The following is a 57,671-nucleotide window of genomic DNA, read 5'->3' as shown; positions in this document are numbered from 1 at the left end:
AAGCGATACGCAGGCCAGCCATGGCAAGTAGCTGAGCGTTCTAATAAGCTAATGATTTTACGTTGTTTTACTGAAATATTATACAATCTTGGCAATCGCCACGCGTCCCTGCCAACGGTGTTTGAAAGCGCGTAACCCACCGCTTTCCCTTTGCCTCATCGATTGCAAAACAGCCTGAATGCTTGTGATAGCGCTATCACTATTCACTAAACAAAGATCTTTCACAGTGAGAAGTATTCACACGATTCGCGAAAGAAACGCTGGCAGTTCAAATTTGCGCACGGTCATGCGCACCAGCTAAGGTCTGGGGTGACGCTTACGCCGACAAATGCGGGATGAGTTTTCGCCCTCCGCCCGCCCGCTACCCCGCCGGAGTAACGGCGCACCGCCCCTTAGGAGGAGGATAGGGACGGTGCGCCGCGTAGCCGCCACTCGGCGAGTGGCGGTCAACCGTGGTGAGTGGGGGCGGTGTGAGCGGGGATCGAGGCTCGATAACGGAAATCGCGCAGCTTGGCCTTTGCGCCGCCCGTCACGTAGATGCCGAAGCGAAGGCTGAGGAAACCTCCGAAAACATTGTGATGAATGCCCGACACTTCCATGCGGGTGCCGTGGCGCTGCCAGGTGCGACCTTCATCGTAGGAGTAACGCCAGGTCACCACGTTCTCGTCGTTGGTGACGCGCAAGCGCAGGCTGCGCCCCTGGTGGGGCACGGCTGCCCAAGGCAGTTCCTCGGAATATTCGTAGATCTTGAGCTTTTCAGGGGTGAAGCCAAGTCCCACGAAAGCCTTGTGGTTGTAGAACAGCAGTATTCCCGCCTCGCCATCGCCCACAAGGTCGATGGAGACTTCGGCCTCATAGCTGCGATCCCCCGCCAGGCAGGTGAGCGGCGAGGAGTCCGCCGGAGAATTGCCGTTGCCTGCGATCACAAGCCCGCCCGCCTCGTAGCGCGCCCGCTCCGCCTCGCCGCGGCGTGGCGCATGGAAGCTCCATTGGATCCCGAAACGGTTGCGCGAGAAATCGTCAGACAGCCCCGGCGCCGAGGGGCTCGACTTGCCGCCCTTCGGCTTGGGAAGCGGCACCGAAAGATCGCCGCCCTTGGCCCGGAACCAGCCATCCGGGGTCCATTCGATAGGCTCCAGCAGAGTCTGGCGGCCTAGCGTCCTCATGCCGTTCTCGTAGCCGTGATAGACCATCCACCAGTCCCCCGCTGGCCCTTCGACCAGCGTCGCGTGGCCGCGCGACCACCAGGGTTCGTCCACGCTCACCGTGCGCACCAGCGGATTGCGCGGGCAATGTTCCCACGGCCCGTGGATCGAGCGCGAGCGCGCCGCGATCACCATGTGCCCCGTCACCGGACCGGCCGTGCCGCCGATCGCGGTGACGAGATAGAACCAGTCCCCCTTGCGCAGGAGCTTGGGGCCTTCGGGCGCGAAATTCTCCACCACCCAGTCGTCGGGGTATCGCCAGGGATCGTAGGCCTTTTCCAGCGGCCCATCGGTAGCCAGGCCGTCGTCCGTCAGACGGATCTTGCGGATGCCGTTGGTGAAGAGATAGCGCTTGCCGTCCTCGCCCACGATGTGGCCGGGATCGATGCAGCCGCTGATCCCGAGATCGACGGGTTCGCTCCAGGGCCCGGCGATATCGTCGGCCCAGATCGCGAAGATCGACCAGCCTTCGCCCTTGGGATCGGCGGGAATGTAGATGAAGTAGCGTCCCTCGTGCTTAACCAGGTCAACCGCCCAGATCGTGCCGAGATTGCGGTGCAATGCAGGGCCTACCGGCGCCCAGTTGACCAGGTCTGTCGAGCGCCAGATCACCAGCCCCGGATAGGAATCGAAGGACGAATGCGTCATGTAGTAGACGTCGCCGTCCTTCAGGATCGTAGGATCCGCATGGTCGCCGGAGATGATCGGGTTGCGGTAGTACCCGTTGCCGAGATCGGCCTTGCGCTGCCCTTCCGCGCCGATGCCCCAGCGCGGGGCTGGAGCGGCCTTGTCGGTCGCCAGGGCGCTGGCAAGGGACGGCGCCAGAGACGGGACTGCCGCCCCGGCGAGAGCCCCCTGGAACATCGTGCGTCGGGTGATGCTCATCCTGCGACCCTCACTTGCCCGCGGGTTCGAGCGTGACGAGCGCCACGTCGTTGCTGCGCATCGGCACTTCCACCGAGGCCGCGCCATCCTTGCCCACGCGTACCAACTTGTCCTGCTGGGGCGTATCGGCCGTCTCGCGCTGAAGCTGCGCGAACTGATCGGCGTTCAGCGAGGCGGGCATGCCCATGTCGATGTAGGACGAAAGCGGGTCGTTCAGGCGATAGCCGGCCTTGCGCACCTGAACGCGGTAGTTGCCCTTGGGCACATGCTGGAACTGGAACCGGACCGTCCGGCTTGGGGTCGCCGGCACCTGGCGGGTGTAGAACGGCTTGTTGCTGAGGTTCTGCACGGGCTGCTGAAAATCCCAGACCAGTGCGGAAATGCGCTTGCCGTCGATGGCCGCCATCGCCTGTCCGTCACCGGTCGGCAGGGCCTGGCCCTTGATCGCGTTGAGATACTTGTAGGCGAACCAGGCCGGCTTGCGGATGCCGTCCTTGTTGATGAGGCCGAAACCGCCGTGGAACGGGGTCGGCGGCGGGCCGGGTTCCTCGAACAGGTCGGTATAGGCCCAGTAGCTCATGCCTTGCGCCAGGCCCTGCGTCGCCTTCAGCTTGCTGAGGATGTAGGGTGCGCTGATATAGCTGTCGTGCACGAAGTCGCGCGGGGTGTAGCTGGTGCTCCACTCCGTGAAGAACAGCGGAATACCGGGGAATGCCGAGGCCTCGATCTCGCCGCGAACCTTTCGCACGTCGCCGACGATGGCATCGGGCGAGGGAGAAAGCTTGGTATCCTGCTTACCCTGCTCGTCCAGGAAACCCCCGTCGACGCCGTAAGTATGGGTCGCCACGAAATCGACCGGCAGCTTGTTGTCCGATGCGAACTTGAGGAATTCGGGCACCCAGGCCGCGCCCGCCGTGGCAGGGCCGCCGACGCGCAGGGCGGGGTCGATCGCCTTGATGGCGGTGGCCGTGTTGGCGTAGAGATCGAAATAGGCCTTCTGGTCGGCCTTCTCCCAGAACCCGTCGAGGTTGGGCTCGTTCCACAGTTCGAAGTACCAGCTGCGCACTTCTTCCACGCCATAGCGGTCGCGCACATGGGTGACGAAGGCGTTGACAAGATCGCGCCACATCCGGGGATCGGGATGAGAAGTGTTGCCCTTCCAGTAGAACAACTGCTGGTCCGAAGTGCGCATTACCGCCGGTGTCCAGCCCAGTTCCACGAAAGGCTTTATCCGTTTGGCCAGCAGGCCATCGTAGAGCTGGTCCATCTTGGTCCAGTCGTATACGATCTTGCCGTCCACCTTGCGGACGGTGCCCAGCACGTCATGGAAGATGTCGTGAAAGCGGATGTAGCGGAAACCGAGTTCGTCGGCCGCGAGCTTGAGCTGCTCCTGGCTGTCGGTCCGGATCAGCGTTCCGGGAAAGTCGGAACCGACCGAAAGATCGTAGAAGCGGTCCACAGGGCCCGTCGGCGCGGTCACGTCGATACGGATTTCACGCCCACCCTGTGCTTCGGCTGCCCAGGCGGGCTGCGCCGAAACCGCAAGCACTGCGGCCAATAGTTCGATCTTTCGCATCTCTACCCCTCTTCTTCGCGCTTTCCCGTGAGCGCGGTATTTTTCCGTTCCGGATGCGGCCTGGCCGCCCGGCTCGCGCCGGGCGGAACCGTCACACCATTCGGTTGGTGCGGATGAGTTCGCGGTACCAGTCGGCGCTGAGCTTGGGGGTTCGCTTCTGGGTCTTGAAGTCGACATGGTGGATGCCGAACAGCTTGGTGTAGCCGTCTTCCCACTCGAAGTTGTCCATCAGGCTCCAGAGGAAATAGCCTTCGATGGGGAAGCCTTCGCGGACCGCGCGGTGCAGGTGGCCGATGTAGTTGCGCAAGTACGTCACGCGGTCGGCATCGTATACCTTGCCGTCCTTGGCCACCGGATCGTCGGCCGAGCAGCCGTTCTCGGAGATGTAGAGCTTCTTAGGCTTCCACAGCTCGCTGACAGTGCGGATCGACCAGTAGAGCGCTTCGGGGCACATGTAGAGCCAGGGCGATGCCATGCGCGGCGAGTTGGCAAGGTGCGGCAGGATCTCGTAGCCGCTGGCCGTGTCGGCGGCGCGCACGGTGTTCGCGGTGTAGACGTTGAGCGACACGAAATCGAGCGCGCTGCCGATCGCCTTCATGTCGCCGGCCTGCACCTTGGGCGCGTCCTTGCCCTGCGCGGCCAGATAGCTGTCGATGTAGCGGCCTTCCATGATCGCGGTGAGGAACATGGCGTTCTCCTCGCGCATGGCCTTCTTGGTCGCCTCGATGTGTTCGGCCGTCTCGATCGCGGGGACGAAGATCGTCGCGTTATCGGCCAGGCCGACCTGGGTGCCCGCCCTCGCCTGCGCCCGGATCGCCTGGACGCCAAGCCCGTGCGCGAGCACGCCGTGGTGGCGCACCTGGTTCACCTGATCCATCGGCAGCCTGAGCGCGGGCGCCTTGTTGCCGTTCCAGTAGGCAAGGTCGGTGAAGCAGCGCAGCTCGTTCACCGTCATGATGTGCTTCACGCGGTCGGACGTCTTGCCCGCCATGAAGCCGGCATAGTCGGCAAAGGCATAGGCGGTGTCGCGCGACTGCCAGCCGCCCTGGAGCCCGGTGGGTAGATCCCAGTGGAACAGCGTCATGTGCGGGGTTATGCCCGCCGCGAGCAGGCCGTCGATCAGGCGGTTGTAGTAGTCGAGGCCCTTCTGGTTTGGCTTGCCCTTGCCGCTCGGGAAGATGCGCGACCATGCCACCGAGAAGCGATAGTTCTTGACCCCCAGCGCCTTCAGCAGGGCGATGTCTTCCTGATAGCGGTGATAGCTGTCGCAGGCGACGTCGCCGGTGCCGCCATCCGTGGTCTTGCCGGGGGTGTGGGCATAGACGTCCCACACGGTCTCGCCGCGGCCGTCCTCCTTCACCGCGCCCTCGATCTGGTAGGATGCGGTGGCGCAGCCCCACTCGAACCCGGCCGGGAAGGACAGGGCATCGGTGGCAGCCGCGGAGGAGCCGGCGGCACCGGCGGCATTGGTCTGCGCAGAGGCGCGCCCGCCCAGGGCCGCGCCGAGCGCCGCAGCGCCCAGGCCCATGCCGAGTTGGCGGCGATTGATTCCGGTCATCGGTGATATCTCCTGAAGTCTTGGCGGATGCGGCGTCTTACTGCGCACCCATGATCCTGATGAGGCCGTTCAGCGATTGGCCGGTCGGCAAGGCCTGCCGGCTCGTGAGCTTGCCGGCGGCATCGTCCCACACGAGTTCCGCCTTCTTGCCGCCACTCTTGCCGCGATAGGCGTTGGTGGTGCCGTCATCGTCGTAGAGCGTGAAAGTGGCGTTGGCGCCGGGGTAGACACGGATGCTCTCGATCGCCTGCTTCGTCGCGGTGCTCGGCACTTGCGCGCCGATGGGAACGATCGATCCGGCCTTCACGAACACCGGGATGCGTTCGATCGGCGTGTCGACGTCCACGGTCTGGCCGCCTTCGAAGCGCTGGTTGGTCCAGTAGTCGTACCAGGCGGTTCCGGCGGGCAGATAGACCGAGCGCTTCGTCTGCCCCTGCTCGGTGACGGGCGCGATGAGGAATGCCTTGCCGAGCATGTACTGGTCGCCGATCGCCCCGACCTTGGGGTCGTTCGGGAAATCCATGAACAGCCCGCGCATGAACGGCGCGCCGGTTTCATAGGTGCCACGGCCCAGCGAATAGAGATAGGGGATCAGCGAGTAGCGCAGGCGCAGCCAGTCGGCCAGGATCGGCTCGGCCGCCGTGCCGTACTCCCACAGCGAGGCACCGGGGCGCTGGCCATGGATGCGCAAAGTGGGCGTGAAGACGCTATACTGGAACCAGCGCACGAACAGTTCCGGATAATCGGCATAGTCCGCGCCCATCGCCGTCGCGCCCGCCGGATCGACCAGGATCGGATGCTCCGCCTTGGGACCGCTCGGCCATTGCCAGCCGCCGACGTCGCTGCCCCAATAGGCAAGTCCCGAGGCGGTGAACCCGAGGCCCGCCGGCACCTGGCGCCGCAGCGCTTCCCATGTGGACTTGACGTCCGAGGACCAGAACAGGCTGCCGGTGCGCTGCGAGCCGAGATAGGCCGCGCGCGACAGGATCAGGTTGCGGAAGTTCGGACGATCGCGCTCCGTGCCCGCCGCGACGCCGCTCGTGTGCACCAGGGGGAAGAGATTGTGATAGCGGTCGCCCGAGCCGATCGAATAGAAATAGCCGTCCGGAACCAGATCGGGCTCGGTTTCGTCGAGCCAGAACCAGTCGAAACCTTCCGACGCGATATTGTCGCGCAGCTTGCCCCAGAACCATTCACGCGCTTCGGGATTGGTGCTGTCGATCAGCGCCCCGGCGCGGTCCGAGCGGACCGGAAGCCCGTCCACGACGTTGCCGTCCTTGTCCTTGAGCAGCCATCCCTTGGTGGCCAGCATATCGAAGTAACGCGATTCCCGCTCGAAGCGCGGCCAGACGCTGATGATCGAGCGCATGCCCAGCGCCTTCAACTGATCGTTCATGCCTTTGGGATCGGGGAAATAGGTCCGGTCGATGTCCAACTGCCCCATGCGCGACCAGTAAAACCAGTCCAGCACCATCACGTCGAGCGGCAGTCCGCGCTGGCGATAGCCTTGCGCGACGTCCATCAGTTCCTTCTGCGTCTCGTAGCGTGCCTTGCTCTGGATCAGGCCGAAGGCAGCCTTGGGCGGCAGCGGGGTCTGGCCGGTCAGCTTCGCATAACCTGCATAAAGCTCATCGGTGCTCTTGCCGGTAATGACGAAGAACGACACGCGCTCGCCGACTTGCGACTGGAAACGCGTGCTCGAATGAAGGCCCGGCCATACGGTGGTGCGCGCCGGGTTGTCCCAGACGATGCCCCAGAACTTGCCGTTGCCCTTGCTGGTCACCATGAAAGGCACGCAGACGGTCTCGCCCGCCGGAGCGTCGTAATTGTGCGCGCAGTCGATCTGGCGCCCCTTCAGGTCCAGCATCCCTTCCTGGTTCTGGCCGAGCCCGTAATAGTGCTCGCCGGCCTCCGCCTCGAAAGACGCACCCATCTTGAAGGTCTTCTCGCCATTGACGGTGACGGGCGCCATTTCCCAGCCCGTCATGCGCGCTAGCACCGAGCCGTCCGCATCCTTTACCGAAAGGCTGACCGGCGGCAGCGAAGGTGCGAAGTAACGCTGCATCATCGTCGGCGCGGGCGGATAGGGCTTGGCATCGACAGTCAGCGTCAGCGCGGACGAGGCGAATATGTCTCCGGTGGTATCGGCACGATGCGTCCAGCCCGCAGTGTTCGGCTGTGCATTCGGGCCTTCGCCGGGAGCCGCGGAAGCCAGCTCGGGATCGAGCGCGATCGTGACACGGACGATATTCTCTGCATAGGGCTCGACGGCCACGCGGCTGCCGTTGCGATCGAGCAGCGCCATCGGCGCCGCCGATGCCGACGCGGCGGCAAACGCCATCGAGGACAGGCCCAATGCAAATACCGTTTTGCGCACGAGGCCGCTCTTGCCCTTACAGATCATAATCCGGATGCTCCCATTCAATTTCGTGATCAGGATAGGCAGGCGCTTGCGCCGGCATGCCGCCGAGCGACCGGCCCGGCCTGATCGATACGTTCTAGATTTTCGTTGGAATCCCGACAGGCGAATGCCCGCAGCGTCTAAATTCGCCGGCAGATGTCGCGATCATGTCGCATGTTCAAGGGCATCCTCTCTCTGCCGTCGTTGCGCGCCACATGACGTCGCCCCCGATCGGCTCCTCACGCATTTGGTACCGCTACCAAAGCTAACTGTCGAGGGGCCGTAACTGCCTTCTTCGCTTTTTATTTGTTTCCGCCCGCTTTTTCATCGCATACCTTCGCGAATGGCCCAAGCGCTCCAAAACGACCGTCAGCAGGCCGCCCTCAAGCGCTCTTCGACCAAGATCATGAAAATACGCATTTTTCCGTTATTTTCGGCATGACGACGTGACGCATCGTCACCTCGCGACTTCGGTTCGCCCTGGGTCGAGATCCCGAACAATACTTAACAGCAACCAAGTAATGTTAACGCTATCACTTCTTGTGGCTGCTGTGTCGGGGGCGTTTTCGCGGTGCTGCATCCGATTGCCGCCGAATCAGTGAGTAACCGAGAAGCTGCGCGCCATTTTGCGCAGTCTGATCCGATGTGCCGCGCAGGCATTTAACTATCAGGTCCATCGCTGCTCTGGACATGGCCTGGATCGGCTGCCGGATCGTCGTCAGCTCCGGCCAGATAGCGGTCGCCATCAGCGTATCGTCGAACCCGCAGACGGTAAGATCGCCGGGAACGTCCATTCCGCGGCGGTGCGCCACGGCTACCGTTGCAGCCGCCATATCGTCATTGCTGGCAAAAATGGCCGTCGGCGGCTCGCTGAGATCGAGTATCTGTTCCGCTGCATCAAGACCGGAACGGTACGTGAAAAAGCCCTGCGAAACGAGCGACGGCTCCAATTCCAGACCGGCTTCGCTCAATGCCGCCAGATAGCCTTCGTACCGTCGCTCGCTGGCGCACTGGTTCGGGTTGCCCTTGATGAAGCCGATCCGGGCATGCCCGAGAGATATCAGGTGCTGCGTCATTTCACGGGCAGCGCTGAAATCGTCGATGCTCACGACCGGTATTCCCCCCGGGCTGTAGCTGGTCGCTACCGACACGATCGGCAGGTCCACAGCCTGAAGCGCATCGACCATCTCCGGCAGGTCGCAAAGCGGGGGAGGGAGTATGATGCCATTCAGCCGGCCGCGCTGAAGGTGCTGCACGAACTCCGCAATGGACGCCTCTTCCTCGAATTGTTCGACGAGGAGATGCACATTGCTGTGGCGGGCCTGATCGAGACTTCCGACGAGCAGCTCGCTGAGATAGGACGCCGAAGGGTTGCTATAGACCAGGCCGATCCGCAATTCATCTCCCCCCGCCAGCGTTCTTGCGGCAACACTGGGGGCATAGTTCAGGGCCTCGATCGATTGCTTGACCCGTTCCCGGGTCGAGGATCGAACCGCGTCGTGGTCGTTGATCACGCGCGAAACCGTCATCGGCGAAACACCGGCATGGCGTGCGACATCACTGATCGTAGGGACATCGCGCGGGCGCCGCGGCGTTTTGCTGTTTTCGGTTTTTATATTTGCAGCCATCTGTCACTTGTGAACGACAGCGACCGAAAGCGCAATTGACCGGAGACAAAGCCGCTCCCCGCTTTCCACTGCTTTGAGGCTGACTTCAAGGCCCTTTCGCCCGCCCGGTCCGCCGCGCTTGAAGCGCTTAGCCGTTCGTAAAGACGATTTACTTTCCGTTGCAATAGAGCGGGTTGGAATAGAACCAGAGATCGCTCCAGGGATCCTCGCCGATTGCGTCCGGCTGCGGTTCGGTCTGGCTTGTATTCGTGCCGCGCACACGAAGATAGGTCGATCCTGCCGGAACTTTCATCCGGTGCGTGATGACCAATACGTCCCCTTCCGACCGCCACTCGCCTGCCGTAAAGCGCCTGACGACCCGTGTGGACGCGTTGCTATCGCCATTACCAGCCGATGCGCTCCCGGCGATCAGGTCGACATGATCGACCAGCGGCACATGGCCCGCCGCGTTCGGTTTGCCGGCGGGGCGAAAGCGGATCGTGACCTCCATCTCCTCGCCAGCACGACCCGCAAGGGTGCCGCCCATCATCACCGAATGCTCGGCATCGTCCGCCAGGGTCGCCGTCAGATCCAGCCGATCGATGAGGCCGCCCGTGGCGACGAACACACGTCCCCCGCGCAGCCCGTCCAGGATATCCTCGTGGTTCGGCGCGGCGAAGACCCAGGTCTTGGAGTATTCCCCCGGCCAGAAGTCCGCCCCGCCCTCACGCCAATGCCCGTGGGAATCGGATGTGGCGGTGATCGTCCAGTGCAGCCCCTTGCCCAGCAAGGCATCCCACGCACCGCCCAAACGCGCGACCATCTGGTCGAAACCGCCCATCGTCGGGAATCCACCGTAGAGCCCGCGTGAGCCGTGCGCCTTGTCCTTGCCGTTTTGGGGAGCGGCAGCCTGATGGCCGGGGGCGCCTTCCATTCCGATCACCACATTCGGCGCCGCCTGCTTCCACGCGAGATACTCGGCGGGAGCATGCAGCCCCCACTCGCCATAGCCCGTCGCCGTGCGCGAAGGATGATTGCCGATCAGGACCGGAGGCTGTGGCAGAGCCGCCATGTAGCGCAGAGCCTCGATCATCCGGCCCTTGGTGTTGCGCGACGGATCGGCCGGGAATGCCTCCCGCTTGCCGAAGCGCGCCTCGATATCGCGCAGGGTGCCGCGCTCGTCAGGGCCTTTCGGCAGGATGAGGCTGGCATGCTCTCCGCCGGGTACGTCGAACTCCATGCCGTAGAACAGGGCCATCTCCGGAACCGCCTGCCTGGCGGCAACCACGTCCGGCCAGGCCCGATCATAGTTCAGCCCCGAATGATGCGGGCCGCCGTGATCGGTCGACACCATCCAGGCGAGTCCGAAACGGCGGCCCATCCGCACGTTCTGAAGGATCGTATGGGCGGAATCGCCGCCGATGATCGGCTCCGGCACGCGGTCCGGATGCTCGGGATCCGGTTCGTAACGCGCACTGTAGACGCTGTGGACGTGATGGTCGCCCGCCAGCCAGCGCCGCTGCGATGTGTCCTGCGCGGAAGCCGGCAGGGCATGCCCGGAAAGGAGAGCGGCAGTAAGGAACAGGCGAGCGGAAGTCATGGGTTTCGAATTCTCCAGGCGTTCGGGCATCGCCCGGCCTTGCGACCGCAGCGATGCCCGAACAGAGGCACATCAGAACTTGGCGCGAACACCGAAGTTGACGGTCCGCCCGAAGGTGTGGATTTCGCTCACTTCCTTCTCGGTCCCGGCGAACGAGACCTGCCGCGCGTTCAGGACGTTCACGGCCTGCATGAACAGCTCTACATTGGGCCGGAGCTTGAAGCTGGCGCCCATGTCGACGATCCCGAAGCCCTTCTGGTAGTAGGCAACGACATCCTCCGGGCTTGGCAGCGAGGTCACGTTGGCGCCGGAATCCGTCATGTAGTTGCTGCGGTAGGTGTAGCTGACGTTGATTTCGAAGGGCCCCGTCTCGAAGAACGGCGTGATCGAGTAGCTGACGTCGGAAACGCCCTGAATGCCTGCTGACTGAATGCCGACGCCGCTGGAATCCAGTTCCAGCTTGGAGGTCGCGAAAGTGGCCGTCGCGGTGACGCCCAGACCGAACGGCAGCTTGTTGGTATAGCCGAATTCGACACCCGAAATGGCCGCGTCGCCAACATTGGTCGGCGTGGCGACGAGGATATCGACCGGCAGGGTGGAACCGTCGTTCACCGCGAAAGCCAGCGTGCGGGTTTCGAAATCGGAGGCGATGTAGTTGCTGATGTCCTTGTGGAAGGCAGCCACAGTGAACGCGCCGAACTTGTCGAAATACCACTCGAACGAGGCATCGAAGTTCCAGGACGTATAAGGGCGCAAGTTGGGATTGCCGCCGGAAGCCTGAAGGTTCAGCGTGGGATCGGCCAATGCGGCGGCGCCCTCGTTGAAGATGCTGGTCACGGTCACGCTGTTCGTGTTGATCGAATTGCGCAGTTCCGACAGCGAAGGGCGCGTCATCGTCCGCGCCACGCCGAGCCGTAGCTGGACGTTGTCGGTGAACCGGAACATGGCGTTGGCGCTGGGCAGGAATTCGGCGTAAGTCGCCCGCGTGGTCGTGGGCAGTACCTCGGTGGTCACACCCCCTGCCCCGTCTGCCACCGGCGCGATCGTCGTGCCGCGCACATCGGTTTCGGTCCGCACATAGCGCAGGCCGAAGTTGCCCGAAACCGGCACGTCGCTAAGTTCGGATTCGAAGTCGATACGGCCGTAGAGGGCCTGGATCTTCTCGCCGATGCGATAGGAGTTCTGGAGGTCCGCCGCAGTCGGCGCCAGATCGCTGGCGCTGGGGCTGACGCCGTCATACTCGCTGCCCAGGGTATAGGCCTCGTTGAACAGCGACCAGTCCACGTTGGTCCAGGGCTGGCGGTTGCCGATCGACTTGTCGAAGGCATTGCCGGGGGCTGGATATTGCAGGAAGGCGTCGGTGCGCGTGAAGCCGTCACGCAATGCGGCGCTGTTGCGGTCGCGGCGCTGGTAATCGCGATAGCGGTCCGACACCTGTCCGCCGAACTTGAGCTTGCTGAACCGCAGCCCGCCCACATCGAAGTCCAGTTCACGCGAGACGTTCAGCACGAAGCTCTTGTCCTCGTCGATCGAATTGATCGGCCGCACGGCGAAGCTTTCGAACGGCATGACCGAGGGATCGGTGAGATCGAGGCTGGAATAGAGCGACTTGATCCGGCCGTCATTGACGACATCGCCGCTGAAATCGAACGTGAGATCGCCGCCGGCGCCGTTCGCGGTGCGATACTGCACGCGCTGGATCGGCGTGTCGAGATCGCTGCGTGCACGGGCGTAGCTGACGCGCGGCTCGATGTGCCAGTCGCCCAGATCCAGCTTCACCGTGGCATTGAGCTGCAGGTTCTGGTGGGACTGGTCCATGTATTCGCTGTAATTGCGAATGCGGGCGCCGCGGATCGTGCCCGCGACCAGCCGGCCGTCCTCGACCACGGCGGTAGACAGATCGAGACGCGAAAGCTGGCTCGGAATGTAATAGGTAAGTCGCCGCTCGGTCGTTTCGTTGTTGAACTGCGAGAACAGGCCGTCAATGTCGATCTCGAACGTCGAGGACGGGCGCCACTGAAGGCCGGCGACGGCGCTCAACCGTTCCCGGTCCTCGGTTTCCAGATAGGGCTGGGCGTCGCCCGGCGCGCGCACGGTGCCCAGGCCTTCCACTTCTTCTTCCTGCCAGCCCATGCGCAGGCGATCGAACTGGACCTTGCGGCGCGAATAGGAAAGGCCGGCCAGCAGGCCCAGCGTGCGATCGCTGTTTCGCCACCCGGCCGAGATCGTGCCGTTCGGATTGAAGCTGTCGGTGCGCTCCTCATAGCCGGCAAAGGCATTCGCGGCCACGAAGGATTCGCGGTCGAGCGGCTTGATCAGGCGAATGTCGACGGTGGAGCCGATACCGCTTTCGACCAGGTCGGCCGTGGGCGACTTGGTGACGACCACGCTGTCGATCAGCGTCGCGGGCAGCACCTGAAGGCGGAACTGGCGGCCGGACTGGCCGGAATTGCGGATGTTCTCGTTGTAGGCCAGCGGCATGCCGTCAAACGTCACCGCCTGGAAGTTCGGGCCAAGGCCGCGCACGCTGATGAACTGGCCTTCGCCGGCCTCGCGAACGATCGTCACGCCGGGTACGCGCTGCAGCGCTTCGGCAACGTTGAAGGCGGGCAGCTTGCCGATGTCGGCAGCGACTACGGCATCGGAGATCGAGTCCGCATTGCGCTTCACTCCCAGGGAGCGCTCGACGCCGTCCGAGAATGCCGCGGTGACGACGATTTCACTGGCCGGGCTCGGTCCTGCGTTCGCGGCTGCCGGCGTTTGAGCGGCCGCCGCCGAAAGAGGGCGGACGATAAGGGCGCCGGAACCGTTGCGCACGACCGTCAGCGAAGTGCCCGCGATCAGGCGGCGAACCGCCGTTTCGGCATCGAGTTCGCCGGATACGGCCGGGGCCCGCAGGTTTGCGACCGCCTCGCGCGTGAACAGGATGTCCTGTCCACTGTCACGGGCAAGCTGCTCCAGCGCGCGGTCCATGGGCTGCGCCGCGATGGCCACGCGAACCTGGCGCGTCTGGGCATGAACGCCTGGCGCCATGCCAATAGTGCCAAGAGCCAGGGCAAGCGCCGCCGATCGGCAAAGCTGCCGTTTGAAAGAAGTCATGTCCGATATCCCCGTTCGGACGCTCGTGGCGAGCGCCGCTTATGGCATCGTCGTCCCGCGTTCGATTTTCCCCACTCCCCGGTGAAGAAAAATTTTTAGCGCCGATTTTTGGCGGCAATTATCTGTGGTCGGCGGAGATGCGAATCCTGCCGGGTTCCTCCGCGATCGCCACGGGAAGCAATATCGCCAGCGAACGGGCAAAGCCTTCGGGATCGCCCACCCGGTAGACGCCGCTGAGGCGCATCTCCGCCGCATTGGGATCCGACACCACCAGTTCCCGGCTCGTGTAGCGGTTCATCTCCGCCACGGCCTGCGCCACGGTTTCATCCCGGAAAGCCAGCCTGCCGCTCTGCCAGGCGAGCAGATCGTCGATTTCCGGCCGATCGAGCCTGTCGTTCCGGCCGGGTTCCATGGCGATCCGGTTCCCCGCCGCCAGAACCGTTCGCGCCCTTACGGATTGCACGCTGGCGCTGCCCTGGATCGCGGTAATCGCGACGGCATGCTCATCGCGGCGCAAGTCCAGCCGCCCCGATTGCATCACGGCGGAAGTGTCCCCCGCCTCGATCACGAAGGGACGGGCATCGCGGGCGATCTCGATATCGACACGGCCGGACGTGAGCGTCAACAGGCGGCGCGACGCATCGGCCGTGAAGCGAACCCGCGTGCTGGTGTCCAGCATGATGCGCGTCGAATCTTCCAGCCGGAACCGGCGCTGCTCGCCAAGGTCGGTTTGATAGACCCCGGCATGGGCGTGCCGCCAGCCGAGCCCGAGACCACAGGTCAGGATCAGTCCGGCGCCGCCTGCCAGGACCGCGCGCCGCGAAGTTTGCTCACGCTGTACGGGAGGAGCCGGGCGGGGATCGTCACGCAGGCCACCCACCGCGTCCCAGATGCCCGATGCTTTCTCGAATGCCCTGGCGCGTGACGGATCGGCCCCGAGCCACGCACGAAAATCGGCCTCGTCATGGACGGATCGATCGTCAGCGTGGAGCCGAGCCAGCCAGTCCGCCGCCTGCCGGTTGATACTCTCCGGCTTGCTGCGGAAGATCACGTCAACAATTCTCCATCCAGTCGGTCAGATGCGCCATGGCCCGCGAAATATGCTTTTCGACGGCGCTCTGGCTGATGCCGAGCTGCTCGGCGATTTCGCGGTATTTAAGGCCGTCCAGCCGATACATCAAGAAAATCTGCCGGGTCCGGGGGCTCAGTTTTTCCATTCCGCCGCGCAGGCGGTCAAGCTGTTCGCGGGCGATGAGAATTTCGTCCTGCAAAGGGTGGCTGTCCGCGACCATGTCCACATCGGGATCCCAGACGATCGTTTCCCCGGCCCGGCGTTCGCGGCGATAGGCATCGATCCCGCGTTTGCTGGCCACGCGGGCGAGAAGCGCATCCTCATTGCGCGCCAGCGTTTGAACGCTGGCCACGTTGACCCATGCGTCGTGAAGCAGATCCTCGGCATCGTCGCGCCGGGTCATGCGTGCCACCTGGTCCCGCAGCCGGGCCCAGCTGAACGCCGACTTCGGAGCAAATTTCGTTAGATCCGCGAACCCCATCGCTGGGGCACTTAAGAAGTAAAGAATGCGGTTTCATGACAGGCAAGCGCGTGACGGCCCATCACCGTCACGCGCGCGCCTTGGAGACCGTTTGAAAATGCCCCGTTGGCATTCTGGGGCCTCTGCCGCAAAATTCGCGTTTCGCGAATTTTGAAACGGCCTCCTGGAGCAGGCTTCGATCTGCTCTAGGTTATTGGTTTACCGCGTTTTCCGGGTCATCAGGTAATTCCAGCTGATGAGAAAGCGCTCTAGAACCGGAAGCGCGCGCCCAGTCCGAAATAACGGCCTTCGTCGCGCACATCTCGCGCGTAGTACCGGTCCTCGCTATACTGCCAGTAGTTCTGAAATGGCTGCACCAGAAGATTGGCCGCATCGAAATTCAATGTGACTTGTGGAATCGGATTGAAGTTGAACGAATATTCCAGTCGACTGATACTGCGGACACCCTCCCCGTTGTAGACACCGTTGGCGTCGAACAGATTGCTGATCAGATGTGGCGAACGGTGGTTGTAGGAAAGGCGAGTCGATATCTTGCCTTTTTCATAGAACAACGCAGCAACTGGATCTTCGGAAGGAAGGAAATGTCCGTTTCCAGATCGACGTCGGTGCGCCATTGCCAACCCTAGCCGTTCGCGCTCGATGGCCTAGGCCGTGCTGAGGCTGGCGCGGTAGCCGGTTACGACGATATCGCGCCGTATCACCGGCTTCAAGAGACTGGCTCTCGTCACAGCGGTATCCTGAGCATGTGCTGACGCGACGGTCAGCGCCAGCGGCGCAGCCGAAATCAAGAGCGCAAAGCGGCTCATCAAAATCCTCCCCGTTAAGCAGCAGCTTCTACCTCGCTGCTCGCCCTTATTTGTCAGAGTTGAAATCATGGTCAAGCGATTCTGTCCACCGCTGGCATATCCAGCGTTAGTTCCGCTTGAATCGAATATTCCTTGCTTTTGGCGTTTTGCCAGCGATAGACAAAAATACGTTGACTTGGACGATGCTGAAATTTAGTCGGACTACATAGGTCACAAAACAAGCGCGCCAACTCGAAGATCATCGGGTCGATAGGCACGCACGGACCATCGGAGGGGAAGACATGCGATCAAATCGATACAGGCTGGCGCTTCGGGTTTCCGTGGGCTTGTCCGCCTTGGCAATGACCGGCCAGGCGCTTGCTCAAACGGCATCGTCCGGATCGGAAACGACGGAAGATGCTGGCGATAACGGATCCGCCGACGTCACCGCGAACGATATCGTCGTGACCGGCTTCCGCCAGAGTCTTCAAAGCGCCCAGAATATCAAGCGGAACGCCTCGGAGATCGTTGATTCCATCGTGGCGGAAGACATTGGCAAGCTGCCGGACAACAACCTGGCGGAAGCACTGCAACGCATTCCGGGCGTGCAGATCACCCGGCACCATGGTGAGGGTAGCGGCATCTCGATCCGCGGCCTGTCGCAGGTCAACACGCTGATCAACGGACGTGAGGCGTTCAGCGACAACGGCCGAAGCCTTTCGCTCGAAGCGATCCCGGCCGAGGTTCTCGCCGGCATCGACGTCTACAAGAATCCCTCGGCAACACTGATCGAAGGCGGGCTTGGCGGTGTGGTCGATCTGAAGACCCGCCGACCTTTCGACTTCAAGGGCTTCCAGGCAAGCCTCAGCCTTCGCAACAACTACTACGACTTCGTCGACAAGTCGCGCCCGCAGATATCCGGGCTTGTTTCCACTCGCTTCGACACGGGTCTGGGTGAGATCGGCGTGCTGTTCGGGGCCGCCGTCATCAAGTCTGCCGGACGGCGCGACCAGCAGGGCATGGAGCCTTTCAACAACCGCTACAACATCGCCGATTTCAACGGGAACGGTGTATTTGCCGGTCGCGGCGCCTCCAACGCCGCCGCGCAACTGGTGGATCCGGGCGATGCGGTGCTAGCCCCCAACGGTGGCGGCGCAACGATTGAGATAACCGACCGCACCCGAACCGCCTTCAACGGTGCAGTGCAATGGAAGCCAAGCAGCCGACTGTCGCTGTACGTGGAAAGCTTCTACAACAAATACGACTACAATCAGGACGGCTACCTGGCCTACGCCAACCGCGGCCCGCTGCTTGCAGCCGAGGATGCGAACTTCACGTTCCATGAAGGCACCAACGTCGTCAAATCGGGATCCTATCGCAACGTCGAATTCACCGCGAACGCAAGCCAGGCGCCTACGCGCTCCCATGTCTGGCAGATCGCCGGCGGCGGCGAATGGAACGCTACCGACGACCTGAAACTCAGCACCGACCTGGCCTACACCAATTCCAAGCGCACGAGCGACTTCAACGCCACGCGCGTAGGCAACAACGGCAGTACGACAGGAACCAGGCTCGACTTCGACACGTCAGGCCCGCAAGCGCTGCTGAACCTCAGCGGGTTCGACTTCAACGATATTTCGAAGTACCGCTTCCTGGAGTCTTTCGCCCAGCGTGAAGTGGCGAAGAGCGACGGCCTCGCCGGTCGGCTTGACGCGGAATATACGTTCTTCGATTCAATCCTCAAATCGGTTTCGATCGGCGGTCGCCTGACGACGCGCGACGTCAGCCGCATGCAGGGCACCCAGAACCATTTCCCGCCGGCCGCTCCGGGGCAACCTGCGAACACCTTCCCCGGCACGTTATTGCCCGAAGCCTTCATGCCGATCACGCTCGCTCGCGATTTCTATCGCAACGGCAGCGTCCCCAATCCCATGAACGTCGTCCTGTCCATCCCGATGGCTCTACAGCGCGATCAGGCGCGGCTGTGCCAGGTATTCGGCGACACCGTGTGCGCTCCTCAATTCAATCCGAACAATACCTATTCCCAACGCGAACGCACCTATGCCGCTTATGGGCAGGCAAGCTTCGATCTCGATCCGGTGGGCATCCCGGTGGACGGGACGATCGGCGGGCGATACGTCCGCACCGAACTGGCCACCAACGGCGTCGTCACGGCGCCAACCGGGGCAACCTCCCCGATCGACCAAAGCTCCAGCTACAACGATTTCCTGCCCAGCGCGAACCTGCGCGTAAAGGTGACGCCCGATCTGTTCGTGCGCCTTGCCGCGGCAAAGCAGCTTACCAGGCCCGGTTTCGGCAGCCTCAGCCCGACGCTCAACGTCACCTCGCTGGCGGCGAGCGGCATCCTGAACATCAATGCCGGCAATCCCGACCTGAAGCCGCTCAAGTCCACCTCTTACGACATCAGCCTCGAATATTACTTCAGCGCGAACGGCTACGCTTATTTTTCGGGCTTCAAGAAGGACGTCACCGGCTTCATCCAGAACTTCATCTCGCGCGAGACGGTGAACCTGCCCGCCTATCCAAATGTCACGCAGGCAGACATCAACCGGCCCCGCAACGGCGAAAACGGCACGATCAAGGGCTTCGAAGTGGGAGGACAGACATTCTTCGATTTCCTGCCCGCCCCCCTCGATGGCTTCGGCGTACAGGCGAACTACACTTACGTGGAATCGAAGGCTCCTGGGCCACTGGCGGGGCAGAGCGTGCCGCTCGAAGGATTGTCGAAGCATAGCTACAATCTGGTCGGCTTCTACGAGAAGGGTGGTTTCCGCGCCCGCATCGCGTACACATGGCGCGATGACTACGTCGAAACGACCAGCGGCCCCGGCTCGGGCGCCCTTCCCATCTACGTGAAGCCGTTCGACCAGCTCGACGCTTCCATCGGATATGTGGTCAACGATCATTTCGACATTTCGTTGGACGCCTCCAATCTGCTGAACTCCTCGACGAACACCTACTTCGGCGAGACGATCCGCCCCCGGTTCAATAGCGTGGTGGACCGACGGATCGGCCTGGTTGTTCGCCTGAAGACCTGACGACCGGGAGCGAGGAGATGGCGCGGGCACCTGCCCCATCTCCTCGCCCGCACTTTTACGAATTCCGCCCCTGCGGAAAGACTGCTGAAGAGGATGAGAATGTTGCGTTTCGGACGGCTTTTGACCACGGCCTGCATTCTTGCCCCCTTCCCCGCGCTCGCGGCGGACGAGCCGCAGGTCCATGCGGTCCAGGTCGATCCGGCCCGCCCCGACTGGGAGAACCCGGCGGTGTTCGCGATCGGCAAGTTGCCTGCCAGGGCAACCGCATTTCCCTTCGAAAGTCGCGAACTCGCCCAGGCCGGCAGGCGTGACCGGTCAGCCCGGTTCGTATCGCTCAACGGCCAATGGAAGTTCTCGTTCTCACCGAACGCGGACAAGCTTCCGACAGGGTTCGAGCAGCCCGGCTACGATGTTTCCGGCTGGGCATCGATCAAGGTTCCGGCGGACTGGCAGGCAGAGGGATACGATCAGGCGCGCTACAACAACTGGCGATATCCCTTCGTGGCCAATCGGCCGCTCATACCGCACGAAACCAATCCGGTGGGATCCTACCGGCGCGATTTCGAAGTACCCGCGGGGTGGGCCGGACAGGACGTGATCCTGCACATCGGAGCCGCCGGATCGGCCTATTACGTGTGGGTGAACGGTCGCAAGGTCGGCTATTCGGAAGACAGCAAGCTGCCGTCCGAATTCGATCTGACCGATCATGTCCGGCCCGGCACCAACACCGTGGCGATCCAGATCTTCCGCTGGTCCGACGGTTCTTACCTGGAGGACCAGGATTTCTGGCGGGTTTCGGGCATCGAACGCGATGTCTACGTGATGGCCGCGCCCAGAATGAGGATCCAGGATCACTTCATCCGCGCCGGCCTGGACGCCAGCCAAAAGGACGGCGAACTCAAGCTGGACGTCGTGGCGACACCGGGCTCACGCGGGCGGGTGAACCTGACGCTGATGGACGGAGAAAGGATCGTCCTTCGCCGCAGCATGCCGCTGCCGGCATCGGCGGCGGAACGCCGGGTCGTGCTGACGGGAACCGTCCCCTCGGTTCGGGCCTGGACTGCCGAGACTCCGAACCTCTATCCCGCGCTGATCGAGCTGGAGGACGGCTCCGGCAAACTGCTGCAATCCACGCCCACCCAGGTCGGCTTCCGCACCGTTGCGATCGAGAATGGCCTGGTCACGGTCAACGGAAAGCCGGTGACGATCCGCGGCGTCAATCGCCATGAGCACGATCCTGAGACATTCCATGTGATCTCGCGCGCGTCGATGGAACGCGACGTGCAGTTGATGAAGCAGAACAACATCAACGCGATCCGCACGGCCCACTATCCTAACGATCCCTACCTCTACGAGCTTGCCGATCGCTACGGCCTCTATGTGATGGACGAGGCGAACATCGAGAGCCATGCCTACATGGAGTATGGCAATCGCGTGCCGGAACAGCGCGCCAAATATCAATTGGGCTTCGACCCTGCCTGGCGCGATGCGCACCTGTCGCGCGTGATGAACATGGTGGAGCGCGACAAGAACCACCCGTCCATCATCTTCTGGTCGCTGGGCAACGAAGCGGGCATCGGCCCGACCTTCGAGGAGGCAGCCAAGGCCGTGAAATCCCGCGATCCGGGCCGATTGCTGAGCTATCTCGGCTGGGGGCCGCTGCGGCCCGGCGATCATCGGCCCAACTGGTACGCGGACATCTATGCGCCGATGTACGATCCTGCGGCCAAGATGGACGATTACGCCACGAACTGGTCCTATCGCCAGCCGATGATCCAGTGCGAATATGCCCATATGATGGGCAACTCGGGCGGAAACCTGAAGGAATACTGGGATACGATCCACGCGCATCCCCACAAGTTGCAGGGCGGTTTCATCTGGGACTGGGTGGACCAGTCGATGTACGGCTACACCAAGGACGGACGACGGTACTGGGCCGACGGCAGCGAATACGGCCCGAATCCGACGGGCGACATCGAGTTCGGGGATGGCATCATCCAGTCCGACCGAACGCCCCACCCGGCCCTTTACGACCTTCGCAAAGTTTCCGAGCCCATTCAATTCGCCGATTTCAATGCTGCCGACGGCACTCTCAAGGTTCATAACCGCCAGGACTTCCTCGACCTGTCGGGCTACACCTTCGAATGGCAGATGCTGGAGAACGGTCGACCTGTCGCGGAGGGGCAGATCGCGGCACCTTCCATTGCTGCCAGGGACGTCGGATCGCTCACGATCCCGCCGGCGAACGTACAGCGCAAGGCCGGTGCCGAATACATTCTCACCGTCCGCGCCCGAGCCGGAGAGGGAACCATTCCTCTCGTCGCAGCGGGCACGGTGATGGCCTGGGAACAGTTCCCGCTCCAGTCGATTGCCGGATCGGCTCCAGATCGCTCAGGCACGGTTGTTGCAGTGACCGAGATCGGAGACACGGTACGATTGTCCGCGGAAGGGTCCACGCTTGCGATCGATCGCAAGACCGGGTTAATCCTGTCGTACAGCAGGGATGGCAGGGTTCTGCTGCAGGGCGGCGCCCCGAACTTCTGGCGCGCGGAAAACGACAGCAGCCGTGGGACGGGTCTCGCAAAAGAGTTGTCTGTCTGGAAGGAATTGAGCGAGCACCGCCGTGTCACTTCCGTCCAATTGAAGAGAGAGGCGAACGGCAGCCGCTCCGCGATCGTCGAGTACGCGCTCGGCCAAGGGGCGACGCTCGGCGCTGCAAGGTTCAGATCGACCTATCGGATGGAAGGAGACGGATCGGTCTCGATCTCGGCCGCCTTCACACCGGTCAAGAAGGATATGCCCCCGCCTTACCGTGTCGGCTTGACGTTCGATTTGCCCACCGACCTGGACACCGCGGAATGGTACGGCCGCGGCCCGCACGAGACTTATGTCGACCGGAAGGTAGGCGCCCCGATCGGCATCTGGCGCGGGGCTCTTGCCGATCAGCCGCACGATTACAGTCGCCCGCAGGAAACCGGCAACAAGGTCGATGTCCGGTGGATGGAGCTTTCCGGCACAGGGCATGGCCTCCACGTGGAGGGCACCGGCCCGCTCATGATGAACGCCCTTCCTTTCGCATACTCCAAACTCTACCGCCGCCCACCAGGCACCTGGAAATGGACCGACATAACCCCGGGACCAATGGGAACGCTTCTGGTCGATGCCGCGCAATGGGGCATCGGGGGAGACGACCAGTGGAGCGACCTCGGCCGTCCCTTGCCGCAATACCGCGCGAAGCTTGAACCCATCAGCTTCGAGCTCCGCCTCTCCGCCACGAATGCTTCGTCGATAAAGCCGCCCGGCAAGGATAGCGCCGCCGACTGGGGCATTTTCGAGAACTAACTCCTAAACGATCAACCTGGAGAATGCTTCAGGGCACAGCTTGAACCGACACCGCGCTCAGCCTCCCTGAGCGCCAACCTTCAGGCTCCCGCCCCTCGGCGTGGGAGCCTTTTTTAGGATGCCCTCACCCGATCTTTGGCACCCGATCGGTGGATTCGGCGGGAACGACCTCCATTGCGAAATCGGGCAGAACGGGAGGATCCTTGCCCTCGATCCGTGCGATCAGGCGCATCGCCGCGCCTTGCGCCATGAGATCGAAAGGACGATAGACCGATGCCAGCGCCGGCGTGAGCATCTGCGTGATCATGCTGCCGTCGAAGCCGATTACCGAGAGATCGGCCGGCACGGCCACACCCCGGCTTGCTGCGACCTTCAGCACACCCGCCGCCATGATATCGTTTGCGGCGAAGATGCCCGTAGGTCTTTCGCCAAGCGAAAGAAGGCGGGTTGCGGCGGCCACGCCCGACGTAAATCCATAGTCCCCATCGGCCTCTGCCACCGAGACGCCCGCCGACGCGGCTTCATCGACGAAACCGGCTCGTCGCTCCCGCGCTGAAGTCACGTCCGCCGGACCATTGACGATGCCAAGCCGGCGATGCCCCAGATCGATGAGATAACGGGCGACCCGTGCGCCCGCTTCGCGTTCCTTGCTGATGATGACATCGCAAAATCCGTCGATCGGGACGGAAGACAGCGCGACAGCAAGGATACCGGCTTCCGCCAGGGCGTCCGCCAGCCCCGGTATCCCGGAGATGGGAGGGAGAACGATCAGTCCATCCACTTTCGACCGTTCCACGAACGCAAGCAGTTCGTCGATCGCGGCCTGGGATTCCAGCGAATTCGGGTGCGTGATCAATTCATATCCGCTGCTCACCGTCGCCGATATGACCGCCCTCTGTATGGCGTCCAGCACCAGCGCATTATGGTCGTTGTGGATCAATCCGATCAGGAACGACCGCCTCAGGGCCAAGCCGCGCGCGCGGGAACTCGGCGTGAACTTCAGCTGGGCAATGACCTGTTCTATGCGCTCCCTGGTCGCCGCGTTCACCAGGGATGAGCCATTGAGAACGCGAGAGACGGTTCGGATGGAAACGCCCGCCACCGCGGCCACGTCTTCAATCGTTGTCTCGCCTTGGCGCCGCGTATCGTTGTGATGACTCATCGCCACCTCATGCCCTGCGGCAATGCCACTATCAAGCCGCCCTTTTTGCGCGGCAGCACCGAGACCGGTTCGCCGAAATCATATTATATCCCGCCCGAGCCGGTACGCGAAATGCCGCCGGGTCCAAAGCAGGTGAAGAAGGACAAGTCCGTCCCGCGCCTCGCTCAGCTTGAGATAGAGACGCCGAAAATCGTCATGCCCGGCACCAACCTCATGACTGCTGCGCCGCTCGCCCTGCCCAATCCTCGGCCACCGATCAAGAAACCACCGCGCCGGTCAGCAAGGCCGCGCCACCGCCCCCGCAAGTGTTGAGACCATCGAACTGGTCGTGCCGGTCGAATTCTTCATGCGGTGACGAAAGGAATAGGCGCAGTATCGCCGGAACTGCACCTTCCTTCAGAGTTTCCGCAATCGTCCACCAGAGCAATTCCCAAGCCGGTAATTCAACGACCAAGCCCTTGAATTACACAGTCATTGCAGTCGTCTGGCCTTTTCCACGCGAAAATTCAACTTGAGGGCGCACCGTCACCGTTGCCGTCAGGTCCTGCTCATCGAGGACATTCGCGGCTTGCAGCACGATCGATGTCGCTTGAACGGTTTCAAGGCATTGCTTTATGCGCCTTGTTTCGTCCTCATGGTGGACGATCATTTTTTCCACCCCTTCCAAAACCTTGGCAGCATCTGGATTTCTTATGTCGAAGACATAGTCCTGCTGCTGAAACAGCGCCGCAAGGTCGGTATATTTGCTGGCCCACCCGAGTATGACTGCGGGAACACCGCTTCTGTAGGCAAACACAATCGAGTGATAGCGCGAAGCAACGATATACTTGAAGCGGGCGATGATATCTATCAGTTCCGGGCTTGAGAACTCTCCGGAAATCACCTGGATCCCATTGCCGTTTTCAACCTTCCCCAAGACCTGGTTCACAAGACCCAAGTCGGCGGTAGATGTGCAGATAATGTAAACGCTCTCGCCTCCATCGACCAACTTCTGGAGCATTTTCACATAGAGATCGAGAACCGCCGCATCATCCCCGGTCCTGAAGACATTCTTGTTCAGAATGAAGCCAACAGAATTCTTCGTCGGATAATTTGAAATGCGAGGCTTGTAATCGACCAAAATCTGTCCGGCGCTAGGAAAATCCTTCTCCCTGATAACCATGTCCGCCGATAGTTCGACATTATGCAGCCCAAGAGACCTAAGGCATTCATAGCCTTCGCACTCGCGCGCATATATCTTCAGCGGATAGGCCAATTCCTTCCTGACCTCATCGACGAACTTCGCGTCGTCCTTCTCCCCCCAATCGAACGGACCGAAGCTTTGGGGCATGAGGATAATTTTCTTCTTGAATTTCCGAGCAATCTTGATCGTGTCCAATAAGATTCTGCCGCTCTGCTTGGGCCACCCGGAACCCAGCGTGTATCCGCTTGCGTCGAAAATGGCATCCGCTCTTTGCAGAGCTTTTCTCATTTCACCAATCGTGTCGTGCCACCGATCGCTTTTTCTCAGCCGACCGACGATGCCCGTCAATAGGGGCGCCAGGAACGGCACCCTATACAGGCCGTACTTCAAGACAGATCTTGTGAAGTCGTCATACGGCAACAGGCGGAACGAATATTGTTCCGGATCATCGTACTTGTTTGCAAATCCGATGACCTCGCACTCTCCGTAGATTGACTTCAGGGAGTTGCTCAGGGAAAGAAACATGGCCTGCGCACCTTTGTTTCTCATCTGAATGCCGGTGATGATAAACGTCTTCATGTTTCCGAACCCTCCCCTTGATAGTTGATCCGCCCCAGGGCCTCATTACCGATCATTTGCTTCTCAGTCCGCCGCCAATTCGTACCAGTGGCTGAGCGATTGACCACTCATCTTCTCCAGTGCCTCAATCGAAGGACTGTAATAATCGTTGAGACGTTTCCGCAGATCTTCAGTCAGGGCCGGGTACCGGGTTTCGCGCGCGACCAGACTCCGCACGGCCTGAAACGCCGGGGTGCCGCGCAAGTGGCGAGTAATGGGGCTCATCCAGGCAAGATTCTTGCTCAATCCCGGAGGCACGACCGGCACCGTCCTGTCTTTCACCTTATCCTGCGCGTCAGGAGCCAAAGGCCGCGGCGGTAGGCCAAGATGAGCCCGGACCCGCGAAATCTGCCTTTCCGGGGTGTCCCGAACATCCTCGAAAAACAGGATGAGCAGCGACTCACGCCCGAACATATCGATATAGGATTGCAGATGGGATGCGAAATTGCCGGCGACGAGGAACCGCATGTTCTCACCCAGTGCGGGATCGATGTAATTACCGATATCACACCCGACTTCGCCGCGCCTGAAAAGCATGCAGTAGTTAGAATAGGCCCGTTCTACCGGGCTACGTAGCTGCACAATCAGCTTCGCATGGGGCAGATGGCGGTGCAGGCGCTCCGCCGCTTCTGGGGTATACAGGTAGGAATTCGATTTCTCGCCTACGACTTTCCCGGCGCCGCTTTCGTTGAACTGTGAGAGATACCAATCTTCGCCACGGCTGTACTCCCTGGAGAAATAGTGCAGCTCGGGATCGGGCATGTAAACCGCCGGATCCGACTGTAACTGTTTCTGCAGCCAGGTGGTAGCCGATTTGGCCGCCCCGATAATGATGAAATCGATATCATTAAATTGCATTGGATACTTGCGCCTCCGGTTGATGCGCTGGCCAGGAAAGGGAAAACTCGATGATCTGACGCAATGCGATCCGGATTGCTGCAGGCGCTCATAGCGCCCTGGAAACGGCCAGCTTTTCCCGTGGGATTGGCGGACGTTTCCATCAAAAGATCGCATGACTGCGCTGCGCATCGGCTCCCAAATCACGTTTTCAAAAATATACGTGAACGGCCCCCGGCCAGGAACTGATCTTTCGGCTTAGGCCCGATGCACTCCCCGATGTTGGTACATCGGCAAAATCAGCCTATGCAGGATTATATATACCGGCGACTTGAAAGGCGGAGAAACCCAGCATTTCCGCGCATTATGGCATTGCCGCGAAGTTGGTTGCCTTAAGATTGGCGCCGGCTGACGCCCCCGATATCCTGCTCGCGACACTCTCGCGCGCGCGCAATGGACCAGCCCGCCATCGCGCGACATTGACGGCGAGATATCGCCCCGTGGATTTAGGCAGCTATACGCCGTTCCGCAGCGGGCCGGTCACCCCTTACCCTGTGACACGACGGTCAGAACCCAGTCCACGGCCTTACGCACGTCTTCATGTCCCGTCGTGATCCCCACGCGCTCCTCGTTCGCGAGGGTGCGGGTGATCGCGACAAGGATCGTCGTCAACGCCAGCGGAGAGACCACATCGGGCAGGACCGGCGCCGTTTCCGCCACCCGCCTTACCGCCGCCTCCTGCAAGGCGCGCGCGCGGCCCGTGGCCTCTGCCAGCACCGGCTGAAGGCTCTTGCGGTGGTTGGACAGCGCGATGAACTCCACCCCCAGCGCCGAATGCGCCCAGTTCGACTGGAACTCCCACAAGGCCCGCAGGGGATCACCCGCCGCCAGGATGGCGTCGAGGTCCGCCGTCGATCGTTCGGTCATGCGGGCGTGCAGGGCGATGAACAGATCGTCGGTGGCGGGGTAATAGTAATGTATCGTGGCAGCGTTAAGCCCGATTTCCTGCGCGATCCGACGCGTGCTGACGGCGGCGTATCCCTCTGAAACCATGAGGCGTTCCGCCGCATCCAGGATGAGAGCGCGGGTGGTCTCGGGATCGCGGCGAATGCGCCTGGTATGCTCCGGTTCCACGAATTCAGCCTCCTTCGCCGCCATTACGGCTCCCATGCGACAGAGGGCGATTGACGGCAAGTCATCTCGTTACTAAACACTAGTTCAGTAACGAGAGACACTGAGGATGCGCGGCATGGGCCTGCAGTTCGAACCGATCACGTCCACCATTGGCGCCTATGTCCACGGAGCTGCCGCCGACATGGTGGAAGAGGGCAATCCGGAGGCGATCCTTGCGGCGCTGAACCGCCACAACCTGCTTGTCTTTCCGCAGGTCCACATGGCGGACGAAATCTTCCTCCAACTCACCGCGGCGATGGGCGAGAAGCACGATAATTCCGTAACCGACGACGGCACCTCGGCTAGCCGGAAAGGCATCTTCCGCATCGCGCTCGACAAGGACGACCGCACCCAGCGCGAATTCATCCTTGGCAACGACTACTGGCACATGGACGGCATGTCCTACCCCGTGCCGGTCAAGGCCACACTGCTCAAGTGCGAAAGCGCCCCCGTCGAGGGTGGAGATACCGGCTTCGCCAACCTCTACGCCGCCTACGATGCGCTCCCCGCCGAAAGGAAGCAGCGGCTCGCCGGGCTCCGCGTCGGACACTGCCTTTCTGCCTCGCTGCGCCGGCTCTACGACAGCCCGACGCAGGAGGATTTCGATCGCTGGGATGCCATCTTTCCGCGCCTTGAGCATCCGCTGGTCTGGACGCAGGACAGCGGCCGCTCGGCAATGTTGATCGGCTCGACCGCCAACGACATCGCCGGGATGGACGAGATCGCAGGCCGCGAACTGCTGGACGAACTTCTCGACTGGGCGACGCAGGAGCGCTTCACCTATCGCCACAAGTGGTCTCCGGGCGATCTGGTGATCTTCAACAACCCCGGCCTCCTGCACCGCTCCTTTCCCTATACCGACACGGCGCGCAGGGTGATGCACCGCACGACGCTCAAGGGCACGGAAGCGACGGGAGCAAGCGCACCCGCACAAGTGGCGACCCAATCCACCGGATACTGACGCACCCGACAACAGGAGAGGACAAGGAACCGCCCATGGTACTCGAACGCGCGGAAGTCATCGTCAAGGATGGCATGATGGAAGAGTTCCTCGATGTGCTGGCCCGACAGGCCATGCCGCTGACGCAGACCTTCACCGGCATCGTCTCGTTCACCGCGCTGCGCGGTGTGGAGGAGGAGAATTCGGTTATGTTCCTTGCCGAATGGGACTCGATCGAGGCGCACCTCGCCTCGCGCCCGGAACCCGCCCATGCCCGCTTCCGCGAGGTCGTCGGCCCTTATGTGCAGGGCGCGAAGCAGACCGTGCACTTTTCGCCGCTGGGAACGGTGCGCCCCGCCTGAAACGCCTCGATGATCCGGGAGTGAGGACGATGCGGATAACGAAGCTGGATGCGCCGCGCTGCAAGGGCGGCGAGAACCCGATGTGGGATGAGGCGACCGGCCTGCTCCATTACATCGACAATGTGGGCCGGAAGGTTCACATGTTCGATCCGCAAAGCGGGCAGGCGCGCACGCTCGACATGCCTTCGGTCATCACCACACTGGTGCTTCGTGCCGGCGGAGGCGCGGTGGTGACGCTGCGCACGGGCATCCACTTCCTCGACCTCGACAGCGGCGAACTGACGGTGATCGCACCCCTGCCGGACGACTCACGCAACGTCTACAACGACGGCAAGGTGGACAGCCGGGGCCGGTTCCTGATCGGCTCCAGCACACGAATGGATGATCCCCGCCCCGACGGCGGCCTGTTCCGGCTCGACCCGGACCTCTCGCTCTCGCGGCTCGACGATGACATTCATTTCTCCAACGGCCCATGCTGGTCGCCGGACGAGCGGGTGTTCTTCTTCTCCGATAGCTGGCGCCGCACGATCTACGCCTATGACTACGAGATCGCGACCGGAGATGTCTCCAACCGGCGCCCCTTCGTCAATACCGAGGCGCTCGGCGGGCTGCCCGACGGCGCCACGGTCGACTGCGAGGGGCGGCTTTGGGTAGCCCTCTACGAAGGTTCCGCGATCGCCGCGTTCCGGCCCGACGGAACGCTCGAGCGCCGGATCCACATGCCCGTACGACACCCGTCCAGCCTTGCCTTCGGCGGCCCCGACTTCGACCGGCTGTTCGTCACCACCATCAACCACGGCGGCCATGAGGATGATCCCGAGGATCCCGCCGGATGCCTCTTCGTCATCGACGGCCTCGGCGTGCGCGGCCGCGCAGAACATCGCTTCGGCGGCTGATACCAGGGAGATTGCAATGATGACCATCGAGCAACGCCTCGCCGCGCTGGAAGCCCAGATGCAGGACGCCCGCGACCGCCAAGCCATCCTCGACTGCATCAAGCGCAATTCGCGCGGCAACGACCGGTTCGATATCGACCTCGTCACCAGCAGCTATCACGCGGACGGCCTCCATGAGCTGGGCGAGAGGCACATTTCCGGCCGCGAATACGGCGAGCATGCCAATCGTGCCCACAACGCGCTATTCGATGCCAACCTGCACAACGTGACGATGCACATGTGCGAGATCGACGGCGACGTGGCCCATGCCGAAAGCTACAGCCTTGGCGTATTCCTGGATAAGGGCGCGGAAAAGGCCCGGCTGCTTGCGGGACGTTACATAGACAGGCTGGAAAGGCGCGACGGCGAATGGCGGATCGCCTTGCGCCGCGCGACGGTGGAGATCGCGATGGAGGGCAGCGCGGTGCTGCCTAGCGGATCGACGCTGGTAGGCGCGGGCTACCTGCGGGGCAGCCGCGACCGGGAAGACCCCTCCTACGAACGCCCGCTCACGCCCGATCACGGCGGACGCTGGTAATCCATTTCACAAGGAAGTTGCACATGTCGCTGGAAGGGAAAGTCGCCGTGGTCACCGGCGCCGCACGGGGGCTCGGCCGCGCGATCGCGCTCCGTCTCGCGCAGGATGGTGCCGCCGTATCGGCCTGGGATCTCGACGCGGAGGGTGCCGCAGGAACCGCAAGGATGATCCGCGACCGGGGCCAACGGGCCATCGCCTGCAGCGGCAACTGCGCCGACGCCGCCCGGATCGACGAGGCACTGGCCCGCACGCACGAGCATCTGGGTAAAGTTTCGATCCTCGTCAACAACGCCGCCCTGTCGCCGTTCTGCCGGTTCGAGGAACTGACCGGGGAAGCGTGGGACGCGCTCATGACCGTCAACCTCAAGGGCCCGTTCCTGTGCTGCAAGGCCACGATCCCGGACATGCTGGAGGCAGGCTGGGGCCGCATCGTCAATATCTCGTCCTCATCGGCTCAGACCGGCTCGGCGGCGCAGACCCATTATGCCGCATCCAAGGCCGGCGTGATCGGGTTCACCAAGTCCCTCGCGCAGGAATACGCGACCCGCGGCATCACCGTGAACACCGTGCCGCCCGGCTTCGTCGATACCGAAGGGCTTCAGGAATCCCCCGTCGACGTGGCAGGCTATGCCCCCTTCACGCCGATGAAGCGCCCCGGCCGTCCGGAAAACATAGCCGCTGCCGTGGCGTTCCTTGCCTCTCACGATGCGGACTACATCACCGGTCATACGCTCAGCGTGAACGGCGGCCGCTACTGCAACTGACCGGGGCGAGGAGCCCCTTCACCCAAGCCCGAGCGCTTGAAAAATCGCAGACGCTGCGGCAACAGCGCCTCATGAGCTTGGACATCCCGGTACGAGAGACAATGGTCGCCGTCGCCACCGTCCTGCGCAGCGCCCGCGACCCCTGGTGGATCGTCACGAGCGGGGCGGCAGCACTCCACGGCGCGGCTCCCATCTCGGTTTCCGACATCGACGTCATGTTGAGCGTCCGCGATGCGAAAGACCTGTTTTCAAGAATAGGCATCACCCAGGCACCCCCGTCCGTTCACCCTCGCTTCCGATCCGAAGTGTTCGGACAATGGAAGGAGAACCCGCTGGTCGTGGAGTTCATGGCGGACTTTACCCTGCGTGATCTTGACGGCGTGTGGCGACCGATGCGCCCCACCACGCGCCAGAGCTTCACCATCGCGGATACGACCGTATATGCGCCGGAACTGGCGGAGTTGCGCGGAATGTTCCAACGGTTCGGCAGGCCGAAAGATCAGACGCGCATAGCCCTCATCGACAGGATCACCTGAGGCGCAAGGCGCCGCCCTCTCCTAGCTCGAACGCGGCACGGCCTGTGCGATGGACAGAACTTCCATGCGATCGTCCGCACGAAGATAGCGCATCGCTGTGTCTTTCAGGTCCGCCGCCGTAATCGCGCGCAGAAGATCCGGCGCGCGTTCGAAGCGCAGGATGTGGTCCGATCGCGTTTGCGATCGCGACACGAGGCCCATCCAGCCTCCGTTGTTCTTAAGCGCATTGGCGAACCGTTGAAGCATGGGTTCGCGGGCGCGGCGAAGGGTGTCCTCGTCGACCAGATCCGTCCGCAATCCGGCAACGACCTGCTCGATCGCATGGCGGGTTTCCGGAATGTCGGCGGCATCGATCGACGCATTGACCTGGAAGTACCCATAGCCCTTCCAAACATGCGACATAAAGCTGGCCGACCCCGGCGAGTAGGCCTTGCCGAGCTTTTCGCGCAATTGCTCGGTCAGCCGGATGTCCATGACCTCATGCAGCAGTTCCAGCCTCGCCGCTTCAAGCGGATCGGCGTCGTCGCGGGTGGGCCATAGCATCCTCAGGATCGCCTGGTTCGCCGGCCCCTCGTGCCGGACGACGTGGCTGGCGGCGCCCTTCGGAAAGATGCGGAGCGGCTGCCCTTCATGCGTGTCGAAAGCCTGTTCGCGCAGCGGCAAGGCGCCGAAGGTACGGGCCAGCAACGCAAGGACGGTCTCTTCGTCGAAGTCACCGACCACGCCGATCTCGATTGCTCCATGCGCTAGGCGATCGCCGATATCGGCTTTCAGTCGGGCGAAGGAGAGGCTGCGGTAATCGTCGGCGGACCCCAGCGAGAAACGCGGATCGCCGCCGCTCGTCAGGCTGCCCAGCCGCGCCTGAAGCGCCGATTTCGGCGTCGCATCGATCTGCGCGAAGCGATTGTCGATCGACTGGCGATAGCGCACTTCGCCCTCGGGACGGTATCCCGGATCGGTCAGGAGCGCGGCCAGCAGCTGCAATTGCAGTTCCAGATCGCGCGGCGTGGTGACACCGCCCGCATCGAAGGAATCCTCGCCGGCGCCCAGCCCCATGCCGACGCTGCGTCCGGCCAGGATGGACTTCAGCTCATCCGCGCTGTGCCGGCCGAGACCGCCCCCGGCAAGGCTCGACGCCAGTTGGGTCGCGCGAGGATTGTCGAGCGTATTCAACCGGCTGCCGCCGTCCACCGCCAGGCTGACCCGGATGCGCCCCTTTTCGAGTTCGGTGCGCCGCAGGTTGGCCATGACGCCGTTGGCGAAGCGGACCTGCCGGATACCCCGGTGCGACCGCGTATCGGCCATGACCTGCCCCGGCGTGCCAAAAGCCGTATAGGCGAAGGGCTGCGGCTTGGCCTGGGCCCCCTTGCCGATGCTCGATTGCTGCACAGAGGCCCAGGCGGACCGCAAGGCCTCCTCGCCCCCCTCGGGAGCCTTGCGTCCGGCAAAGCGAATGATCGGTTTGTCCAGGGGAACGGCTTCCCGAAGCATCGCCTCCAGCACGTCATCCGGCGTGATCCGGGGCGCCAGCTCCTCCACGCGCTCCAGCGCCGATTGCGGCGTGGACGGAACCACGCGGTCGTCCACCAGACCCAGGGCCAGTTGCGCCAGGCCCTTGTTGCTGCGGGTGTCGGACGAAGCGGCGGCGTTGCGCGCTCCGGTAAGCAGCCGCGCGACCTGCTCCGCCACCTCATCGGCGGTGAAGCCGTGCTCCAGCGCGCGCCGATATTCGAGACCGGCCGCGATCATGCCCGCGCGCCACTGCCCGTCGACGGTGCTTATGCCCAGCGCGGTCGAGCGGGCCGTCTCGAAAAGATCGCCGGTGCCGAAACTTGCGCTGCGGAAAGGCGGCTTCGTCCCGTGGGCGAGCCGGCTCAGCCTGCGGTTCACGATGGCATATCCGATCGCGCGGAGAATGGCCTGCTCGCGGTTTTCGAGCGTATCGGTTTCGTCGATATAGTCGCCGCTGCGCTGGATCGTCACATGTTCCGACAGGGCAGGGGCGGTGTAGATGCGGACCCGGTCTGCGTCGGCCGTGTCGATCGGGCCAGCGTCAGGCTGCGCCTCGGCCGGGTGCGACTGCCAATCGCCGAAGCGGCGCCGGATGTCCGCCTCCACCGAATCGACATCGATATCCCCCACGATCACCAGCGTGGTCTGGGCGGGCACATACTCGCGCTCGTAGAATGTGCGCAGCGACTGGGCGGTGGCGGCCTCCAGCGTCTCGGTCGTGCCGATCGGCAGCCGCCGGGTGTAGAGAGAGCCGGGGTAGAAGAAGTCCATCCCGTCGGTGGTATTCCGCAGCGCCGGTGAATCGCGGTCGCGCATTTCCGCGAGCACCACCCCGCGTTCGCGCGCCACGGCATCGGGCGCGATCGTCAGGTTGCTGGCGGTCTCCCGCATCAGCATCAGGGCGGTATCGAGAAGTTCGCGATCCGCGCGCGGCAGATCGAGCTTGTAGAGCGTGCGACTGAAATTGGTGGAGGCGTTGGTGTCCGATCCGAATGCCAGCCCTGCCCGCTCCAGCAGGGGCACCATCTGGCCTTCGGGAACGTTGTGCGATCCGTTGAACGCCAAGTGCTCCAGGAAATGCGCGAAACCCCGCTCGTTCGGCGCTTCATCGAGTGAGCCGACATTTACGTCCATGCGGACGACGACAGTGCCCGCCGGCGTGCCGTTGCGGCGCAGCACATAACGCATGCCATTGGCGAGGCGACCGACGCGGAAGGCCTCGTCCATGGGAACGTCGCTGCTTTCGAAGGCCCACGCGGTATCGTCGACGCGGATGGGATCGCTGGCTGCAAGGGGCGTGGCCGCGAGAAGGAAAGCGATCGGGACAAGCGAGGTCTTCATGGTCAGGCGCGAGGCTCCGTGGAGTGGGCGGCAGGCGCAGTCGGTGCGAAGGTGAAAGGCCCTTCCCGCTTGCCGCGATGTTTCTGGAATCGATTGAAGGGGTGGCGCTCAGAGGGCTCTCAGGAGGAGGGCCGGTAGGTCATGGGTACGATGAAATGGAGCTGCGCGGCGCCCAGTTCCTTGGGAGGACGCGGGTACGGCACTGCGCCTCGAACCTGCTCCAGCGCCAGCCCGTCAAGCGCGATGACGCCGCTACTCCTGGCGATGGCGACGTCGGTTATCCCGCCGCTTCCGGTGAGGTTGAAGCGGACCAGCACCCGGCCACGAATTCCGGCCCGTGCAAGTCTAGCCGGGAATTCCTTTCGCCTCAGGATGTGGCGGAAAACCTTGACGGCATAGGCATTGCTTCCTCCACTGGCACTCGCTGGTGCCCTCGCTTCTGAAGCGGCCGGCGCGGCACCGGAGCGCGCGCTGTCGGGCGCTGCCTCTGCCGGTTCCCGTAACGCTGCCTGCGCCGGGATCGGTGGCTGGGCCGCAGAAGGTTCCGCAGGCCCGGCGCCCTGGTTTCCATCCCCCGGCGCAATCACCACCGGCTTCGGCAGCGCGACTTCGGAAACAATCGGGCGCACGGGAGGCGGCGAAACGGATGGCGCCTTCGACCTGCCCGCCTCGGCCGGGCTGGCCTCTCTGGACGTCGCCGGCTTCCTCCGGGATTGCGCCTGTTCGGCCTCGTTCTGCGCCGCTGCGATGGATATGGTCGTAACCCGCCGGCCTTCGGCACCCTGCACACCGGCCTGCGGCGCATGCCACGCGGCAAGCAGCAGGAGCAGGACAAGGCCGTGTACCGACGTCGCGAGAAACGCGGACGTGAGCCGGGGCGTCATCGGGCCGGTCCCTCCCCGCACGATCACAGAACCTTCAGGAATGCCACAAGCGCATCGCGTTCTTCGCGCGTGAGCTTCAGCGGCGTCAGCAGGGGATCGTGGATCGGCGGCGGGGCGTCGTGGCCACGGCGGGCGCGATCCTTGCCGCCCCCGGCGTTGTAGAGTGCCACGACGTCTTCCAGGGTGGGGAACAGGCCATTGTGCATGTAAGGCGCGGTCCGGCTCAACCCCAGCAGCGATGCCGTGCGGAAACGACCCACATCGGCCGGATCGCGCGTGACTTCGTAACGCCCGAGATCTTCCCGGTTGCGACCGTAGAAGCTGATGCCAAGGTTATGAAACTGCCCGTCCGACAGCAACGGGCCGCTGTGGCACGAGACGCACCCGGCTTTCGTGCGGAACAGGTGCAGCCCCTTGAGTTCCTGATCGTCCAGGAAGCGCCCACCCTTTTCCAGAACCCGGGTCCAGCGCGTGCGAGGCGGCGCCAGCGTCCTTTCGTAGGCCGCCAGCGCCCGCGCGACGTCCTCGATCCCGATGCGCCGGGTTCCGTCGGCGACTCGGAAGGCCTCGCGGTAGGAGGCACTGCTGCGCACACGGGCCGCCACCTTCCGGGTGGCTCCGGCCATTTCCTTGCTGTCCATGATCGGGTGAATGGCCTGGTCTTCCAGCGTCGGGCTGCGCCCGTCCCAGAACAGCGGCGTCATCCAGGCGACCGTGTAGAGCGTCGGCGCGTTGCGGCGTCCGCGCTGCCGGCGGTCGCCGAAAGACGTGCGCAGACCGTCGCCCAGGCCGAGTTCGGGATTGTGGCAGGACGAGCAGGCGATCTGGCCACTGCCCGACAAGGCAGGGTCATCGAACAGCCGCTTGCCGATAGCCGCGAGCGCCGTCTCCTCCGCGCCCCGCGCAGGCAATGCGGGCAGCGAGGCGAACTCCCGGAATTGCGCGCCGGGCTTGAGCACGGGTCGCGGCCAGGTTTCAGGCAAGCCGCCGTAAAGGCTACGAAGTTCTGCCGCTGTCGGCGCAGGTTCGATCGCCTGCGCCTCCACGGCAGGCGCCGGCATCTGCCCCGACGCCTCGACCGCGATCACGCAGGCCGCGGCGCCGATCAGCGCCCGGCTTACCACTTTTCCGGGTTCGAAACGCATCAGTAGCGATAGGTCAGACCGAACCACACCGATCGCCCATACTGATAGGGCTGCTCGGTCGACCTGCTATTGGGAGACGGCATCCGGTCCAACAGGTTCGCAACGCGCGCTTCCAGCGTCAGCCCGCCGATCGGCGCACGGATCACTTCGAACTGGGCATTGAGATTGGCGTCGATGGACTTGGGATAGGCCACATGATCGTAAAGGTCATAAGTGACGCCGTCGATGGTCGTGCTGTCGTTCGTGTTTTCGATGCGCGTGTAGCCGTTGCGGTAGCGCACGTTGACGTTGGTCGTCAGTCGATCGTCGAACCACCGGGCGGTCCACGAGGCGTTGACGATGAACGGCGCGGCCATCTGGGCGCGCTGGTTCATCTCCGCGACGTCGGCGGCGGACAGAACCTGACCGTCGAGCGCGATCATCGTGTCGTCAAGAATGTCGTCCGCGTTGGAGAAATAGTCCAGGTTGCTCGATACCGTCTTCGAGATGTTGGCATTGACGGCGATCGAATGTTTGCCGAAGCTCCGGTTCCACTCGATCGAAGCGCCCTTGTAGGAGCTGGAGCCATCGTTGGTGAGTATGTGATTGGTGTAGGTACCGGTCTTCCCGTTCTCCAGCGTGGTCGTCAGACGCTCGCCGGGCGATCGCATGAATTCGTCCTTGGACTCGCGGTAGATGCCCTTTATCCGAAGACTTCCGCCCAGAATCCCGGCCGACAGTGCGGCCGACAACTCGTCCGCGAACGGCGTCTTCAGGTTGCTGCCGGAATAGCTGGTCGAACGGTTGGTGGAGGAGAGATACCAGCCGCTGTCGGAATAGACGTTCATGCCGCCGCTCACCGTCGCCACACGTTTGTAGGCGTAATTGTCCGGATACTGCGATCGCAACGCGTAGGACAGCATCGAACGGCCGTAATAGCGATTGGCGCCAAGCGTCACGCTCCACCCGGCCCAGGGCAGTTCGTAAGTCGCCGAAAGACGCGGCGCGAAGTTGTGGTTGCCGAGGAAGCTCTCGTAGTCGTGACGCAGCCCGACACGCGCGGAAAGACGCCCGAAGCTTACCGCATATTCGGCCCAGCTGGCAACGCTGTCGAGGCGGACTTGTGCCGTATAGGCGGCGTAGCGACTGGCCGAAGTCAGCGCGTACTCACCCGTGACGCAGGTCATGCTGTCTCCATCGGCGCAGACGATCGTGCCGGCATTGGCGCGCGAGGTGCCTGTCGTGTAGCTCCAGTTCTCCTCGGGCCGGCTGCGCATGGCGTCGATGTGCTGGTAGTCGAACCCTGCGGAGAGCGTCCCGGGGCCTAGATCGTGCGACCAGCGTCCAGCCAGACCGTAATTGTCCTGCGTCTGGTTGAGCACGCCATAGCCGCCCCGGGTGCAGTTGGTAGACGAGCAGACGCCCCCGTTCGTCGTCCAGGAGGGGATGATGTAGCGGATCGGCCCCGCATCGCGCCCGGTGTCGCTGTGCGAATATGTTGCCGTGAGGGCCCAGTCGGAACTGCCGGAGTGGGCCAGTTCCATCTTTCCGGTGACGCCGCCGCCGTTCGAAGTGACCATGTTCTCGACCGCGTTCTCATCGGAATATTCGCTGCTGTAGGGCGAATAGACGAACTGGCCGGTGAGCTTCAGATCCGCCGAAAGGTCGGCATCGAACTTGGCGAGCATGTTGTCGCTGACGCTGCTCTGGCCGAACCTGGTTCGGTCGTAGCTCTCGTTGCGCTGGTAGGTCACGTTCGCGCGCGACCGGTTGTAGGCGACCAGCAGGCCGATGTCGGGCGAGACCGGAACGTCCACGGTGACGCCGTAGCGCCACTTCTCAAATGCGGGCTGCTCGGGCATCTCCTTGCCTTCCAGCGCTTCGCGCGAGGCATCGGAGACCTTGTAGTTGGTGAGGGCGTCGGATGTGTAAGACACCGAACCGGTCACGCCCCATTCGCGTCTGGGCGCGCGGGTCTTGATGTCCAACGCGCCGCCGGTGAAGCGGCCATACTGCGCCGAGACATTGGAATCGCGCACCGTCATCTCACCGATGAGGTTGCTGTCCACCCAGATCGATTCCGCGCTGGCCCCGGCCAGTTCGTAAACGCTCCCCGGTGTGTTCTGCGTGGTATCCACCCGCGCATTCACGTCGATCCCATCGAGGGTGATGAGATTGTCGTAATAACGGCCGCCGGAAATCGAAATATCGGAGGGCCGCAGGTCCAGGATGTCCTCGCGCGTGGCAAGGCCTTCGTCGTTCGAGAACTGGACGGTCGGCAGGATCTTGAGCAACTGGTTCGCATCGCCCGAACCGGGCGCGCGGGCGCGGACGTCCTTTTCCCCGATGGTGCTTTCACCGGACTTGCTGCCGGTTCCCATCGCATAAGTATCGCCCGCGCCCTCCCCATCGGCGACGACTTCGGGAAGCACTTGCGCGGCGGTTTCCCCTTCGGCGGATACCGCAGGTGCGCCGGGCTCGGAAAACGACGCGGAGAGCACGTTGCGGCCGGCAATCTCGGCCAACGGCTCCAGAGCCACGGTGCGGTCGTCGATCCAGCGCCAGGCGAGACCGGTGCCCGACAACATCACCCCCAGCGCTTCCGATGTCTCGAAATCGCCGCTGACTGCGGCTGCGGCACGATCCGTCACCAGCCCGCCTTCGGCTGTGATCTGGATACCGGATTGGCGGTTGAACTGCGCGATGGCGCGAAGCAGCGGCTGCGCCGGGATTTCGAAGCGATGCACTGCAATGTTCTGAGCCGCGGCCGAGGCGACGGTTCCCGTCACGGCCATTGCCGAAGTCGCCAGGAGCGCGGCAGCCGTGATGGCCCGCTTCGTTCTCCTGTAGCTCACTGCATGCATCGATCGAAACTCCTTGAAACGGCTCCGATGCTATTGCGACGCAGGCGCAACGATCGGTCGGTCAAAGTGAGACGACCGGCACCTCTGGTTTTTCAAAAAGATTTCGCGTGAGCCCGAATTTTTTTGCAAACGATGTTGGAAGCGCCGATCTGCTCATGAGATCACGATCAGCCACGGCGTGATGTGCCGCAGCTTGCCGCCAGCGCGCTCGACGATGGCGGCCAGCGCGCTTTCAGGCTCTCGCGCATTGTAGACGCCATCGACCCGCCCCTTGCCGAGCGCGCGGTTCAGCAGGACGATGCGCCCGCGAAACCACGGGCGCAGTTCGTCGATCACGTCTACGATTGGGCGATCATGGGCGATGATCGCGCCCTCCCGCCATAGGCCGAGCAAAGCCGGATCGCTCGCGCCATTCTCGATAGTGTGCGCTTCGCGGATCCGGACCCATTGGCCTGGCGACAGTTCATGCGCGGCGCCTTCCCCCTCGACCGCCACCCGCACGCGCCCGCGCTTGAGCGAAACCGCGGTTGCACTGCCGACCAGGCGGACGTCGAAGCTCGTTCCCAACACGGTGGTCTGCACTTTGCCGGCCATGACACGGAATGGTGCTGCGGGGTTGTGCTCGACATCGAACCAGGCCTCGCCCGCCAGCAGCCGAACGGAACGCCCGTCTGCGCGGTAATCGACGGCCAGTGCGCTGCCCGGGCCCATCTGGACCGTGCTGCCGTCCGCCAGCGTCACACTGCGCAGTTCTCCAGGCGCCGTCACATAGTCGGACTGGACGTGCAGCACGGCGACAGGCGCCAGCCACAGCGCCAGCGAGGCGGCGATGGCGCCCGCAACGATCCGGCCGGGCCGCACAAGCCCGCCATGGCGAATGCTCCTGAACCGCCAGCCGCGCCGCGCCGGGCGCGACGGCGCAAGACGGTCGGTCTCCCATCGCTCTTCAAAGCCGGGGCTGATCTCTGCCATGGCGGCAAAGCTTTCCGAGACGGCCACCCATGCACAGGCATGGGCGGGATCCAGGTCGAGCCACGCCTCGAAGCGATCACGCAGAGAAACGTTCTCCGGGGCCTCGCGAAGGAGGATGAACCAGTCGGCAGCCCGTTGCTCCACCGTGCGCGCGCTATCGGGCACGGGCAGGCTCCGATCCACACCGGAAAGCGGCCCCGAACGGCCGGCGCGTTTCGCAGGAAATGGGCGCGGAAACCTCATGCAAGTGAGACGCCTCAGCCCGGGGATTTTTCAAGGAAAAGTTTTTCAAGACGGATCGCCCCGGTCTACACCGCACCGCGTCGCGCAGGTAGCAAGGCCATCCGCGATCAGCAAATGAACGAGCGAGGTGGAAATTCCCAGTCGATCCGCGATCTCGCGAAGCTTGTAGTCGCCCAGGCGGTACATCTCGATAGCCCTGCGCTGTCGCTCCGGCAAACCCTGGAGCACGCCCATGACACAGGCCAGATCGCGCCTCACGAACGTCGCTCTTTCCGGATCGGCCTGACCATCGACCACCGTGCGGGCAGCGCTCTCCACATCGCCGCCCATCAACCTCGCTTCGCGGGTCCGCCGACGCAGAGCGTCGATCGCCAGGTTGCGAACCATTGTGCGCAGATAGCCGAGCGGCTCGCGCACCTCCTTGTCACTGCGCGAAGCGAGCGCCAGCCAGGCCTCCTGGACGATGTCTTCGGCCTGTTCGCGATTGCCGATTACCTTGGCGGCATAGTCCACGAGCGCCGGACGTTGCGCCATGTAGGCACGCATCGTCGGCGTCTCGCCTTCAGCTGCTCGCGACATTCGGGTCTTCAACAGGCATCCTTTCGTGCCCGCGAATACCGGAACGATCGACGCGCCATTATTGCGATTCATTCGCATATGCAATGAGGAAGAACGTGTGGGTAAGGTCGATCGATACGAGGAGCGTTATCCGAGAGGATGAATGAAAAATTCGACCGGCACGGAAAGCTCCAGAGGATCGGACATGTCTTCGGGAATTTCAGGCAGCGGCTGCGCTCGCCTGAGGGTTTCGAGGGCGGCTCGGTCGAGCACCGCAGAGTGCGACGAACGCAGGATTGCCGCCGACAGCACCGCCCCTGCCCGGTTCATTCGGAAAACCACATAGGCCACGCCTTCTTCCCTCCGCCCTCGCGCTGCGGACGGATAGCGACGGTATTTCTCCAGGTGGGCAAGCAGCAATGCCTCCCATGTCGCAGCCCTGGCGCTGGATGCCTCCCTGGCCGGCGGGGCCCGCAGGGATCTGGGCGCGGTGGTTTCCGCCACGGGAGGAGCAGGCTTCGCCTCCTCGACAGGCGGGGTGCCGGGAAGCGAGGCCGGAGCGAGACGGGGGATGACGATCTCAGGTGACGGCGGACGTTCCTGCTGCTGCGGCTTCACTTGCCTTTGCTCTACCTGACGCGGCCCTTCCGGAACCTCCTCTACCTGCTCGGAAGGCGCGGCGAGCGGTTGGACCGTCACCGTCACCGGTTCGGACGGCGTGGGGGCCGTCTGGACCTTGTGCCAGGCAAACAGCGCAATTCCCAGGCTCAGCGCGCAGAGCGTTCCCGTGCCCAGAACTCCGAACAGCCGCGCGCGCCAATCCAGTGGGCGGTCGCAGTAACGGCTCGGGACTTCGTAGGCGAAAGCACTAGTCGCGGTCATCGGCGCATTCCCGGTTCCGGCCGCCGCGCGATCCACACTGCCCAGAACAGCAATACCGCTGCAACCGGCAAGGCCAGAGGCAGACCCGGCTGCACATGAAACACGAACAGGCCATAGCCGAACGCCATGCCACCGATGGCCATGAACTTGACATGGCGCGGAACGGCACGCTCATGTCGCCACGCCCGCAGCGGCGGGCCGAAGCGAGGGTGGCCCAGCAACCACGCTTCCAGCCGCGGCGACGAACGCGCAAAGCACGGCAATGCCAGCAGCATGAAGTCGACCGTCGGCAGCAGAGGCACCACGATGCCGACGATCCCGATGCCGACCAGCACGAGACCCAGCGTCATCCACGCGGCACGGGCCACACGCCCGCGCCGCAGGGCATCGCCGATCGAGGGGTCAGCCGAGTTGGGCATTGGCCAGCGCTTGCACCCGCGCGAAGGCGGCATTCGCGCCCGCGACGACACGCGCTTCCTCGCTGGTCGTAAGCTCCACTGCATCGAGCGCGGCCGTGAACGCGCGCCAATGGGCAGCCGGTCCCTCGGGCGCCGGAGCAAGATGACGGGCGCCATGCGTGTCCGAGAGCCCCATCTTGGCAGCTTCCTTGCGCAGCAGCGCTGCTCCCATGTTCGATCCTTCGGCGACGTAGAGCCACCCCAGCGCCGCAGCCACATCGACCTCGCCGCCTTCTCCGAAGACCGGCGGTTCGGCAGATTGCGGAAGCGACCGGCCGAGATCGCCAAGGTCCGCCGTGATGAGGGGAAGACGCCGCCGTTCCGGCAGTTCAGGAAGCAGCGCCTGAAGCGCCGCATCGCCGTAAAGCGCGTCGATCTCGCGGTGGAACAGGTACTGCACCAGCACGAAACGGCCGTAGCCCTCGATGCTCTCGAACGAGGCTTTCGCCATGATCGAATTGTCCAGCACTTCGTGGGTGTCGCGGGTCAGGGCCTTCAGGCGCTTGGCGCGCGAAGGGTCGAGCGATGTCGTTGTCATTTCAGGTACCCTTCAGAAACGATAGCTGATGCCGATGCGCATCGTGTGCAGATCGCCGCCGGTACGATTGACCCGGCCATTGACGATGTCGGACGTGCCCTCGCGGTCTTCAAAGCCATAGACCGGGAATGTCCAGACTTCGTCGCCGAAGGGAATATCCTCGTAACCGACGATGACGGTCTCGGTCCAATCCTGGCTGATGCCGGCACGGGCCTTGGAGAATTCAGCCTTCTTCTTGCCGAAGTGCGCGTAATTGTACTCTGCACGCAGCGACCAGTGCGCGCCCAGTGCCCGCTCGATACCGCCGCCTAGGGTGAAGCCCTTGCGGTTCTTGCTGACCCGCTCCTCGAAGGCGTGTTCGACCAGGCTGCCGATGCCGCCTTCGCCGCCGTCGGACGAGAAGTACTGGTTGCGGGTAGCGGTTTCGCGCAGCCACGCCGCGCCTCCCGTACCGTAAACGAGCGTCCGCCCCAGCGAGTAACCCAGCTTGCCGCGCAGCGTGATCATGCGGTTCCAGTCGTAGCGCGTATCGGATTCCAGCTTGCCGTTCTGCTGCAAATACGCGGTATTGCCGCTTTCCTCGGTAATCGCCACCGTGGACACGTCGCCCAGATTGCCGGCGCCGATATCCGCCTCGACACCGAGGACGAGATTGTTGGCGAACTGGTAGTCGTACCCCGCATGCAGGCCGCCGATGGCATTGCGCATCTTCAGCGAAATGCGGCTGTCGTTGGCAAGGTCGGCCGGATTGCCCGCGCTGTCCGTCACCGTCCCCTTGGAGCGCCCCACACCGTAGCCGATGTCGAAGCCCACGTAGGGCCCGGTCCAGTCGATCGTTTCGGCATTGCCGCTGCCGCTGAACCAGTTGCCCGGCCAGGCACCATCCTTCGCGCCGAACGTGCCGGTGAAGCCGATGCGGAAGGTGCGGCCCGGCGCCGGGACATAGCCCAGGCTCATCGCCTCGACGTAATAGCGGTCGGTCACGTTATCGACGCTGAAGTCGACGGAAAGCCCGTCCGTCAGCTTGTACTGCCCGGTCAGGTCCAGCAGCGTGTAGGGGTTCCAGGCAATCGCGGAGATCAGCGGCATATAACCGCTCTGCGGTTTCTCCGCCGAGATCGGGCGCTTGCCGATATAGGTGAAGCGCGCGCCGAGCATCGCCCGATCGTCGAGGAATTTCTGGCTGACCGACAGGTTGGCCGACCATTCGGGCGGAATGTAGTTGGTCGAGTAGTCGGACGCGAGCGAACTGGCGAGGCAGGCGTCCCCGGGGCGGCAGAAGCGGATGCGATCGTACCAGGTCGCGCCCGCATCGAGGCTGAAACCACCGGTGCGGTAGCTCAGACTGCCTTCAAGGCCGCGGAACTGCGCCTGATCGATATTGTACATCTGCATGGCGAAGTATTGGCTGATGTAGCGGCGGGCAATGTAGCCCTTGATGTCGTTGTCGAACCACGCCAGCTTCACGCCCAGTTCGTCCTTGTCGGACAGCACTCCGGTGCCGCTGTAGTTCGCGCCATACTCCCAGTTGTGCGCGGTTTCCTTGTGAAGGTCCGGGTTGGCGATCATGAAGAAGCCGGTCGTCGCTTCCATCAGCGACGGCAGACGCGCGGCCTGCTTGTAGCTGGCGAATATCTGCAACCCTTCCATGGGCATTACCGCCGCGCCCAGCGAATAGCCGAAGGCATCCTCGCTGCGGTCGAAGATGTCGGTATGGTAGGTGGTGCCGGATTGCCGGTCCTTCAGGTCGTACTTCTGATAGCGTGCACCCGCATCGAGGCGCAGCCATGAGACCGGTTCCAGCGCGGATTGCAGGAACAGGCTGAATTCCTTGCGCGTGCCCTCGCGTCCCGGCGGGATCCCTCCGGAAGAAACCCATTTGCCGATCGGCCCGGCCTTTTCATGCAGGAACGAGGCACCATAGTCCGCCGAGAACAGGCCCACCGGCGTCAGCGCCCTGCTGGCGTTGGAAAGGTCCGCCCCCCAGCTCTCCATCTTGCGCCGCGAAGGATCGGAATTGGCCAGGGAGGGCGCGCTTTCCTTCAGGTGCGACGTCCATCCGTTGAGCTTCAGATCGACGAGATCGCTGTCCGGGTTCCAGCGATAGCGCGCCGTGAACCGGTCGAGGCTGCTCCGCGACAGCACGCTGTTCTGGAAGACCGAGCCGGTCGCACTGCCGAGGGCGCCGGGATAGTTCTCTCCATATGTATTCCAGTAGCCGCCATAGCCCAGTTCGATGACGTGATCCTCAGCCGGGCGCACCATGACTTTGGCCAGGACGGATTCGGCATCGGTCGAAGTGTTGTAGACTTCCTCCCCGCCGACGAAGCCCGTCGATCCATGCTTGTCGTAAAACTGCACCGCGCGGTCGCACAGCGCGGACAAGCGCGTCTCGGGCGTTCCGGCCAGACAGAGGGCGGAAGGCGTGCCGGTCGCCTCGGGGGCGTACTTGCCGTTGGCGCCTGCGTAGTAATTGCCCGTGCGGCGGAACGAGTAACCGGCGACCATGTCGATCGCATCACCCTTGCGCGCGAAGACCAGGCTTCCGGAGCCGCCGGTGGGCGTCAGGAAATCCGGCCGATCTCGCATGCGCGTGGCAGCCAGCGAGTCTCCGTAATACGTGCTCGGTTCCAGCAGCGTGCGGGTCATGCTCGAACCCGGCGCCTTGCTGTTGTTGGACAGCGAGCCCTTGATGCGGATGCCCATCGTGTCGCCTTCGGGCACGATGTCATCCACGCCGATCGTCGTCATCGAGACCGAGCCGCCGATACCTCCGGCAATGGCGCTGCCCATCGAGGGGCCTTTCTCGATGGCGACATGGCTGATGAAATCGGGATCCACGAAGCTGCGGTTGCTGACGCCCTGATAGCCGCGATAGACGGTGGTACCGTTGATGGCGCCGTCCACCGTCACCGGCACGCGGCCCTGCCCCTGAAGGCCGCGGATATTCACGTCCAGACCGCCGCTGGTGCGGGCCTCGCCCGAGATCACGCCCGGCGTTCCGCGCAGCATGTCCGCCGGAGAGGTTGCCGGATAGGCCTCCAAAGTCTCACGGGTGATGACGTTCATCGAGCCGGGGGTTCGGTATATGCCGTCCCTGGTCCCGTCCCACCCGGCAACGCGCCCGTTATCGCCGCCACGCGCGTTTCCCGCCGCTGCCGATCGCACACCTCCTACACGAAGCGTACCGAGCTGGACCGTGCTGCCGGACAGCTCGGGCCCGCGCTCCAACACCACCGAACCCGTGGTCAGATAACGGAACGTCAGGCCCGTGCCTGCCAGCATCCGCGACAAGGCATCGCCCGCGCTCATGCGCCCCGATACGCCGGCGGAGGTCTTGCCGCCGATGTCCGCCGCCTCGAAGCCGATCTGGAGGCCGCCCTGCCGCATGAGCTGGCGCAGCGCCTCGCTCAAGGGCTGCGCGGGAATATTGATCTCTCGCGCAGCGGTGTTCGCCGGCCTTGCAGGCGCTTGCGCCATCGCTGGAGCCGCGATGCACAATGCCGAGCCGGCCAGCAGCAGATGCCGGGAAACCGCAAGCAAACGCCGATGCGCGCTAACGCTGGAACTCATGACTTCAATGCCCCTTCAATCTCTCGGCGCTGCATCGCGCAGCGCGCCCATCAGGCATTTTGCAAATGCAAATCATTATGCCTTCAAGAGTGAGACCGATGGTCGAGCGGAATTCCCCAAGCCTGATCGCAAAAAATTTCAGCCAGCGCTTGCAGGTCGGACGACGAGGTGGCCGCCAGGCAGTCGGATCACCCGCAAACCGCGCATGCGGGCAAGGGTTTCAAGCGCCTCGTCGGGGCGCTCTATCAGGAACAGACCACTGATCGGCGCGACCTTGCCGAAATCGCCGATCGTCCATACGGAGCCGTGCCGGTAGCGCGCGACTTCGCGGATCGCGGCGTCAACCGGCTCCTGCTCGAAAAGCAGTTCGCCGCTTCGCCATGCCGCCAGCCGCGAAGCAGGACGGGCGGGCAGCGCGACAAGCCCGGACGCGGCATAGCCTATACGTTCGCCGACACGCAGGGGACTGCCCTCGGCCCCGTCAGGCGCACGCACGGCGACAAGGCCTTCGGTTACGCCGACTTCCACTAAATCGTCTTCGCGGGCCACTTCGAAAGCCGTGCCGATATCGCGGGTGACCCCGTGCATCGCTTCCACGGCGAAAGGCCGTCCTTCGTGCTTCACGCGGAACCACGCCCTGCCTGCCAGCAAATGCACGAAGCGCCGGTCCTTGTCGAAATCGACCGAGATCGCGGAATCGCTGTCCAGCATGACCTCGGTTCCGTCCGCCAGTTCCAGACTTCGCACTTCGCCGATGCCCGTTCGATGGTCCGCGCGCAGATCGAGGATCAGCGACGGCGCCAACACGATTGCGGCAAGACTGGCCGCGATCGCCAGCGGTGCAAAGCGCGCCAGCCGACGACGCGACGACACCGATGCCTGCAAGGAGACGACATTGTCCGGTCTGGGCGTTGTTCCGGAGGATGTATCTTCCAGCACATCCGCCACGGCATGGAGATCCTGCCACAGGGCACGTTCACGCGAAAAAGCCAGCGCGTGCCGCGGATCCTGCGCCAACCAGGCCTCCAGTCGATCAAGGTCGGCCGCTCCAATGTCCCCGCCGACAAGGCACACGACCCAGCGCTGGGCCTCGTCGCGAAGCTCCGGATCATGGATCGGTTCACCGTCCGTGGGGTTCTTGCCTTGCGTCATGGGTCTAGGCCGCCTTCGCGCCGGGGTTGGCGGAATGATCCTTCTCTCTGGGTATGACTGCTCTTGCGGACCGTTTCCCAAGGCTCAGGCTCAAAAATTTCACGTCGTGTCCCCATCCCCATCGCGAACACGCCCCAGCTGTGCAAGCGCCCGGCGCAAGTGGTTTTCGACGGTCGTGGTCGAAACTCCCAGTATTTCGGCGGTTTCCCGCTGCGTCTTGCCTTCGAGACGGGTCAACCGCAATATGGAGCGCGTCGGCTCGGGCAAGGCGGCGATGGCCGCGCGAATTCTTTCGAGCATATCGCGAGATTCGATGATCCGCTCCGCGCCCAATTCAAAATCCGCTCCCCACAAAAGGGCTTCTGCGCGTTCCGCGACAGTGGCCTGTCGTCTGTCGCCGTGTACATGATCGATGGCCAAGTTCCGCGCGAGACGGCGGAGATAGGCGCGCTTGTTCTCGATCGGGGGATCATCGCGAACATTCTGTATCCTGAACCACAGCTTCTGCGCGACGTCCTCCGCAGCATCGCTCCCAACGATCCTGCGCACCTGCCCCAGCAAAGATTTACGCTCTGCGAGAATCAGGCGGGTCAAGGCGACTGCATTGCTGGACACCGCTGCCCCTAAACACAAATGCAACTGCCTCTCAATATCATATTGAAGAATTCTGGTCGAACGGCGCAGCAAGGCATCAATCCTGCCGGCCCATCTGCTTCCAACGCTCATTCGCCTTGCCAATGGCGCGGCCAGCACATGACGACATTCGTAAACTCGCCGCAAGGCGCCGCAAAAACTCTCTGGAGCCACAGCCTCCGGTTGCTGTTCCATATCGGATATCTTCGGGCGATGGGCACCTCGACATTATCCTTTATGAATTTACGGTCAGGAATGCAGGGCTTAACCATATGGAAATCTACGCGTTGGAAGATAATCGGCGCGCCGCGATCCCGCGCGAATGCCTCCAATAAGATCTTACAGGACCACCCTCCGATGAACCCGACCATGGCTGTCAACGACCAGGTAACCGACGCAGCGCCGGGGATGGAAGTCGACCCGGCGGTCTACAAGACCCTGCTGGAATCGACATTGGCCATTCCGTGGAAGATCGACTGGGCAACGATGCGATTTGCCTACATCGGCCCCCAGATCGAACCGCTTCTCGGCTGGTCCCAGGACAGTTGGCTGTCAGTGGACGACTGGGCCTCGCGTATCCATCCCGACGATCGCGATCATGTCGTCAACTTCTGCGTCTCGCAGTCGGTCGCAGGCAAGGATCACGAAGCGGATTACCGAGCGTTGACCAAGGACGACGGCTATGTGTGGATCCGCGACGTGGTGCATGTGGTGCGAGGCGACGATGGGGAGGTCGATAGCCTGGTCGGCTTCATGTTCGACATCAGTGAGCGAAAGCGCATCGAGCACGAACTGATGAAGATGCAGAAGAAGCTCGAGGCCCTCTCGTTCGAGGATGGCCTGACCGGGACGTCGAACCGGCGCCATTATGACGAGCGGCTTCAGGCAGAGTGGAAAGCTGCCCAAACCGGCCAGCACCCCCTTTCCCTCATTCTGCTCGATATCGACCACTTCAAGGACTACAACGATTTCTACGGCCACATTCAAGGCGACGAATGTCTGGTCAGGATCGCCGGCGCGCTGAAGGAGATCGGGATACGCTCTCGTGATATCGTCGCTCGCTATGGCGGCGAGGAATTCGTCCTCCTTCTTCCGGAAACGAGCGAAGCTGCGGCTGCCGTACTTGCAGAGCGTTGCCGTGCGGCGATCGAGGGCCTGCATATCCGCCATGAAAGGTCCAGTTGCAGCGCGTTCGTGACCGCTAGTGTGGGTGTTGGGACAGTCATCCCACCTTTTGAGAGTGATGCGCTCCACTTCTGCGACGCGGTTGATAAATTGCTCTATGCTGCCAAGCAGGCTGGGCGGAACCAGGTCAGATCCACATTCTCTGCGTAATCGGGATCGCCCGCTTCACCTGACTATGGCGCGGCCGCTCCGGCCTCTGCCATCTGGCTTGTCGGAACTCGCCATTCCCGGCCCCGGCATGACCGTGCGCGGCCCGAAGATCACGCCGAACCCGTCTTTGTGACAGCGTGCGCGGCAGCGCATTCATTCGTGCCGGCCAGCTCGGTGCGACCCGGAGGGCTCTGGACATGCAATTATTTAGCGCTACAATTAAACATATTCTCCCGGCTGTCAATGTCGTTTTGCGATGGTGCGCTCGGCGGCGGGCCTCTTTCTTGCCAATTCGAAGCCGGGACTTATGACGGGATCAATATGACAAGCGGTACCCCCCCTCGAAAACGACGGCGCGCAGGCGGCGGCCCCACGATCACGGAAGTGGCCGAACTGGCGGGCGTATCGACGATGACGGTTTCCAACGTGCTCAACAATCGCCCCGTCGTCCACGCCGACACGCGGGACGCCGTGCTCCGGGCTGTCAAGACACTCAACTACACGCCGAACAGCGCTGCGCGCGCCTTGGCAAGCGCCGCGACCCTGCGGATCGGCCTGGTCCATAGCGATACCGAAAGCGCCCTGCTCAGCGCCATCCTGATGGGCTCGCTCAAGGCGGCATCGCGACTGGGCGCGCAGCTTGTCATCAACAGCTACGACCCTGCGGATCCGGTCGGCGGCGTCGAGGCCTTTCTCAAGTCCGGCCTGGACGGATTGCTGCTGCCGCCTCCGATCTGCGAAATGGTGAGCGCGGCCGGCATTCCGGAACGCTACGAGACCGCGATGATCGCGCTGGCCCCGGGCGGCGACCTTCGCAACATGGACTGCGTGCGGATCGACGACGAACAGGCAGCCTATGAGATTACGCGCATCCTGCTCGAAAAGGGACATCGCCGGATCGGCTTCGTCACTCTCCCGGGCGCCCTTGTCGCCGTTTCGCGACTACGCGGCTATTTGCGGGCGCTGGGCGAGCAGAGCGTCATTCCCGACATGAGCCTGGTCTGGGAAGCACGCCCTACTTTCGATGCCGGGCTCGATCTGGCGCAGCGCGTCCTGATGGAGGATCGCGGCGTGACGGCCGTGATCGCCGGTAACGACGACATGGCAGCGGCCTTCGTCAACGTGGCCCTGCGCAACAACCTTTCCGTTCCGGGCGACATTTCGATCATCGGCTTCGACGATACGCCGATCGCCGTGAAGATCTGGCCCGCCCTGACCACCGTCCGCCAGCCACTTGCGCTCATCGCCGAGAAGGCCACCGAGCGCCTGGTAAGCGTCCTGCGCGAGGAAGGCGGCAAGAGTGCCGCAGTAGAGACCAGCTACGTGGACTTCACCGTGATCGAGCGCAATTCGGTCGGCTGCGTGCCTCTCAACGGATAGAGGAGCGGCGGCGGACTTGCGTCCACCGCCGCAGGGACAACCGGCTCGGGAGGAGAAGGTCGAGCGGTCGCCCCAATTACTCCGCGTCCGGTTGGCGAGACGGGACGGCCACCTGGAATGCAGGCAGGGCGTTACAGGCCGCTTCCACTTCCAGGATCCGCGGAAAGTCGAACCGTGCCCCGAACCGCCGCGCGTTTCCGAGCTGGGGCACGAGGCAGATGTCGGCCAGCGTGACTTGCGCGCCAAAGCAATAAGGGCCTTCGTTTGCCGCAATCGTCGCAGAGAAGGCTTCCAGCCCGGTTTCGATCACTTCGCGCGCCCAACCGGTCACGCCCTCCTCGTCCAGACCGCGCGCGCGCAGCATGTCCAGCACCTTGAGATTCTGGAGCGGATGCACTTCGCATGCGATCAATTGGGCGGCGGCGCGGATTTTGGCCCGCTCCAGCGGATCCGCGGGAAGCAGCGGCGGATCGGGCCGGATCTCGTCGAGATACTCGCAGATGGCAAGGCTCTGCGTCAGCACGGCACCACCGACTTCCAGGCTGGGCACAAGCCCCTGCGGGTTGAGCCTAAGGTATTCGGGCGCCCGCTGCTCTCCCGCGCGCAGCCGATAGGTGCGCCCGCTCCAGTCCAGGCCCTTGAGCGCGAGCGCTATCCGCACGCGCCACGAAGAGGACGACCGCCAGAACGTGTGGAGGACCAGCGGATCAGGCACCGGCCGGCGGCCCCACCGTCACCACGGTATCGCTGAGGCCGGCCACCGAGATGACGATCTCGTCGCCCGGCACCACGGCGCCCACGCCCGCCGGGGTGCCGGTGTAGATGAGGTCACCCGGCTCCAGGCGGTAGGCGTTCGAGAGGAAGGCGATAAGGTCCGCTACCGGGTGGATCAGTTCGGCAAGGTCTGCCTCCTGCTTGACTTCGCCGTTCACCATCAGGCGGATCGCGCCTTCGTTCAGCGGGCCGGTTTCGGCGATCGGATGGATCAGGCCGAGCGGAGAGGATTCCTCCACGTTCTTGCCCGCATCCCAGGGGCGGCCCTTGGCCCGCGCTTCGAGCTGGAGGTCGCGGCGGGTCATGTCGAGCCCGGTGGCATAGCCGTAGACGTGATCCAGGGCATCGGCCGCGGCGATGGCGCGTCCGCCCTTGCCGATGGCGACCACCAGTTCGGCCTCGTAGTGGAAGTTCGCCGTCGACGGCGGGTAAGCCATGACCGACCCGCTGGGGATCACGGTCTCCGCCCACTTGGTGAAGTAGAACGGCGCCTCGCGGTCAACCTCGACGCCCATTTCCTTGGCGTGGTCGGCATAGTTGCGGCCGATGCAGAACACCCGGCGGACCGGATAGTCGTGACCGTCGCTGGTCTTCGCAAGGACGGGCGGCAGCGGGTCGAACAGATAGGTCAATGGTTGAACTCCCGGTAGAGATCGAGCTTCACTTGCGAAGCCTTGTCGGAATAGGCGAACAGGACCAGCTCGGACGCTGCGAGGAAGCGGTGCGGCACCCAGGAGGGCACCACCACGACGTCCCTGGGTTTCAGGGCGATGGTTTCCTCGCCCAGCCGCAGTTCGCCCGTACCTTCGCAGACGACGAAGACGGTGCCGTCCGTCGCCTGGCGCGTGCGGCTCTCGAAGCTTGCGGGCAGCAGCCGGACATGAGCGGAGATGGTGGAGAGCACCGGGCCGCCGTCGGCCGGATTGGTGAACTCCAGGGCGTGACCGAAGTGCGGGTCGATCTCGCCGGCGGTCGCAAGCGACTGGAGCGCGGGCCGCCAGTCGGCGTAACGATAGTGGAACAGCGGTCGTCCTGCCGGTCGCCGGTCCGCCGCGCTGCCGCGCATCGGGCGCATGTTGTGGCCATAGCGCGACAAGGTATCGCCCGGCGCGGCCGTCTCGGGATGGGCTGCAGAGCCGAGGCGCTCGGCAAAGCTGGCATCGAACAGGCGCACGGTCGGGATGTCCAGACCGTCGAGCCAGATCATCGGGGCATCGCCGTCATTGCCGTGATCGTGCCACTGGTAGGCCGGCGTCAGCACCAGGTCGAACTGCTCCATCACCGCCTTTTCGCCGTCGAGCGCGGTGAAGGCGCCGCTGCCCTCCATGACGAAGCGCAGCGCGTTCTGCGCGTGGCGGTGGCAGGGCGCCACTTCGCCCGGCAGGATCAGCTGAAGCCCTGCGTAGAGGCTCGGCGTGATCGCCGCCTGACCCGTCAGGCCGGGGTTCTCCATGATCAGCACCCGGCGTTCGGCCTGCTCGGCGCTGATGATGTCGCCGGCCCGCATCAGAAAGCTCCGCGTTTCCGCGTAGTCCCAGCGCCAGGGCTTGGCGGGCGAGCGTGGTTCAGCCAGCACTAGCGCGTGAAGGCTCTCCCACAGGGGCTGGAGGCCCTGCGGCGCCATCGCGGCATAGAGCGCTTCAAGCTGCGAACGCTGGTCATTGGCGCCTTGGGTCATCTCGTCCTCACCACTTGAGCTGCTCGAGGCCGCAGAACGGATCTACCGGGCTGACGCCGGTGAACGGTGCCTCTCCGGTCAGGCGGCGGACTGTCTCGCGCTGCACCGGCTCGATCGCGCTATAGGCGTTCACGCAAGTCTGCATGTGCGGCGCATCGAACAGGTAATAGGGCTGGCCGAAGGAGACCATCAGCGTGGGGATTTCGCGCGGGTACTGCGTCATCGCCTTGCGGTTGTTGCCGTGCAGCTTCGCGAAATCGAGGAAGATGCGAGAGGCGCTGGGCGTCGCTTCCTGGCCGACCAGGTAGAGGACGAGGTCGGTGTCCTCGCGCGAGGGCATCGTCTCGGGATCGAACCTGCGCACCTCGAAACCGCGCTGTTCCAGCTCGGCAAACACAGGGCCGTAGCCGCGATCGAGCGAGCCGTCCCAGAAGCTGAAGCCCTCCTCCTCGATCACCACGACCCGGCGGTGCTTCACGGGATCGAGCGGCAGGAGGTCCTGCACGTCCTTGACCAGGGTGACGCTCTGCCCCGACGCGGCGCGGGCCGTTTCCAGGTCTGCGGGGGCCTGAAGCGCCTCCTGCATCTCCGCCAGCGGCATGAGCCGTTCCGAAGGCTCGCGCAAGTGCAGCCCCAGCCGAGCCTTGAGCGTTAGGATGCGTGTGACCGCTTCCTCCAGCCGCGCTTCCGACAGCAGGCCCTTGCGCAGACCGTCCAGCATGAAGCCGTAGTCCCGTTCGGGCGCGCGGCTGAACAGGAAGATGTCGCAGCCGTTCTCGATCACGGTCGGTACCGTCTCGGCGCGTTCCATCCAGCCCGTCAGCCCGCCCATTCCGGTGGCGTCGGAGATGATCAGGCCCTTGAAGCCCAGCTCGCCGCGCAGCAGGTCCTGGTTCAGCAGGCGCGAGACGGTGGCGGGCTGGAAGGCCTCGCGCCCGGCATCGGGCAGGCGCGAACGGATATAGGCGGGGAAGGCGATATGCGCGGACATCACCGTCATCACCCCGTCCCGGATCAGCTTTCCGTAGATGCGGCCGTAGAGCGCATGCCATTCCTCCACCGAGAGCGGGTTGACGCTGGTGACCAGATGCTGGTCGCGCTCGTCGAAACCATCGCCCGGCCAGTGTTTGAGGCAGGCGGCCACGCCCTCTTCCTGAAGGACGCGAGCATAGGCGCGGGCCTGCGCCAGTACGCGCTCAGGGTCGGAGCCGAAGGAACGGGTGCCCACGATGGCGCTGCGAAACGCCTCGTTGATGTCGACCACCGGGCCGAACGACCAGTCGTAGCCGAGCACCCTGCTCTCGCGCGCGACGAGGCGGGCGACCGCCTCGGTCGTGGCCAGATCGTCGCAGGCGGCCAGGCCCATGATATTGGGCACGGCAGTGGCGAAGGGATAGCTGATGGTGCCGCCCTCGATGTCGCCGGTGAAGATCGGCGGCACGCTGGCGCTTTCCACCGTGAACATCGTCGCGTCGCGGAAGGCGGCAAGGTCCGGTCGGGGGAAGCGGTTGATGCCGCCCGGCTTCAACGCGAGCAGCGGGGCCAGTTCCTCGCGGCTGTCCTGCGACGTGGAGAAGACGAAGAGCTGGCCGATCTTCTCCTCGGTGCTCATCGCGTCGCGGGTACGCTCCACCCAGGCCTGGGCCTTGGCATCGATGGCGAGGGGATCTGGGGTATCTTTGGCAAAATCAGTCATTGGAAAGTTCCGGAAGTCACGGCCAAGGGGCCGCGCTTGAAAGGCGCAAAGCGCGTGCGGGCGGCAGCAAGACGGCGGCGCATGTCGGCAAGGACATCGGGGTGCCGGTCGGCCACGCTGTAGTTCTCGGCCGGGTCGGCGTTCAGGTCGTAGAGCTGCGGATACTTGGGGTCGGTTGGCCGAAAGCCCGCCAGGAAGTAATCGCCGGAGACGTATTTCCAGCGCTGCGTGCGGATCGCCACCGGGTCTTCATTGTTGAACAGGACGAGTTCCTCGTGGGGAGACTGCTGCGCGCCGCCGAACAGGACGGGGGAAATATCCTTTCCGTCCAGTTCCGCGTCGGGGAGGGCGACACCGGCAAGCGCACAGCAGGTGGGGAGAAAGTCTATGGCCATGGCGATCGCATCGCTATAGCCGGAAGCGGAGATCGAACCGGGGCACCAGGCGATCAGCGGTACTTTGCTGGCACCGTCGTAACCGCCGCCGCCCTTTCGCTGGCGCAAGGGGCCGCTCGACCCTTCGTACCAAGGGCCATTGTCGGACGTGAACAGCACCAGCGTCTCGCGGTCGATCTTCAGCTTGCGCAGCAGGCCAAGGATGCGGCCGACCTTGTCGTCCACTTCCTCCACGGAATCGCCGTAAGCTCCTGCGTTCGAGCGGCCCGCGAAGGGCGCGGGCGGACGACAGGGCAAGTGCGGCGCGCTGAGCGCCAGCTCCACGAAGAACGGCCTTGCGGCGTTCTCGGTGATGAATTTCTCGGCCTCCTCGCAGAAGATCTGCTGTAGCGGCGTGATCTCGACAGGCGCCTGCACGGCCTCGCGCCCGGCCTCGGCGCGCACCAGCACCAGGGGGCTCATGTCGTGGCTATAGGGAATGCCCACGAAGCGGTCGAAGCCATGGTGCGTGGGCAGCCAGTCCGGTCCGCGATGGCCGAGATGCCACTTGCCAAACAGGCCAGTCGCATAGCCGGCGGGCTTGAGCGCCTCGGCTATGGTCACTTCGGATTTCGGCAGGACGCGGTCGTCGTTGTAGAGGATGACCTTGTCGCCGAGGCCGGTCCGCACGGGATAGCGCCCGGTGAGCAGCCCCGCGCGCGAGGGCGTGCACAAGTTGGCGGCGGCATAGAATTCGGAGAAGGTCAGCCCTTCGCGGGCCATGGCGTCGATGTTCGGCGTGGCGATGCCGCGTGCGCCGGTCATGCCAAGATCGCCGTAGCCGAGATCGTCGCAGAGGATCACGACGACGTTGCGCGGGCGGCGCTTCCCCGCGGCCATGGCGACGGGCGCCGAGCAGGCTGCCGCCATGGTTGCGCTGGAGGCCAGGAACTTGCGTCGATCCAAGGCGCGATCCTTCAAGAAGTGGCCGGGCGATGACGCCCGGCCCAAGGTGGGTCTCAGAAACGGGCGCCGAAGGTGGCACCGAAGTAGCGGCTGGAGTCCTTGTTGTAGGTTCCGACCAGATCGTAGGGATTGGCGGTGGTGGACATCAGCGAGTTGTGGCCGATGCTGGTCAGGTAGTTGGTGTCGAACAGGTTCTTCACGAAGACCGAGAGGCTGTAGCGCTTGTCCGGCGTGGCGATGCCGACCGTAGCATCCACCAGCGTGTAGGACGGCTGGCGGGTCAGCGGGTCCAGCTCCGACGTGAAGTACTGCGCGCTGGTGAAGTTCACGCCCAGTTGCGCGAAGGCGCTGAACTTGTCGCCTTCGTAATCGTAGCGCGGCGACAGGGTGACGCGCCAGTCGGGGCTTGCCTGGAGCGGACGATTGCGCAGGTTCTGCTGCGGCGTCGCGCCGGGGGCCGTGCGGTAGCACATGTTGATCGGCGTACCGGTCATCACCGGCGCGGCGGCTTGCAGCTGCAGCGGGCAGTTCAGACCGTCGATGTTGATGCGCGACTGCGCGTAAGTAACGCCGGCATTGACCGAGAACGAGTCCGAGGGACGCATGGTCGCTTCGATTTCGAAGCCGCGGCTGCGTGAGGAGCCGGCATTGGTGGTGACGAACTGGATGACGCCGGTGGTCGGATCGGAACGGTTGGCCTGGACCTGGAGGTTCGAATAGTCCGCCTGGAACAGCGCGGCGGAGAAAGTCAGCGTGCGATCCGCCGTGCTGCCCTTGAAGCCGATTTCATAGGCGTTGACGTGCTCGGGCTGGATTGCATTCTGGTTGGCAAGGTCGGCCGAGATTTCCATCTCGTACCCCAGGCCCTTGTAGCCACGCGTGTATGTCGCATAGACTTGCGCATTGCGGCTGAATTCGTACTGCAAACCGGCCTTGCCGGTAACGGCGGTGTCGTGGGCCGAGAAGCTGCCGCTGGTGCTGGCATTGCCGGGGAACACGTTGTCTCCGGCGACGAT

General features: G+C 63.5%; 44 protein-coding genes. 10 read left to right on the top strand and 34 right to left on the bottom strand.

The window, feature by feature from the left end:
• Positions 1 to 446 precede the first annotated feature (446 nt).
• The 12 genes from ACI3K3_RS12480 to ACI3K3_RS12425 form a co-directional block, all read right to left on the bottom strand.
• Positions 447 to 2,090, bottom strand: coding sequence for a family 43 glycosylhydrolase (locus ACI3K3_RS12480; protein WP_404914085.1), 1,644 nt, complete (start codon positions 2,088 to 2,090; stop codon positions 447 to 449).
• 10 nt (positions 2,091 to 2,100) lie between these two features.
• Positions 2,101 to 3,666 (bottom strand): GH39 family glycosyl hydrolase, encoded by a 1,566-nt coding sequence (locus tag ACI3K3_RS12475; RefSeq protein ID WP_404914083.1) that lies wholly within the window; start codon positions 3,664 to 3,666, stop codon positions 2,101 to 2,103.
• Between the two features lie 91 nt (positions 3,667 to 3,757).
• Positions 3,758 to 5,224 carry a GH1 family beta-glucosidase gene (locus ACI3K3_RS12470; protein ID WP_404914081.1) on the bottom strand — a complete coding sequence of 489 codons (1,467 nt, stop codon included), beginning with the start codon at positions 5,222 to 5,224 and terminating at the stop codon, positions 3,758 to 3,760.
• A gap of 37 nt (positions 5,225 to 5,261) precedes the next feature.
• A complete protein-coding gene (locus ACI3K3_RS12465; RefSeq protein ID WP_404914079.1) occupies positions 5,262 to 7,628 on the bottom strand; it encodes a TIM-barrel domain-containing protein in 2,367 nt (788 codons plus the stop codon).
• Between the two features lie 530 nt (positions 7,629 to 8,158).
• Complete coding sequence (locus ACI3K3_RS12460) at positions 8,159 to 9,253, bottom strand: LacI family DNA-binding transcriptional regulator (protein WP_404914077.1); 1,095 nt, start codon at positions 9,251 to 9,253, stop codon at positions 8,159 to 8,161.
• 148 nt (positions 9,254 to 9,401) lie between these two features.
• Entirely contained in the window at positions 9,402 to 10,832 is a 1,431-nt protein-coding gene (locus ACI3K3_RS12455) for a phosphoesterase (protein ID WP_404914075.1), read from the bottom strand.
• Between the two features lie 72 nt (positions 10,833 to 10,904).
• Positions 10,905 to 13,931, bottom strand: a complete 3,027-nt coding sequence (locus ACI3K3_RS12450; RefSeq protein WP_404914073.1) for a TonB-dependent receptor — start codon at positions 13,929 to 13,931, stop codon at positions 10,905 to 10,907.
• Between the two features lie 118 nt (positions 13,932 to 14,049).
• Complete coding sequence (locus tag ACI3K3_RS12445; RefSeq protein WP_404914071.1) at positions 14,050 to 14,982, bottom strand: FecR family protein; 933 nt, start codon at positions 14,980 to 14,982, stop codon at positions 14,050 to 14,052.
• A gap of 1 nt (position 14,983) precedes the next feature.
• Positions 14,984 to 15,484: an RNA polymerase sigma factor gene (locus ACI3K3_RS12440; RefSeq protein WP_404914069.1), complete on the bottom strand. Its 501-nt coding sequence runs from the start codon at positions 15,482 to 15,484 to the stop codon at positions 14,984 to 14,986.
• Between the two features lie 248 nt (positions 15,485 to 15,732).
• Positions 15,733 to 16,098: a hypothetical protein gene (locus ACI3K3_RS12435; protein WP_404914067.1), complete on the bottom strand. Its 366-nt coding sequence runs from the start codon at positions 16,096 to 16,098 to the stop codon at positions 15,733 to 15,735.
• Positions 16,099 to 16,128: 30 nt separating this feature from the next.
• On the bottom strand, positions 16,129 to 16,290 hold the full coding sequence (locus tag ACI3K3_RS12430) for a hypothetical protein (RefSeq protein ID WP_404914065.1): 162 nt from the start codon (positions 16,288 to 16,290) through the stop codon (positions 16,129 to 16,131).
• Between the two features lie 71 nt (positions 16,291 to 16,361).
• Positions 16,362 to 16,532 carry a hypothetical protein gene (locus tag ACI3K3_RS12425; protein ID WP_404914063.1) on the bottom strand — a complete coding sequence of 57 codons (171 nt, stop codon included), beginning with the start codon at positions 16,530 to 16,532 and terminating at the stop codon, positions 16,362 to 16,364.
• Positions 16,533 to 16,571: 39 nt separating this feature from the next.
• Between ACI3K3_RS12425 and ACI3K3_RS12420 the strand changes: the two genes are divergently transcribed.
• Both ACI3K3_RS12420 and ACI3K3_RS12415 read left to right on the top strand, forming a co-directional pair.
• Positions 16,572 to 19,328, top strand: coding sequence for a TonB-dependent receptor (locus ACI3K3_RS12420; RefSeq protein WP_404914061.1), 2,757 nt, complete (start codon positions 16,572 to 16,574; stop codon positions 19,326 to 19,328).
• Positions 19,329 to 19,421: 93 nt separating this feature from the next.
• Positions 19,422 to 22,670: a glycoside hydrolase family 2 TIM barrel-domain containing protein gene (locus ACI3K3_RS12415; RefSeq protein WP_404914059.1), complete on the top strand. Its 3,249-nt coding sequence runs from the start codon at positions 19,422 to 19,424 to the stop codon at positions 22,668 to 22,670.
• A gap of 124 nt (positions 22,671 to 22,794) precedes the next feature.
• On the opposite strand, the gene ACI3K3_RS12410 is transcribed toward ACI3K3_RS12415, so the two are convergent.
• The 4 genes from ACI3K3_RS12410 to ACI3K3_RS12395 form a co-directional block, all read right to left on the bottom strand.
• Positions 22,795 to 23,832 (bottom strand): LacI family DNA-binding transcriptional regulator, encoded by a 1,038-nt coding sequence (locus tag ACI3K3_RS12410; protein ID WP_404914057.1) that lies wholly within the window; start codon positions 23,830 to 23,832, stop codon positions 22,795 to 22,797.
• A gap of 463 nt (positions 23,833 to 24,295) precedes the next feature.
• Positions 24,296 to 25,594, bottom strand: a complete 1,299-nt coding sequence (locus ACI3K3_RS12405; RefSeq protein WP_404914055.1) for a polysaccharide pyruvyl transferase family protein — start codon at positions 25,592 to 25,594, stop codon at positions 24,296 to 24,298.
• 63 nt (positions 25,595 to 25,657) lie between these two features.
• On the bottom strand, positions 25,658 to 26,662 hold the full coding sequence (locus tag ACI3K3_RS12400) for a sulfotransferase family protein (RefSeq protein ID WP_404914053.1): 1,005 nt from the start codon (positions 26,660 to 26,662) through the stop codon (positions 25,658 to 25,660).
• A 348-nt stretch (positions 26,663 to 27,010) separates the two neighbouring features.
• A complete protein-coding gene (locus ACI3K3_RS12395; RefSeq protein WP_404914051.1) occupies positions 27,011 to 27,628 on the bottom strand; it encodes a TetR/AcrR family transcriptional regulator in 618 nt (205 codons plus the stop codon).
• Between the two features lie 91 nt (positions 27,629 to 27,719).
• On the opposite strand from ACI3K3_RS12395, the gene ACI3K3_RS12390 reads away from it, so the two are divergent.
• From ACI3K3_RS12390 to ACI3K3_RS12365, 6 genes are all read left to right on the top strand, one after another.
• Positions 27,720 to 28,604, top strand: coding sequence for a TauD/TfdA dioxygenase family protein (locus tag ACI3K3_RS12390; RefSeq protein WP_404914049.1), 885 nt, complete (start codon positions 27,720 to 27,722; stop codon positions 28,602 to 28,604).
• 35 nt (positions 28,605 to 28,639) lie between these two features.
• Positions 28,640 to 28,945: a putative quinol monooxygenase gene (locus ACI3K3_RS12385; RefSeq protein ID WP_404914047.1), complete on the top strand. Its 306-nt coding sequence runs from the start codon at positions 28,640 to 28,642 to the stop codon at positions 28,943 to 28,945.
• 29 nt (positions 28,946 to 28,974) lie between these two features.
• Positions 28,975 to 29,841, top strand: coding sequence for an SMP-30/gluconolactonase/LRE family protein (locus tag ACI3K3_RS12380; protein ID WP_404914045.1), 867 nt, complete (start codon positions 28,975 to 28,977; stop codon positions 29,839 to 29,841).
• A 19-nt stretch (positions 29,842 to 29,860) separates the two neighbouring features.
• On the top strand, positions 29,861 to 30,418 hold the full coding sequence (locus tag ACI3K3_RS12375) for a nuclear transport factor 2 family protein (RefSeq protein WP_404914043.1): 558 nt from the start codon (positions 29,861 to 29,863) through the stop codon (positions 30,416 to 30,418).
• A gap of 23 nt (positions 30,419 to 30,441) precedes the next feature.
• Positions 30,442 to 31,182: an SDR family NAD(P)-dependent oxidoreductase gene (locus tag ACI3K3_RS12370; protein ID WP_404914041.1), complete on the top strand. Its 741-nt coding sequence runs from the start codon at positions 30,442 to 30,444 to the stop codon at positions 31,180 to 31,182.
• Positions 31,183 to 31,253: 71 nt separating this feature from the next.
• Positions 31,254 to 31,718: a hypothetical protein gene (locus ACI3K3_RS12365; RefSeq protein WP_404914039.1), complete on the top strand. Its 465-nt coding sequence runs from the start codon at positions 31,254 to 31,256 to the stop codon at positions 31,716 to 31,718.
• Between the two features lie 21 nt (positions 31,719 to 31,739).
• Here ACI3K3_RS12365 and ACI3K3_RS12360 read toward each other — a convergent pair whose 3' ends face one another.
• From ACI3K3_RS12360 to ACI3K3_RS12305, 12 genes are all read right to left on the bottom strand, one after another.
• Positions 31,740 to 34,571: a M16 family metallopeptidase gene (locus ACI3K3_RS12360; protein WP_404914037.1), complete on the bottom strand. Its 2,832-nt coding sequence runs from the start codon at positions 34,569 to 34,571 to the stop codon at positions 31,740 to 31,742.
• Between the two features lie 119 nt (positions 34,572 to 34,690).
• The gene (locus ACI3K3_RS12355; protein ID WP_404914035.1) at positions 34,691 to 35,455 is read right to left on the bottom strand and encodes an energy transducer TonB; all 765 of its coding nucleotides are present in this window, start codon (positions 35,453 to 35,455) and stop codon (positions 34,691 to 34,693) included.
• Between the two features lie 23 nt (positions 35,456 to 35,478).
• Positions 35,479 to 36,600: a cytochrome-c peroxidase gene (locus ACI3K3_RS12350; RefSeq protein WP_404914033.1), complete on the bottom strand. Its 1,122-nt coding sequence runs from the start codon at positions 36,598 to 36,600 to the stop codon at positions 35,479 to 35,481.
• The gene (locus tag ACI3K3_RS12345; protein ID WP_404914031.1) at positions 36,600 to 39,443 is read right to left on the bottom strand and encodes an energy transducer TonB; all 2,844 of its coding nucleotides are present in this window, start codon (positions 39,441 to 39,443) and stop codon (positions 36,600 to 36,602) included. The genes ACI3K3_RS12350 and ACI3K3_RS12345 overlap by 1 nt, the downstream gene beginning before the upstream one ends.
• 153 nt (positions 39,444 to 39,596) lie before the next feature.
• Entirely contained in the window at positions 39,597 to 40,580 is a 984-nt protein-coding gene (locus tag ACI3K3_RS12340; RefSeq protein WP_404914029.1) for a FecR family protein, read from the bottom strand.
• A gap of 123 nt (positions 40,581 to 40,703) precedes the next feature.
• Positions 40,704 to 41,237 carry a sigma-70 family RNA polymerase sigma factor gene (locus ACI3K3_RS12335; RefSeq protein WP_404914027.1) on the bottom strand — a complete coding sequence of 178 codons (534 nt, stop codon included), beginning with the start codon at positions 41,235 to 41,237 and terminating at the stop codon, positions 40,704 to 40,706.
• Between the two features lie 126 nt (positions 41,238 to 41,363).
• Positions 41,364 to 42,098 (bottom strand): TonB family protein, encoded by a 735-nt coding sequence (locus ACI3K3_RS12330; protein WP_404914025.1) that lies wholly within the window; start codon positions 42,096 to 42,098, stop codon positions 41,364 to 41,366.
• Positions 42,095 to 42,517, bottom strand: coding sequence for a YbaN family protein (locus tag ACI3K3_RS12325; RefSeq protein WP_404914023.1), 423 nt, complete (start codon positions 42,515 to 42,517; stop codon positions 42,095 to 42,097). The genes ACI3K3_RS12330 and ACI3K3_RS12325 overlap by 4 nt, the downstream gene beginning before the upstream one ends.
• The gene (locus ACI3K3_RS12320) at positions 42,501 to 43,094 is read right to left on the bottom strand and encodes a biliverdin-producing heme oxygenase (RefSeq protein ID WP_404914021.1); all 594 of its coding nucleotides are present in this window, start codon (positions 43,092 to 43,094) and stop codon (positions 42,501 to 42,503) included. Before ACI3K3_RS12320 ends, ACI3K3_RS12325 begins: the two co-directional genes overlap by 17 nt.
• A gap of 12 nt (positions 43,095 to 43,106) precedes the next feature.
• Positions 43,107 to 46,667 (bottom strand): TonB-dependent receptor domain-containing protein, encoded by a 3,561-nt coding sequence (locus tag ACI3K3_RS12315; RefSeq protein WP_404914019.1) that lies wholly within the window; start codon positions 46,665 to 46,667, stop codon positions 43,107 to 43,109.
• 138 nt (positions 46,668 to 46,805) lie between these two features.
• Positions 46,806 to 47,819, bottom strand: a complete 1,014-nt coding sequence (locus ACI3K3_RS12310; protein ID WP_404914017.1) for a FecR family protein — start codon at positions 47,817 to 47,819, stop codon at positions 46,806 to 46,808.
• A 99-nt stretch (positions 47,820 to 47,918) separates the two neighbouring features.
• A complete protein-coding gene (locus tag ACI3K3_RS12305) occupies positions 47,919 to 48,647 on the bottom strand; it encodes an RNA polymerase sigma factor (RefSeq protein ID WP_404914015.1) in 729 nt (242 codons plus the stop codon).
• A gap of 162 nt (positions 48,648 to 48,809) precedes the next feature.
• Between ACI3K3_RS12305 and ACI3K3_RS12300 the strand changes: the two genes are divergently transcribed.
• Entirely contained in the window at positions 48,810 to 49,787 is a 978-nt protein-coding gene (locus tag ACI3K3_RS12300; RefSeq protein ID WP_404914013.1) for a GGDEF domain-containing protein, read from the top strand.
• A 321-nt stretch (positions 49,788 to 50,108) separates the two neighbouring features.
• Positions 50,109 to 51,167 carry a LacI family DNA-binding transcriptional regulator gene (locus ACI3K3_RS12295; protein ID WP_404914011.1) on the top strand — a complete coding sequence of 353 codons (1,059 nt, stop codon included), beginning with the start codon at positions 50,109 to 50,111 and terminating at the stop codon, positions 51,165 to 51,167.
• A gap of 76 nt (positions 51,168 to 51,243) precedes the next feature.
• Here ACI3K3_RS12295 and maiA read toward each other — a convergent pair whose 3' ends face one another.
• The 6 genes from maiA to ACI3K3_RS12265 all read right to left on the bottom strand — a co-directional run.
• A complete protein-coding gene (maiA, locus tag ACI3K3_RS12290; RefSeq protein WP_404914009.1) occupies positions 51,244 to 51,882 on the bottom strand; it encodes a maleylacetoacetate isomerase in 639 nt (212 codons plus the stop codon).
• Entirely contained in the window at positions 51,875 to 52,573 is a 699-nt protein-coding gene (locus tag ACI3K3_RS12285) for a fumarylacetoacetate hydrolase family protein (RefSeq protein WP_404914007.1), read from the bottom strand. The genes maiA and ACI3K3_RS12285 overlap by 8 nt, the downstream gene beginning before the upstream one ends.
• Positions 52,570 to 53,619 (bottom strand): gentisate 1,2-dioxygenase, encoded by a 1,050-nt coding sequence (gene gtdA, locus ACI3K3_RS12280; protein WP_404914005.1) that lies wholly within the window; start codon positions 53,617 to 53,619, stop codon positions 52,570 to 52,572. Before gtdA ends, ACI3K3_RS12285 begins: the two co-directional genes overlap by 4 nt.
• Before the next feature lie 7 nt (positions 53,620 to 53,626).
• Entirely contained in the window at positions 53,627 to 55,315 is a 1,689-nt protein-coding gene (locus ACI3K3_RS12275; RefSeq protein WP_404914003.1) for a glycoside hydrolase family 3 protein, read from the bottom strand.
• Positions 55,312 to 56,655, bottom strand: coding sequence for a sulfatase (locus ACI3K3_RS12270; protein ID WP_404914001.1), 1,344 nt, complete (start codon positions 56,653 to 56,655; stop codon positions 55,312 to 55,314). The genes ACI3K3_RS12275 and ACI3K3_RS12270 overlap by 4 nt, the downstream gene beginning before the upstream one ends.
• A gap of 53 nt (positions 56,656 to 56,708) precedes the next feature.
• A partial coding sequence (locus ACI3K3_RS12265; protein WP_404913999.1) for a TonB-dependent receptor domain-containing protein occupies positions 56,709 to 57,671 on the bottom strand: 963 nt, incomplete at its 5' end.

It is taken from the genome of Novosphingobium sp. ZW T3_23 (genome assembly GCF_044987305.1).
In the GTDB taxonomy this organism is placed as follows: Bacteria; Pseudomonadota; Alphaproteobacteria; order Sphingomonadales; family Sphingomonadaceae; genus Novosphingobium.
The sequence above is the reverse complement of the archived record's forward strand: the minus strand, read 5'-3'. Positions and strand labels throughout refer to the sequence as shown.

Excerpts from the sequence above, each read along its gene's own strand:
- ACI3K3_RS12400 (WP_404914053.1), bottom strand. The coding sequence starts at position 26,662 with ATGCGCAGCGCAGTCATGCGATCTTTTGATGGAAACGTCCGCCAATCC.
- ACI3K3_RS12480 (WP_404914085.1), bottom strand. The coding sequence starts at position 2,090 with ATGAGCATCACCCGACGCACGATGTTCCAGGGGGCTCTCGCCGGGGCG.
- ACI3K3_RS12430 (WP_404914065.1), bottom strand. The coding sequence starts at position 16,290 with ATGAGCCGCTTTGCGCTCTTGATTTCGGCTGCGCCGCTGGCGCTGACC.
- ACI3K3_RS12470 (WP_404914081.1), bottom strand. The coding sequence starts at position 5,224 with ATGACCGGAATCAATCGCCGCCAACTCGGCATGGGCCTGGGCGCTGCG.
- ACI3K3_RS12310 (WP_404914017.1), bottom strand. The coding sequence starts at position 47,819 with ATGACGCAAGGCAAGAACCCCACGGACGGTGAACCGATCCATGATCCG.
- ACI3K3_RS12410 (WP_404914057.1), bottom strand. The coding sequence starts at position 23,832 with ATGAGTCATCACAACGATACGCGGCGCCAAGGCGAGACAACGATTGAA.
- ACI3K3_RS12315 (WP_404914019.1), bottom strand. The coding sequence starts at position 46,667 with ATGAGTTCCAGCGTTAGCGCGCATCGGCGTTTGCTTGCGGTTTCCCGG.
- ACI3K3_RS12390 (WP_404914049.1), top strand. The coding sequence starts at position 27,720 with ATGGGCCTGCAGTTCGAACCGATCACGTCCACCATTGGCGCCTATGTC.
- ACI3K3_RS12450 (WP_404914073.1), bottom strand. The coding sequence starts at position 13,931 with ATGACTTCTTTCAAACGGCAGCTTTGCCGATCGGCGGCGCTTGCCCTG.
- ACI3K3_RS12380 (WP_404914045.1), top strand. The coding sequence starts at position 28,975 with ATGCGGATAACGAAGCTGGATGCGCCGCGCTGCAAGGGCGGCGAGAAC.
- ACI3K3_RS12330 (WP_404914025.1), bottom strand. The coding sequence starts at position 42,098 with ATGACCGCGACTAGTGCTTTCGCCTACGAAGTCCCGAGCCGTTACTGC.
- gtdA (WP_404914005.1), bottom strand. The coding sequence starts at position 53,619 with ATGACCCAAGGCGCCAATGACCAGCGTTCGCAGCTTGAAGCGCTCTAT.
- ACI3K3_RS12350 (WP_404914033.1), bottom strand. The coding sequence starts at position 36,600 with ATGCGTTTCGAACCCGGAAAAGTGGTAAGCCGGGCGCTGATCGGCGCC.
- ACI3K3_RS12475 (WP_404914083.1), bottom strand. The coding sequence starts at position 3,666 with ATGCGAAAGATCGAACTATTGGCCGCAGTGCTTGCGGTTTCGGCGCAG.
- ACI3K3_RS12305 (WP_404914015.1), bottom strand. The coding sequence starts at position 48,647 with ATGGAACAGCAACCGGAGGCTGTGGCTCCAGAGAGTTTTTGCGGCGCC.
- ACI3K3_RS12405 (WP_404914055.1), bottom strand. The coding sequence starts at position 25,594 with ATGAAGACGTTTATCATCACCGGCATTCAGATGAGAAACAAAGGTGCG.
- ACI3K3_RS12455 (WP_404914075.1), bottom strand. The coding sequence starts at position 10,832 with ATGACTTCCGCTCGCCTGTTCCTTACTGCCGCTCTCCTTTCCGGGCAT.
- ACI3K3_RS12335 (WP_404914027.1), bottom strand. The coding sequence starts at position 41,237 with ATGTCGCGAGCAGCTGAAGGCGAGACGCCGACGATGCGTGCCTACATG.
- ACI3K3_RS12360 (WP_404914037.1), bottom strand. The coding sequence starts at position 34,571 with ATGAAGACCTCGCTTGTCCCGATCGCTTTCCTTCTCGCGGCCACGCCC.
- ACI3K3_RS12370 (WP_404914041.1), top strand. The coding sequence starts at position 30,442 with ATGTCGCTGGAAGGGAAAGTCGCCGTGGTCACCGGCGCCGCACGGGGG.
- ACI3K3_RS12395 (WP_404914051.1), bottom strand. The coding sequence starts at position 27,628 with ATGGCGGCGAAGGAGGCTGAATTCGTGGAACCGGAGCATACCAGGCGC.
- ACI3K3_RS12320 (WP_404914021.1), bottom strand. The coding sequence starts at position 43,094 with ATGACAACGACATCGCTCGACCCTTCGCGCGCCAAGCGCCTGAAGGCC.
- ACI3K3_RS12355 (WP_404914035.1), bottom strand. The coding sequence starts at position 35,455 with ATGACGCCCCGGCTCACGTCCGCGTTTCTCGCGACGTCGGTACACGGC.
- ACI3K3_RS12375 (WP_404914043.1), top strand. The coding sequence starts at position 29,861 with ATGACCATCGAGCAACGCCTCGCCGCGCTGGAAGCCCAGATGCAGGAC.
- ACI3K3_RS12440 (WP_404914069.1), bottom strand. The coding sequence starts at position 15,484 with ATGGGGTTCGCGGATCTAACGAAATTTGCTCCGAAGTCGGCGTTCAGC.
- ACI3K3_RS12300 (WP_404914013.1), top strand. The coding sequence starts at position 48,810 with ATGAACCCGACCATGGCTGTCAACGACCAGGTAACCGACGCAGCGCCG.
- ACI3K3_RS12415 (WP_404914059.1), top strand. The coding sequence starts at position 19,422 with ATGAGAATGTTGCGTTTCGGACGGCTTTTGACCACGGCCTGCATTCTT.
- ACI3K3_RS12275 (WP_404914003.1), bottom strand. The coding sequence starts at position 55,315 with ATGACTGATTTTGCCAAAGATACCCCAGATCCCCTCGCCATCGATGCC.
- ACI3K3_RS12385 (WP_404914047.1), top strand. The coding sequence starts at position 28,640 with ATGGTACTCGAACGCGCGGAAGTCATCGTCAAGGATGGCATGATGGAA.
- ACI3K3_RS12365 (WP_404914039.1), top strand. The coding sequence starts at position 31,254 with ATGAGCTTGGACATCCCGGTACGAGAGACAATGGTCGCCGTCGCCACC.
- ACI3K3_RS12345 (WP_404914031.1), bottom strand. The coding sequence starts at position 39,443 with ATGCATGCAGTGAGCTACAGGAGAACGAAGCGGGCCATCACGGCTGCC.
- ACI3K3_RS12460 (WP_404914077.1), bottom strand. The coding sequence starts at position 9,253 with ATGGCTGCAAATATAAAAACCGAAAACAGCAAAACGCCGCGGCGCCCG.
- ACI3K3_RS12325 (WP_404914023.1), bottom strand. The coding sequence starts at position 42,517 with ATGCCCAACTCGGCTGACCCCTCGATCGGCGATGCCCTGCGGCGCGGG.
- ACI3K3_RS12425 (WP_404914063.1), bottom strand. The coding sequence starts at position 16,532 with ATGATCTTCGAGTTGGCGCGCTTGTTTTGTGACCTATGTAGTCCGACT.
- ACI3K3_RS12435 (WP_404914067.1), bottom strand. The coding sequence starts at position 16,098 with ATGGCGCACCGACGTCGATCTGGAAACGGACATTTCCTTCCTTCCGAA.
- ACI3K3_RS12295 (WP_404914011.1), top strand. The coding sequence starts at position 50,109 with ATGACAAGCGGTACCCCCCCTCGAAAACGACGGCGCGCAGGCGGCGGC.
- ACI3K3_RS12465 (WP_404914079.1), bottom strand. The coding sequence starts at position 7,628 with ATGATCTGTAAGGGCAAGAGCGGCCTCGTGCGCAAAACGGTATTTGCA.
- ACI3K3_RS12420 (WP_404914061.1), top strand. The coding sequence starts at position 16,572 with ATGCGATCAAATCGATACAGGCTGGCGCTTCGGGTTTCCGTGGGCTTG.